The organism is Methylocapsa sp. S129 (assembly GCF_009765995.1).
GTDB lineage: Bacteria > Pseudomonadota > Alphaproteobacteria > Rhizobiales > Beijerinckiaceae > Roseiarcus.
Genome location: NZ_LMUI01000032.1, coordinates 1 through 57671 on the forward strand (window position 1 = coordinate 1; position 57671 = coordinate 57671).

Genomic DNA, 57671 nt, shown 5'->3' on the forward strand with positions numbered 1-57671 from the left:
ATCATTCTAAGTCCAACGGCCAACCCGCCGAAGACTCTCAGATCATCCCCTCACGCGAAAGGTGGGATCAAAACATCGCTTACGCTATTCCGGGGGTCCGCGCCTGCCGATTTGCGAAAGTCGCGAGCTGAATCTCTTCGCCTAGATGTCTTCGCTAGCCTTTCCACCAAGAGCGCTGGTGGCGCGGGCGGCGCTCTCGAGCAAAGCCTTGACCAGATCGCTCGCAGGCTCGATCTGCATTGTCGCCCGCGTTCCTGCAAGGCTCAACGTAAAGCGAACCTGTCCGTGCCAATCGAAGACCGGCGCCGCTATTGAGACATAGGCGCTGACATCCGCACGCACGATGGCGCTATAGCCTTTTCGCTTGAGCTCGCGCCGGGCCTCTTCCCGAAATCGTTCTGCATTCGGCTTGCCGCCAAATACGGCTTCCCACTCTCGATTAATCAAGTCGATGGTTGCGCCGGGTGGCAGGTAGGCTGTGTAGATCTTGCCGGCCGCCGAGCTCAGCATAGGGATTAGGCCGGTGCGGAATTCGAAGGCGCCGCGCTGCTCGCCGTCCTGCTTGAACACGCTGACAGGCCCGTCATCTGTCCAGGTGGTGACCGCCGCGCTGCGCTTCGTAGCGTCGCGCAGCGTCGTCACCTCGCGTCTGACGATCTCGAATCCGTCGATTTGCTGGATCGCGCTCATGCCCAGCCCGAGCGCGGCCGGCCCCAATCTGTAGCATCCCGGCCTTTCATCCGCCGCGGCGAGCCCCGTTCGAACCAGACTGACCAGATAGTTGTTGACCGCGCTCGTCGTCAGTCCGGCAAGAGGCGCAATGTCCTTGAGCGCCATCGCCTGGGGACTCGTCTGCAACGCGGTCAACACGCGAAACGCGATCTCGATCGACTGAATGCCCCGGCGCTGCTTTCTCTCATCCATGCCTTCAACCCGTTCCCTTCCATCCCCGCCCACCGATTCGCGACAGCCCATCTTGACTCGCGCCAACTTCCGGCCCAATATTCAACAATGCAATATATATTCAACTATATTGAATCTCGCAAGCGAATAAGTAGGCAGGGAGGTCGCCGTGTCGATCAACCGAATACAAAGCGTCTACACGGTCGTGCGCGACATGGATCGCTTGCAGGCGTTCTACGAAACGGCGCTCGGACTGCCGCTCGCGTTTCGCGACCGCGATGCGTGGCTCCAATTCAAGATCGGCCAAACCGCTTTCGCGTTGAGCTCGCTGGTAGAAGGCGCGGTGGGCGCGCGCGGCGGCGTGGTCGTGTTTGAGACCGCGGAGCCGACGTCGCTGGCGGAGCGAATCGTCCAGCTCGGCGGCAGGCGCCTCGGCGATCGCGACATGGGTGCGCACGGCAGGGTGATGACCTTCGCCGATCCCGAGGACAATCGGTTCCAGCTTTACGCGCGCGCCGACGCGGCGACAGCGCAGAGATAACAGAAACGCCATCGGAAAGGGCTCGACATGAAATTCGGCGTCTTTGATCAGAACGACCGCTCCGGCCTGCCGCTGGCCGATCAATATGAGAACAGGCTTCAGCTTGCCGAGCTCTATGATCGATCGGGATTCCACTGCTTTCATATGAGCGAGCATCACGCGACCTCGCTCAGCATGACGCCATCCCCCAGCGTCTGGATGGCGGCTCTCAGCCAGCGCACCAAGCACTTGCGGCTATGCCCGCTGGTTTACCTACTGCCGATGTATCATCCAGCGCGTCTGGTCGAAGAAATCTGCCTTCTCGACCACCTCAGCCATGGTCGCTTCGAGTTCGGGATCGGTCGGGGCGCCTCGCCGCATGAACTGGACGCGCTCGGCATCGACTCGACGAAGGCCGCCAAAATGTACAGCGAAGCGTTTGACATCATGCAACGCTGCTTCCTGCAGGACGAGGTGACTTCGACCGGCGAATTCTGGCAGTTAAAAGACTATGCCGTCGAGATGAAGCCGCTCCAGCGCCCGTTTCCGCCCATGTGGTACGCGGTTGGATCGCCCGACTCGACCGTTTGGCCGGCGCGCAACGGCGTGAACGTGGTTTGCGGCGGCGCCGTGCCGCGGGTGCGCGCCATCGCCGATCGCTATCGCGAAGAGAGGGTAAAAGCCGGATTGCGCGGCGAGATCGAACCCAACATCGGCGTCAATCGGTACGTGATCGTGGGAGCGACCGATCAGGAGGCGCTCGAACTTGGCCGAACGGCCTGGCCGACGTTCTATGAGAACTTTATCAAGCTCTGGCGCAAGCACGGGACAGAGCCGGTCAATGCGAAGCTGCCGCCGTCGTTCGACAAGCTCGTAGAGTCGGGCCATGCGATCGTGGGGGCGGTGCGGACTGTCGTCCAGCAACTCGACGAGCAGATCTCCGCGGGCGGGCTGAACTACCTAATCGGAAGCTTCATGTTCGGCAGCATGCCGCATGCCGAGGTGGTCGCCTCAGTGCAGCGATTTGCCGAGGACGTCATGCCGGCCCTGCAACCCCGAGAGTTGGCGTTCGCCTGAACCCAACGCATGCGGTCATCAGGAGCGACAGATGCGCGACGCGGATGCATTCGATGCCCGGGAACTTCGGCGGGTCCTGGGGACGTTCGTCACTGGCGTGACGGTCGTCACCACGATTGATGACGAGGGGCGGTACCACGGTCTCACTGCGAATTCCTTCAGCTCCGTGTCGCTCGACCCGCCGCTGGTGCTCTGGAGCCAAGCCATGAAGGCGCCGAGCCACGCGACCTTTTCGAAAGCGCATCGATTCGCCATCAACATTCTGGCCGAAGACCAGATCTCGCTCTCCAACCGCTTCGCAAAATCGTCGCCGGACAAGTTCGCCGGCCTCGATGTGGATGTCGGTCTAGGGGGAGTGCCGCTGCTGCGCGACTGCAGCGCTTGGCTCGAATGTTCGGTCGTATCCAGGATGCCTGGCGGCGATCATACGATTTACGTCGGCGAGGTGGCGTCGATAAGCCGGACCGAGCGGAAGCCGCTCGTGTTCGGCAACGGAAAATATCTGCTGGCGGATCCCCATGATCTCGGCGAGGAGAAGGCCGGCGGCGGCCATTCTCAGCTTCGCGCCACACGACTTGGCGCGCGCGCCATCGAGCGCCTGGCGCGGCGATTCGATGAAACCATGGCGCTCGCGGTGTGGGGCAATCACGGGCCGACAATCACAATGTGGGAGCCAGCGTCGGTCTCCGTCAGCGACCATCTTCCCGTCGGTTTGATTCTGCCCGTGACCTCGACCGCGACAGGCCTCGCTTTCGCGGCCCATCTCCCGGCCGCGACCGTCAGACAGATCGCATGGCCGGATGCCGATCTCTCGTCCGACGCCATCTTCGGTTGGGAGCAGAGCCTTTCCGACATTCGCCGACGCGGGCTTGCTCGGCAGGGATTCGAGACGTTTTATGGCAGCGAAATCCTGATCAATGCGCTCAGCGCGCCGGTGCTCGATACGAACGGCCATGCCGTCCTTGCGCTCACAGCCGTCGGGGAGGCCAGCCGGTTTCGCGCCGATTTCGACAGTCCGCTCGCTCAAGCCTTGAAGGAAACCGCGGAAGGCTTGTCCCATCGGCTCGGCTATGCAGCCCTCGAATCCTATGGCCGAGCCAGATCATTCGCCGTCGCGGGGGCCCGATAGATGGCCGATCTGTCGCGCGAGGACATCGACCTGCTGTCGCGGGAGCTTCCCAGGCTCTCCGCCATCAATGTCTCCTCGCCGCTCTATGCCGGCGGCGAGGGGCGGGTCGCGTATCGAGCGGCGGGCGGCAACGAGCGCCCGGCCCTCTTGCTGCTGCACGGGCTTGGGTCGAGTTCGGCCGGCTATCGCGCGCAACTCGCCGGGCTCTCGCGGGAGTTTCATGTCATCGCATGGAACGCGCCGGGCTTTGAGGGCAGCACGCCGATCTCGATCACCGAGCCGCGCATGGATGATTATGCGGATGTCGCCACCGCGTTCCTGCAGGCTCTCGGGATCGAGCAGCTTGCCGCGCTGGTCGGGAGTTCATGGGGCAGCGTCATCGCGACGGTCTTCGCCGCGCGCCAACCGGCGATGGTGAGAGAACTGGTCCTGTCGGCTCCGAACGTGGCCCGGGGTCATGTCACCGGGGAGATGCGTGACGCGGAGATGAGCGCCTGGCTCGCCACGGCCGACATCAGCTTGCCGGTGGCGCGCAGTGCAATCGCGGACCGCCTGCTGACTCCCCGGACGTCGCCTCTGGTGAGGCGGCATGTCGAGAGGCTGCGGGACGCCATGACAACACAGGGGTGGCGGCAGGCAATCCAGTCGCTCTTCACGGTGTCCACTCCAGCAATCCTCAGAGAGGTAATCTGTCCGATTGAATTGCTTGCGGGCGATTGCGATCAGGTTGCGCCTCGCCAGGATCATGCATTGCCTCTGGCCGCTGCTGCTCCGTCGGCAAACCTTCACGTGTTTGAAGGTTGCGGTCACATGCTGAAGCTTGAGGCCCCCACCCGGTTCAACGCGATTGTACGCGCAACGGCGTCCCGAACGCCCCGCCGACAATCAACGGCGTGAAAGGCAGCGAAGCACACACCAATCAAAAAATTCGACCAGGGGGAGAACGCAATGGATGTCCAGCCGGATCAGGATCGGCCCAGCTTCACACATTGGTGGATGGTCGGGATCCTGTGTCTCGTGAATGCCGTCGCCTTCATCGACCGGGCGGCGCTGCCATTGCTTGTGCAGCCGATCAAGCACGATCTCAATATCTCGGACACGATGATGAGCTTCTTGATCGGGGCGGCGTTCATCCTGACCTACGCGCTCGGAGGAGCAATCGTCGGCGCCTTCGCCGATCGCTTTGCCCGCAGACCCATCCTTTCACTCGGCATTGCGGCTTGGGGATTGTCGACGATCTTCTGTGGCTGGGCTGCGAGTTATGTGGCGTTGTTCGTCGGCCGCTGCGGCGTCGGATCAGGCGAAGCGACATGCGGCCCGACGAGCATGTCGCTGATAAAGGATGCTTTCCATGCGCGTTATCGCGGCAGGGCCGTCGCAATCTGGTCCATGGGCGCGAGCATCGGTGGGGGCATTGCGTTGCTTGCCGGTGGAGCGATTCTCCACTTTGTCGGCGAGACCGGCAGTTATCTCCTGCCCGTTGTCCAGGTCACCGTCCGATCCTGGCAGCTTGTCTTGATTGCGTGCGGCGCAATCGCTCTCCCGGTCGCGGTGCTCGTCTTCACCTTTCCCGAGCCTGGCCGGCGATCGCGTGGAAGCGAACCGCATGTCGCGCTGAAGGACGCGCTGGCCACCGTGGCTGGTCGCTGGACGGTCTTTGCGCCTCTATTCCTGGCGAATGCGGCAACCATCATGCTTTCGGTTGGATACTCGTCCTGGCTGCCGGCATTTCTCGGACGGACATGGGGCATTCCGGCTGGTCAGATCGGTCTGACCTACGGCCTCATCGTGCTCGTCTTCAGCACCTCAAGTCAGTTCATTGCCGGGTTCCTCGTCGATATCACATACAGGCGCTTTGGCTTGCCGGCGGTCCCCGCCCTAGGGGCCATCATATGCGCGGTGATATTCTTGCCGTCGGTGGCGATTCCGATGAGTTCGTCCATTCTCGCCGCCTGGGCGCTGCTTGCCGTCTTCAACTTGCTCGCGGCAAGCCTGTTCACGATCGGCACGTCGACCATCGTCCATCTGTCCCCGGGGTCGGCCATCGGCAAGATCACATCGGTGCATTTCGCCTGGGTGGGCATTACGGGCTCGGCGATTGCGCCGACGCTTGTCGCCGTGCTCGCAGAGGCCGTCTTAGGAGGCGGCGCGGACGCCCTCGGACGGTCCCTCGCCATCGTCGGCGGCGTGCTGGCGACGGTCGGCGGGCTGAGTTTGCTCACGGTGTTCTGGCAGTTGCGTCCAAGCGCGTCCGCAGCAATCGCAGCGCAGAGCATCTTGCGATCATAGAGGGCGGCTTCCTGGAGCTCGGTCCGACGCCTAACATCTATTTCCGAGAGACCTTGCCCCAATAGCGTTTATCAGGGCGATGTCATCAACGTTCTCCATCCGCGAAACCCTTCCATCCCACGTCGACTTCAATGCCAGTGGTGGGCGCAAGTTCTTTACCGCCGATGGTACGTGATAGGCGAGCCAGTTTTCGACTGCATGTCAATGATGGTTTGGGAGGCGATGCCTCCTACCGTGCTACTCCGCCGCTTCGCTGAATTGGGCGTTGTGCAACCGCCGGTACAGGCCGTCCTGCGCAAGCAGTTCCGCGTGAGCACCCTGTTCGGCGATGCCGTTACGGTCGACGACGATGATCCGGTCGGCGTTGCGGATGGTGGCGAGGCGATGCGCGATCACGAGCGTGGTGCGGCCCTCGGACAGATCCGCCAGAGAGCGCTGGATGGCGCGCTCCGTTTCGGTGTCGAGCGCCGAGGTGGCCTCGTCGAGAATGAGGATCGGCCATCCCGACATCAAGCTCCAATGTAGCCGGGTAACGGATGCCATTCAGGCCGCCGCCAGGGGGCAAGGGGGCGTATTGGGCTGGCGTGGATTAACCGGTGGCTTAGAGGAAAGTGGGGAATTGGTCCGGGCTGGGGATCAGGCTATGCTGAGGGCGAACTGGCCGAAAGCGAAAGCGTCGCTAACGCCGCCGCGCCCCGCGGACATATCCGGCTCGCCGCGCCGATGTCCTTCGGCGTCCTCCAAGTGGCGCCAGTCCTGCCGGCGTTCCTTGACCGCTACCCTGAAGTCTCGATCGATCCGCACTTGAGCGACGCCCATGTCGATTTGATCGGCGAAGGCTATGACGCCGCGATCCATATTGCAGCATTGCCGGACTCCTCGCTCGTGGCTCGCACTCTCGTAGCGATGCCGCGTTACCTGGTGGCGTCTCCTGATTACCTCGCAAAATTCGGCCGGCCCGATCACCCTTTACGTCTGACCGAGCACCGTTGCATCTGTTACGTGTCTACCGTCGGCGACACTTGGCGCTTCAGTCGCGAACAGGGCGACACGGCCATTGTGCGGCCAACCGGACCGCTGAGGGTAAATAATGGGGACGCGGTGATGCCGCTTCTGTTGGGCGGCAGCGGTCTCGGGATCTTGCCGGACTTCATCATGCGAGGGGCTCTGAACGATGGCCGGCTGGAAGTGGTTCTGCCCGATTGGAAGGTCAGCGGCGGCGCGGTGCATTGGGTGACGCCGCCTGGCGGGCGGCGGCCGAAGCGCGTCGAGGTTCTGGGGGACTTCCTTGCCGAGAAGCTGTCGGCCAGGCGATCGAAACGATTAGATCGGAGCCGCCGCTGAACACTGGGCTCCGGTCGCCGACGTGGACGCTAGAATTCAAAGAGGACGTGTTTCTATCCAGTCCACCATCAGCCGCCGCTCGCTGAACAGCCAGCGCCCCGCCCGCTTGGTGAAGGTGTCGAGATAGCGAATCGACGCGACCATAAGACTGCGCCGCCCATCTTGGACCTGGACATGGTGGGCCAAGCAGTAGCTTTCGCCCGTTGCGGCGGCGCCATTCAGGACAACAGTGCTTTGACCATTGAAGTGGGTCGTCGCCTCATACTGCCGGAGGTTCTCAAAAACAGGCTTCAAATCCGCGCGGCGCGTAATCGTCTGGCTCGGAGTCGAGGCCTTGGCGTCCATAAACACCAGAAAGCGCGTATCCTCCGTGAACAGGGCCATCTGCCCCTCGCAATCACGCCGATCCGCGCAATGGGCGTAAGCATCGACAAGTTCGCGTATCGCCAGACGGTCGGCGGCTTCCTCAAGCGTCATTTCGGCTGCTCCCATTGTCCCACTCTTAATCTCATTCAGACTGCCGTGCGGGCGTTCGATTTGGCGGACCTACCAGCGCGGATCGCTGCGCTTCCAACGGAAGCGATCTCGATCGGCGCCGGTGTAGTCAGGGTCCGAATAGATCTACATCCGTTGGATCAGCCTCTCGTCGTTGAAGTCGAAGACGCTGCAGAAACGTCCGCCGGGGGGTTCTCCGCCGTTCCAAGATCGACGGGCGCCATCATCGCCGGATGTCGTTCCTTCAACAACCACGCGTGAGCCGCACGCGAGGTGCTTTAGCCGGTCACGATGGCCAACGCCAAACCTTGGAAAGTAAAACTCGAAGTCTGGGGCGAAGAGCTCGTCCGGAATTCTGCCAGAATCTAGTTCGAGAAGTAGATCTTTGCAGAATCATAGCCGGCGACGGGGTTTGCAGGATGTCCCGGGCGCCGTCACGTTGTCGAGCGACAAGCGCGAGAAGCCGGGGTTCCGTTAATTTCAGGCGGTCGCGACGGCCTCGCGCTATAGACCGCAACCGTCACTTGGCTCCGCGTTCGTCCGCGTATCGGCTCAGAAATTCGTAGAACCTGTTGTCGTCGGCTCGCGCTATGTTGACGCGGATGTAGGCCGGCCCTGCCCTCTTCTCGACGTTGAAGACACTTCCGGGAGCAATGAAGATGCCCTCTCGGCCGGCGTCCTTCGCTAACTGGATGTCGTCGATGCCCATAGGTAGCATCATGTAGACGTAGTAGCCGCCCGAGGGCTCCGCGAACGGTTTGAAGCCACGTCTGTCGAGATTGGCGACCACCTTGTCGGTCGCGGTGCGAATTCGGTTCCCGAGTCGCTTCAAATGTCTGAGATAATGCCCATCGTTGATGAGATTGAAGACGAGTTGCTCAACATGTCCGGAGCTATTCACCGTGGTCAGCATCTTGAGTTCCGCCAGCGACGCCACGATGTCCGGGCGCGCCGCGATGAAGCCGCATCGCAAGCTGGCGGACAGGGTTTTCGAAAACGTCCCGATCGAAATGAGATTGTTGAGCTGATCTAGCGAGGTCATTCGGAAGGAGCCGACCGTCGGAAGATCGACGAAGGGGTCATCTTCGACGATTAAGAGACCGTGACGGACGGCGATCGACAGAACCGCATGGGCGGTGGGTAGGCTGATCGAACCGCCGGTTGGGTTATGCGCTAGCGACTGCGTGAAAAAGAGCTTCGCCTGTCCGTCGGCTGCCTTCAAGGCCAAGTCGTCGGGATCTGGACCGGTCGCCAAACGCTTTACGCCCACAATCCGCGCCTGCGTGAGTTTGAGCTTCGCGAACAGCGGGTAGTAGCCGGGGTCATCGACAAGCACAGTGTCGCCGGGCGCGACAAAGCGGCGGACGATCAGATCCAAGGCGTGATTGGCGCCGAAGGTAAGCAATATCTGATCTGGCGTTGCCCGAATTTCCCGCTCGGCAAAGCGATGGGCAAGCCGCTCTCTCAGTCCCTGAAAGCCCATCGCGGAACCGTATCCGCTGTCGTCTCCCTGCCGGTAGCGTCCATAGGCCCCCAAGTGACGGCGCACCTCGGACTCTTCCATCCAGGACGCCGGCGGGCGCCCGTCCCCAACGCGGATCGAGAAGCTTTCCTCAAGTTGCGCGGTGAGAAGCGAGGCTATGTCGACAGCCTCGGCGACATGTTTCGGCGTCGCCCCGGCCGGCTGCGCTGTTCGCCTCAACACCTGGAATCCCGAACCCTGTCGCGCGACCACCTGCCCTGTCGCGACAAGTCGATCGTATGCATCGATCACGGTGTTTTTGGAGACCCCGAACTGAACGGCGGCTCGCCGAATCGACGGCAACTTCGAGCCGGGCTTCAGAGCCCCAGACGCAATCGTCGCCTCGAGTTTTTCGACGACCACCCCGCTTTTAGACGGCGAAGCCGGCAAGTCGTCCCGACGTCTCGCCATGCGTACCTCCAACGACGCGGGTACAGAAATATACTGTTTGGTGAAACTGTGCCTTGCTTGATGGTAACAGTTAAATCAATCCTGAGGCAACAACGACATCGAAGTCGCAACGCTCGGGAGACACGCTTGGTGGGCGCGAAGGCAGTTGAGGGAGAGGGCGCTGCTCTAAACTCCCGCATCGAAAAATTCCGAGACATGTCGCCGAGCGAACGCCTGCAAAAGGTGGCGACGCTCACTGGCATCTCCAAAACTGACACCCGGGCGCTTGGACACCCGGGCGCGCTTCCTTCGACCGTCGCCGATGGAATGATCGAGAACGTCATTGGCACGTTCGAACTCCCGCTGGGCGTCGCGACGAATTTCACCATCAACGGGAGCGACTACCTCATCCCGATGGCGGTCGAAGAGCCTTCCGTCGTCGCGGCGGCGTCCTATATGGCCAGAATCGCACGCGGTTGCGGTGGGTTTGTCACATCAAGCACCGCGCCGATCATGCGCGCGCAAATCCAGATTCTAGGTCTGAAGGATCCCTACGGCGCCCGAGCGCGGCTGCTTTCGGCCCGTGAGGAGATCGTCACGGCCGCGAACGCGAAGGATCACGTCCTCGTCCGGCTTGGCGGCGGGTGTCGCGATATCGAAATTCATGTCTTCGAGGACACGCTCGTTGGGCCGATGGTTGTCCTCCACTTGCTCGTCGACGTTCGCGACGCGATGGGCGCCAACACCGTCAATACGATGGCCGAGACCGTCGCTCCCATTGTCGAGCGCGTTAGCGGGGGCGTCGTGCGGCTCCGTATTCTTTCGAACCTCGCGGACCTGCGGATAGCGCGGGCTCGGGTTTCACTCACGCCCGCGTCTCTCGCAACATCTGAATATTCTGGCGCGCGCATGGCGGAGGGAATTGTCGAAGCCTGCGCGCTGGCGATCGTCGATCCCTATCGCGCGGCGACCCACAACAAGGGGATCATGAATGGCATCGACCCGGTCGTCGTCGCCACGGGCAACGATTGGCGCGCGATCGAGGCTGGCGCACATGCCTACGCCGCCAGAAGCGGTCGCTACACCTCGCTCAGCCGCTGGGAAATCGATTCTTCAGGCTCGTTGGTCGGCACCATTGAAATGCCGATGGCTTTGGGCCTCGTCGGCGGCGCCACCAAGACCCACCCGGCGGCGCAGGCCGCGCTGAAAGTGCTAGGGGTCAAGAGCGCGCAGGAACTCGCGGAAGTCGCTGTCGCCGTCGGATTGGCGCAGAACATGGCGGCGTTGCGCGCTCTGGCGACAGAGGGAATCCAGCGCGGCCACATGGCGTTGCATGCACGCAATATCGCCATCGTTGCTGGGGCCGTCGGCAGCGAGATCGATGTGGTGGCTGCTGAACTTGCCAATGCTCACGATGTGCGGACCGACCGCGCCAAAGAGATCATCAAACGTCTCAAGGCTGAAAAAGCGTGAACGATGAGCAAACCAAGAACGAGGCCGGAGGCAGGGGTGCTTCCAAACGTCGTTCAGAAGATATCGGTCGATATCGACCCATGGGAGAGCGTTCAGTGAAAGTGAAAATCGCCTGCGCCTTCGTCGCCAGCCTGCTGATGTTGAGCGCCGCTTTGGCCGACGACAAGATCGTCAAGATTGGCAGTCTGAGCGACCAAACGAGCCTCAATGCCGATGCTGGAGGCCCTGGCTCATTGCTCGCCGCGCAAATGGCTGTCGAGGATAGCGGACTCACAAAACAGGGTTGGAGCATCGACGTCACATCAGGCGACCATCAGAACAAGCCTGACGTCGGGGTCGGCATCGCCCGCAAATGGTTCGACATAGACAAAGTGGACGCGATTGTCGACGGGCAGCATTCCGGCGTCGCCCTTGCGGTCGCTGTGGTCGCAAAGGAAAAGAATGGCATTTTCCTCAATTCCGGCGCTGCAACCTCGGACCTCACCGGCAAGGCATGCACCCCCAACACGGTGCACTGGACCTACGACACCTACGCGCTCGCCAACAGCACGGGCAAGGCATTGGTCAAGGCCGGCGGAGACACTTGGTTCTTTCTAACCGCCGACTACGCCTTCGGCCACGCACTACAGCGCGACACGACCGCTGTCATCGAAGCGAACGGTGGCAAAGTCATCGATAGCGTCAACGCGCCGGTCAATACACCAGATTTCTCGTCCTTCCTATTGAAGGCGCAATCATCCAAGGCCAAGATCGTCGGCCTGGCCAACGCCGGCGGCGACACATCGAATTCGATCAAGCAGGCGCATGAGTTCGGCATTGTCGCAGGCGGCCAGAAGCTTGCGGCGCTGTTGCTGTTCATTACCGACGTCAACGCGCTGGGACTCGACGTTGCGCAGGGATTGGAGTTCTCCGAGACCTTCTACTGGGACATGAACGACGGCACGCGTGCGTTCTCGAAGCGGTTTTCGGAGCGCATGAAAAATCACGCGATGCCGACCATGGTGCAGGCAGGCGTCTACGCGTCGGTCATCCACTATCTGAAGGCGCTGGATGCGCTGGGAGGCAATCCGCACGACGGAGCCAAAGTGGTCGCCAAGATGAAGGAAATGCCGACTGACGATCCGTTGTTCGGAAAGGGCATGATTCGCACCGATGGGCGCGCGATCCATCCGGTGTTCTTGTTCGAGGTGAAGACGCCGGCCGAATCGAAATATCCGTGGGACTATTACAAGCTTGTCGCGACGATCCCCGCCGAGGAAGCGTTCCGCCCCCTGGCGCAAAGCGAATGCCCGCTCGTCAAGAAATAAGCGCTGAAACATCAAAGGCCGTGTCTAGCAAGAACAACAGTACGCCGACACGCAATTCGCGACCGAATCACGACGATTCGACCGCTCATTGCGAACGCGACTTTTGTGTTTGGCAAAGACAAAGGAAGGAAACAATGCGCCAGTTGTCACGCTTCGCAGCACACGTTGACCTCGGCAAGGAGATTTCGAGCGACCTTCGGTCGGAAAGAGCCGACCGATGAGCGAAGCGCGAACGACGCCGGAAGCGAAGTCGTCTCAGAAACTCATCCAGAAGATATTCAGAAGTCAGGAGGGCATCGTCTTCGCGCTGGCCGTTGCAGCTTTCCTCGTGTTCGCACTCCTGCTGCCTGCGTTTGCGAGTCCTGGCAATCTCCTTGCCCTTGTTCGAAGCGTCTCGATTCTCGGGATCCTGGCGCTCGGTATGGCGCTTGTGGTCATCGCGCGCGGAATCGACGTTTCAATGATCGCCACGATGGTCGTGTCGGTGTCGTGGGCTTTCGTTCTCGCGAGATCCGGCTATTCCTTCGGCATCGCCCTGCTCATCGGCGTGAGCTTCGCATTGGTCGTCGGCGCTGCGATCGGAGCGCTGATCGCCTTCGGCGACGTGCCACCCATTTTCGCGACCCTTGCGGCGGGATCGGTCATCTACGGATTGGGTCGGACGTTCTTCTTCAAACTGGAAATGCAGAACGTTCCCCCCGGCAACGACTGGTTCTTGTTCATTGGGCAAGGACGGATTCTGGGAGTGCCCATAACGATCGTCGCGTTCGGCGTTCTTTGCCTGCTGCTGCATTTCATCCTGAGTTCGACACGCTTCGGATGGCTCACCTACGCCATGGGCAACAATCCGGCGGCGGCAAGGATAACCGGCGCCCCCTTTCGCCCAATAGTCATCGCGCAATACGTCGCCAGCAGCTTCATCGCCTATGTCGCCGGGCTCATTCTCGCGTCGTCGGCCTCGGCCATCAACGCGCGCCTTTTCAACTCAACGATGATTTACGACATCCTGCTCGTCGTTGTGCTTGGCGGCATAGGCCTGAACGGCGGCCACGGCAGCGTCCGCAACGTCGTCCTCGGCACCGTCTTCGTCGGCATCCTTCTCAACGGGATGACGATCATGAACATCGACTACACCATCCAGAATCTCGTCAAGGGCGTCGTTCTTCTTCTCGCCATCGTCGTCGATTCCCTGGTCAACCCGAGGGACGAGCAAACTTCTCAACAGGGCGATCTCTGATTGGGGAACGGATCCCATATCCGCATTCAAAGTAGACCAGCAACCAAAACCGGGAGGAAACCATGCGAATGTTCACGAAAATAAAAATCGCGATTGCAGCCTGCGTGGCGTTGATCGGTATCGGAGCGGCGCAAGCGCAGGACAAAGGTCTCGAAAATCCGCGCAGCACAGCATTTCACAAGACGCTCGCCGGCAAGAAGGTTGTGTTCGTGCCGTTGTCCATGGGCTTCGACCTGACCGAGGGCTGGGCCGCTCAGATGCGCAAACAGGCCGCGCGCCTAAACTACTCCTTCGAGATCCGCGATCCTGCCTGGAGCACCGATGCCGGCACCCGCGCCCTTTCGTCGCTGATCACAGAGAAACCCGACCTCATCGTCCTGCACAATCCGGACATCCAGTCCTACGCCCGCCTTATCAACCAGGCGCAGGCCGCCGGCATCAAGATCGTGCAGATCAACCTCGAATCCAACTCCACCAGCGATTCCTACGTCGGCGCGGATTGGACAGAAATCGGAGAGCAGGCCGCGAACGCCATCGTGAAAAAGTGCGGCGCCGGCAATGGCGTGTCGAGAAAAATTGCGATCGATACGGGCGTCCCGACGGCCGCTTCCGACGTGTTCCAGCTCGACGGCATTTACAAGGTCCTGAAACAGCACCCGGAAATCCAGGTCGTTTCGCAACAAGCCACCGAATACAACGCCGAGAAGGCGCGTTCGATCATGGATACGGTTTTGCAGCAGAACCCCGATCTTTGCGGCGCCATAGGCATCTGGGATAACCAGGACACGGGCACCGCCTCGGCGATCAAGCAGGCCGGCAAGAGCGATCAAGTCTACCTGGTGACCAGCGGCGGCGGCAATCGCGTCGGCTGTGAGAACGTCGAGAAGGGATTGTTCAATCTCTACATCAGCTACAACGTCCCGTTGCAGGGCGATATCCTGAACGCTGAAATCGCGCGCCTTCTGATGTCAGACAGCCCCGCTGGCAAGGTGAAGACGCTCTACTTCAACCCGCTGACGCAGATCACGAAGGAAAACGTCAACCCGCGCAATTGCTGGACGCTCGACGACCTCAAGTAAGAAGCGGTCCGAGACTGATGGCCATCAGCGAGACTTTCGTCCGTATTCGATATCGATGGTTTTCCGATCGACTGGTTGGAGAAATCCTTTCCAAGAGCTGGATCGACAACGCCATACCGACAATCGCGCTGGTGGCCACCCTTGGCGTCATGATCGCGATCATTCCCGACTATCTATCCGTCGGGAATTTGACCGATCTCTCTCGGCAAGTCGCCGAGTTCGGCCTTATCGCCATGGCGCTTACGATCGTCATCCTATCCGGGGGGATCGATCTTTCCGTCGGTTCGATGTTCGCGCTCTGTGTGCTCGCGGCGCTTGTGTCGATGAATGTCTTGGGGCTGCCCCTGTTGGCAGCCTTGACGGCCACTTTGGCGACCGGGCTGCTTTGCGGACTGCTCAATGGCGTTCTTGTCGGTTACCTCAGGTTAAGGGCGTTCATCACGACGCTCGTCACGCTCGTCATTTACCGAGCCCTTTACGACATCGTCTTTCCCCGACTGGCCAGCGCGATCGTCGGAAGCACCCCGGATTCCCCTACCTGGGATTTCATTGGATATGGCGTCGTCTACGGCGTGCCGGTCTCCTTCCTGATCTTCTTGGCGGTAGCGATTGTGCTGCACATTGTGCTGTCCCGCTTGCGTCCAGGCTGGCGCCTGCGAGCCGTCGGCGGCGCTCGACGTTCGGCTTACAACGCCGGCATCAACGTGAAGCTGACGGTTTGCCTCGCCTACGTCTCCTCCGGGATTCTCACGGCGATCGCCGCCTTCCTGTTCTCCGCTCGCCTTGGAAGCACGGGGGCGGACACCGGGATTGGGCTGGAAATCTCGGTTCTCACCGCAGTTGTCCTGGGCGGTGTATCACTCGGCGGCGGCCGAGGATCCGTCGGCAACGCGGTCATCGGCTCGATCCTGGTCCTGATCCTCACCAACAGTCTGATCCGGCTCGCCATGCCAGGATCGGTGAGCCAATTGCTGCTTGGCTGCGTACTCATCCTCGCCGTCCTTTTCGACGCCAAATGGGTCAAGAACCGCGCGAAGATCCTCAGCCGGGTCTATATGTCGCCAACTTATCTCAAGCTGCCCGACAGAAGCCAAGGCGCGCGGGAGGATTACTTTGCCCTCAACAACCGGCTCGGCGGCGTCGATCTGATCGGCTTGGGCGAAGTCGAGGGGCCGGAAGACGTCATCCTCGATCAGAATGACCACCTCTATACCGGGACGCGGCTCGGCACGATCGTCCGGTTCTTTGCCCCCGATTATAAGCATAGCGAAGTGTTCGCGCGGATCGGCGGACATCCTCTTGGCCTCGCGTTCGATCAAGCCGGCGATCTCATCGCCTGCGTCGGCGGCATGGGCGTCTACAAAGTATCGCCCGAGGGCGCTGTGAGCAAAGTCACCGACGAAACGAACCGAAGCCTTTTCTCGGTCATCGATGACTCCCGCCTTCGTCTTCCTGACGATCTCGATATCGCCCCGGACGGGCGCATCTTCTTCAGCGAAGCGACCATCCGCTACGAAATGTCGGAATGGGCGGTCGATGCGCTGGAAGGACGCGGCAACGGCCGGCTCATCTGCTACGATCCTCGCACCAAAACAACGCGCACGATCCTGCGTGGACTGATATTCCCCAATGGCGTCACGATCTGCCGCGACGGCCAGTCGCTCCTGTTCGCGGAGACCTGGGCGTGCCGGATCAACCGCTATTGGTTTGACGGGCCGCGCAAGGGACAGCGCGAGATTTTCATCGACAACCTCCCTGGCTATCCCGACAACATCAACCGCGGCTCCGGCGGAACCTACTGGATCGCCCTGCTGGGTATGCGGACCAAGACGTTCGATCTGGCGATGCGCAAGCCGGGCTTTCGACGACGGGTCGCGCGACGCGTTGCTGCGGACGAATGGTTGTTTCCCAACATCAATCGCGGTTGCGTCGTGCACGCGTCGGCCAGCGGCGAGATTCTCGACGTGCTCTGGGATGAAACCGGCGAGAACCATCCGTCGATCACTTCGACTTGCGAACATAAGGGGCAATTGTTCCTGGGCGGCGTTTCGAACAATCGCATTGGGCGCGTTAAACTGCCCGACGGCGACCCGAGGTGGACGACCCGGCAGGATTATTGGGGAGCCCCCCAATGAGCCTGTCCAGTCTCTTCAAGCGCCTGCTGCCGTCGACGGACTCGGGAACCAGCGTCCCGCCCATGGACGGCGTCTTCAAGCCGAACAACCGGCTCGAAGAAGCAGAGAGCGTCGTCGCGCTGCCTGGCGTCGACGGTCTCGCGGTTGCGCCCTCCGGCCTTGTCTGTAGCGCCGGCTCCTCGCTGTTCCTGATCGCAACGGGCGCGACACCCCTCGCTCCGCGCCAGATCGCCGCGTTTGCGGGGCCAATCTCCTTCGTCGCCGCAAATGCCGCGGGCCAACTCGCTGTCGGCGTCGAAGGCGGGGGGATTCATCTCGGCGACACGGGTGGTGGTTTCAACCGCTTGGACTTGAACGATCCCATGCCGAACTGCACAACAGCGGCCACCTTCGGCGCCGAAGGAACGCTCTTCGTCTGCATCGGATCGAGCGAGCTTCCAGCGTCCGAATGGAAACGCGATCTGATGACGCATGGCCAATCCGGCGCGGTGGTCGCGGTCAATGTTCGCGAACGATCGACGCGCACGGTCGCCGGCGGCCTCGCCTTTCCCTATGGCGTGGCCATCGGCGACGACGGCCGCCTCGTTGTCAGCGAGAGCTGGCGGCATCGCATTGTCGGGATTGATCCGCGCCGCGCCGCTCGCCCCGATGTGCTTCTCGACGACCTGCCCGCCTATCCCGCGCGGCTGGCCCGCGCCTCCGACGGAGGCTATTGGCTCGCTTTTTTTGCACCCAGGCGACAATTGACCGAGATGGTGCTTCGTGAAGACGATTACCGCAAGGAAATGATCGCGACGATCGAACCTCTCGACTGGATTGGCCCGGAGCTGAGCGTCGGAGGCGGCGCCGATCAACCCTTACAGATGGGATCGGTGCGACAGATGGGCGTTTTGAAGCCGTGGGCGCCTTCGCGTTCCTACGGCCTGATTGCGAAATGCGACGCCAAGATGAAGCCGACGGCGACCTTGCATAGCCGGGCTGACGGCATGCGCCATGGGACGACATCGGTCGTAGAACAAGGGGCAAATCTATTCGTGACCTCGCGCGGAGTGGGCGCATTGCTGCGCGCGGACGCCAAAGGGTTTGCAAATAGCGGAGCCGGCAGTGTCTGACCTCGTCGAGTTCCGCAAGGCGACCAAGGCGTTTCGCGGCAATCCCGCGTTCCGGGACGTGGATTTCACTTTGCGCGCGGGCGAAATCCACGCGCTGCTTGGCGAGAATGGCGCAGGGAAGTCGACCCTCACGAAAGTGCTGGCCGGCCTCTATCCCTTGACCTCCGGGCAGATGCTGATCGATGGCAAAGTCTGCGCGCTGGCTTCTCCGGCCGATGCGCTGAAGCACGGCGTCGCGATGGTGTTCCAGGAGACGAACCTCGTGCCGTCGATGAGCGTCGCGCAGAACATCTTCCTCGGCGACGAGCGCTTCTTCAATCGGCTCCGCGGCGTCAACATCATGGCGCAACAGCATTTGCAAGGGCTGAACTTCCATATCGACCCGACCGCAAAGGTCTCCTCGCTCGGCGCGGCCAAGAAGCAGATGGTCGAAATCGCGCGCGCCGTGCACCACAAGGCGCGCATTTTCATTTTCGACGAACCGACAGCGACCCTGACGCCCGAGGAAAAGCAGCACTTCTTTATCCTGCTCGACCGCCTCAAGTCCGAAGGCGCATCCATCATCTTCATCTCGCACGCTCTGGAAGAGGCGCTCGCGGTCGCGGACCGCATCAGCGTGCTGCGCGACGGGCAATTGATCGTGACGGACGCGGCGTCGGTCTTCACGCGCCAGAGCATCATCCAGGCGATGGTCGGTCGTCAGCTCACCGGCGAACTCTACGGCCGCGTTGGGGGCCGGAGACGCGTTCGTCCGCCTGGAGAGCGCGTGCTCTCGATCGAAAACCTTTCAATGGGGAAGACAGTGCGCAGCGCGTCGCTATCGATCTTCGCGGGACAGGTGACCGGGATGTTCGGCCTTGTGGGCGCCGGGCGCACTGAGATCATGAAGATCGCGGCGGGCATCTTGAAGCGCAACCTCCTCCACGGCGGCCGCATCCGTCTTCGCGGCGAGCCCGTGCGTTTTCGCGTGCCGCGCCAGGCCGTCAATGCTGGGATTGCCTATATCACCGAGGATCGAAAGCTCGATGGCTTGTTCGACACCATGGGCGTCGCGCAAAATATATTTCTGGGTAAGCTCGCCAAGAGAGCCAATCCGATCGAACTCGTCAGTATGCGGGACGCCATCAAGCAGTCGGCTGAATGGATGACCGCCCTGAAGGTCAAGTCGATTGGTCACAATGTGCGCGTTGTCGAGCTTTCCGGCGGCAATCAACAGAAGGTGGTCATCGGCAAGTCGCTGATACAGAGTCCTTCCATCGTCATTTTCGACGAACCCACCCGCGGCGTCGACGTGGGCGCCATCGCGGAAATCCATCAGATCATCGAGAAACTCGCTGACGCCGGCGCGGCGGTCGTCGTCATTTCCTCCTATCTCCCGGAAATTCTCAATCTGTCAGACCGCATCCTCGTCGCGCGGCAGGGCCGCATCGTCGAGGAAATGACGATCGACGAGGCCACTGAAGAGAAGATCATGTATGCCGCCGTGCACTGAGACCCCCGCAGGACAGGATAGCGTCACGATTTTGGAGGTTGGTCCGCGCGACGGGCTGCAAAACGAAAAGCGCATCGTCTCGACCGAGGACAAGCTGAAACTGATCGCCCTGCTCGCCGAATGCGGATTCACCCGCATCGAGGCGACGGCGTTCGTCTCGCCCAAATGGGTCCCCCAGATGGCGGACCACGCCGAGGTCATGCGACGGGCGTCGCGCGGTCGCGGCGTGCGCCTCTCCGCTCTAGTTCCGAACGAACAGGGAGCTATCGCCGCCATCGCCGCTGGCGCCGATGAAATCGCCGTCTTCACCAGCGCGTCCGAGACGTTTTCGCAACGCAACACGAATTGCAGCATCGACGAGAGCATCGGCCGATTTGTTCCGGTTCTGCGGCGCGCGAGCCAGGCCAGGATCCCGGTTCGCGGCTACGTCTCGTGCGCTGTCGATTGCCCCTATGAGGGGCCGATCGCGCCGTCGCAAGTCGCGAAAGTCGTCGCGCGTTTGCGCGACCTCGGCTGCGCGGAGATCGCCTTGTCCGACACCATCGGCAGAGCGACGCCGGAGCGCGTCTCGGAAATGGTCAAAGCCGCGCTGAATGAAGCTCCTGCGACCCTGTTCGCCGGGCATTTCCATGACACTGGCGGCCTGGCGTTGGCGAATGTCGACGCCGCCTGGGCGCTAGGGCTCCGTATATTCGACAGCGCGGTCGGCGGTCTCGGCGGCTGCCCCTATGCTCCGGGCGCGGCCGGAAATCTCGAGACCGCGGCGTTGGTGGGGCATTTCGCAGGCCGGAATATCGAAACCGGCATTGACTTGGGCCGTCTGCGATCGGCGGAGGAATGGGTCGCTCAACTCGTGAGAGAAAGTTGAGGAGTGCTCGACGATCAGTGCGGTCAGACATGGTTGGAGTGTCTCGGCCGCAGCCTGACGCAGGAGCCGTCGTTGAACCGCAAACGTGAAGCAACCGCCTCTTTTCTTGGGAAGGATGCTTTCGCAAGAAGATTATTCGAAGCCTAGATAGGAAGCCTTGACTTTCGGATCCGACAGTAATGCCGAAGCTGCGCCGGAATGAACAATACGGCCCGTTTCAATAACATATCCGCGGTCCGCTATCTCGAGAGCCGCCGCGGCATTCTGTTCAACGAGCAGGACCGTGACGCCCGCCGCGCGCAATGAAACGATCGCTGCAAGTATCTGATCGATCAGCACAGGGGATAGTCCGAGCGACGGCTCGTCGAGCAGTAGCAGCTTCGGCTTGCCCATCAATGCGCGGCCGATCGCAAGCATCTGCTGTTGACCTCCGGATAGTCCTCCCGCCAACTGGCTTCTCTTCTCCTTCAACATAGGAAACATGCCGAAAATCTTTTCACGATCCTCATCAATATCGTTGTCGCGACGCAGATACGCCCCAAGCCGCAAATTATCTTCGACGCTGAGAGGTCCGAATATCTGCCGCCCCTCCGGTGATTGGAGAATGCCACGCGCAACCCGCCGATGTGACGGCAGCCGCTCAATGCGCTCGCCGAGAAAAGAGATCTCGCCGCCTGTGATTGGCTGCACGCCCGACAGCGCGCGCAGCAGCGTTGTCTTTCCCGCACCGTTTGATCCGATCAGCGCCACCACCTCGCCGACTCGCACTTCCAGGCTGATTCCCTTGAGAACCTCGATCCGGCCATAGGCGCTGCGAAGGTTGCCGATCTCAAGCACGCGCAGGCTGCCGCGCACCGTGTTTGCCGAGATAGGCTTCGAGCACGGCCGGATTGTCGCGCACCTCGCGCGGGCTACCTTCGATCAACAATCGACCCCGCTCCAGCACCAGAATGCGATGCGAAATTTTCATCACCAGCTTCATGTCGTGCTCGACGAGCACCACCGCGATGCCTTTTTCCGCAACGCGCCAGATTAAACGGTCGATCTCCTCGGTCTCTACCGAATTACACCCGGCCGCTGGCTCATCGAGCAGAAGCACGTTGGGTTCGGCCGCCAGCGCGCGCGCGATCTCAAGCCGCTTGCAGGCGCCATAAGAAAGCGAACCAGCAAGCATATCAGCACTCCCGCGGAGGCCAACCTCGCCTAAAAAGTTAAGAGCGGCATCCCGCGTGTTTCGATTTTGCCGAATCACGGACGGCAACCGGAAAAGGTCAGCGAACAGATTGCACCTCTCTCGCAGGTGCCTCCCCACCATGACGTTCTCGACGGCCGTCATGCGCTGAAATATCTGCAAGTTCTGAAATGTTCTGGATAATCCGCGGGTGGCTAGCGCATCTGGTGTAAAGCTTGTGACATTTTCGCCGGACAATTCGACGCGTCCCCGATTGGCCTCGTAGATGCCGGATATCACATTGAATAGCGTAGTCTTGCCGGCCCCGTTGGGGCCGATGATGGAAAATATTTGGCCGGCATCGACGGAGAAACTGACCCCGTCGATCGCCTTCACGCCGCCGAATGCAATTCCGATATCATCGACCTTGAGGATCGTCATGCCCGCCCTCTTGATATCAGTCTCCTAGCCGTTGGCACGATGCCTTCGCGCATGAAAATCATCGACACGATGATGATAAAGCCGAGCAACAGATTTTCATATTCCTGAAACACGGTTAGAAACTGCGGCAGCATGATCAGCACTGCCGCCCCAACGATGCTCCCCACCACAGACCCCAGTCCGCCTAGCACGACCATGGTCACGAGCTCGATGGAATGGAGGAATCCGGCTTGATCTGGATTAACGAAGCCGTTCATCATCGCAAGTGCAGAGCCGGCGAGCGATGCGTAGACCGCAGCGATCACGAACGCCTGCAGCTTGAAGCGATTGACGTCGATGCCCGTCACCCTGGCTGCGATCTCGCTGTCGTGCAGCGCGCGAAAGGCGCGGCCCGTAGGCGTCTCGTCGAGATTGAAGGCAATCCACGCGCCGCCGAGCAGCAAACCGCCTGCAATCCAGTACCACGTGCCCGATCCGCCGGCGCGCCAACCAAACAGTGATAACTTGGCGACAGGCATGCCATCCGGTCCACCAGTCCAGTGACTTTCGGTGGTGATCACCAGTGCGACTAGCGCGCCAAAGCCGAGCGTCGCAATGGCCAGATAATGTCCCCTCAGGCGCAGGATTGGCCGTCCGACGAGATAGGCCAGCAAGGCTGAAAAGCCGGCGCCAACCACAAGCGCCGCCAGCGACGGCAGTCCCAGATGTGCGGGTCCGATCGCGGCGGCATAAGCGCCGATTCCAAAAAAGCCAGCGTGGCCAAGGCTGACCTGCCCGGCCTTGCCCATCAAGATGTTCAATCCGATGGCCGCAAAGGCAGAGACCCAGACCAGCGATGCGACGCGATAATAATAGGTCGACGGGAACACCAAAGGCAGCAAAGCGATGATCGCCGCCAGCGCAATCAATACTCCGTATCGCTGGCTCAAACGGGCAAGCATCGCTTAAACCCTTTCCACAGCGCGTCGGCCAAAGAGTCCTTGCGGCGCGGTAAAAAGCACAACCAGGATCACGATAAAGGCAAACGCGTCCTTGTACGTCGAACTGATGTATCCGGCGCCGAAAGCCTCAAGCGATCCAAGCAGCAGACCGCCGACGACGGCGCCGAGCGGGTTGCCCATTCCGCCCAGCATAGCCGCGGCAAACCCTTTCAACGCCAGCTGCGTTCCGACGTCGTAGCTCGTCAACGTAATCGGCGTAATGAGAATGCCGGCGATGCCGCCGATAGCAGCAGAGCCACCGAAGGCCAGCGCCATGATGGTCGCCGTATTGATCCCGACTAGGCGCGCGGCGAGTCGATTTGCGGCTGTTGCGAGAACGGCCTTGCCGAGCAGCGTGCGTTCGAGAAAAACGTAGAGCAGCAATACGATGACCGCAGCGCCGCCGAGCACCCAAAAACTCTGCGGCTGCACCGCTGCGCCGAATAGATTGACCGGCGTATCGCCAGAAAACGACGGCAGCTTATGGAATTGCTTGTCGAACACGATTTGCGCTGCGCCGCGCAAAAAGATCGACGCGCCAATCGTAATGATGATCAGCGATATCGCAGACGCACCGCGTGCAGGCGCAATGGCGAGCCAGTACAGCAATAGTCCGATTACGATCGAGACGCCAACCGCGATCAAGGCTGCGAGCGGAAGCGGCACACCGGCGGTGGACACGAACACTGTCACCATTCCGCCAAGCATAACAAATTCGCCCTGCGCAAAATTCACGACGTCGGAAGCGCTGTAGACTAGCGTAAAGCCAAGCGCGACCAATGCATAGACTGCGCCAACCGTCAGACCTGACACGAGAAACTGGAAGAACTCGGGCATGTCCGCCAGTGCCCTTTCACTGCCGATGAAGCGACGTCGAACAATTTTGTTGGGCAAGCCGCATCCCTGCGAAGGCCCACGACATTAGCAGAGGCGTCAGACAGCCGCTAACCGCCGGGCCGAACCAGCGTCCAGTCGCCATCCTTGATCTCGAGCATCTTGAATGCCGTGAGATCAAGACCCAAATGATCGGTTGGAGACATCGTCACTATGCCACCGGTGCCAACGAAACCTTTTGTCTTCTCGATTTCGTCCCGCACTTTTTTTGCGTCGGTCGAGTCAGCACGCTTCATCGCATCGACGAGGATGAACAGACCATCATAGGCGTGGCCGCCGAATGTCGAGACCGGCTGTTTGGTCGTGGCCTCATAGGCCTGCTTGTAATCGACCACAACTTTCTTTTGAGGATCGCTATCCGGCAGCTTGTCGCCAACCAGCAGCGCAGCAGCCGGTAGGCGAACCCCTTCAGCCGCGGCGCCCGCAAGTTCAATGAAGCTCTTTGATGCGACGCCGTGGCTTTGATAGAGTGGCGTCGCCGACATTCCGAGCTGTGCAAAATTGCGCGTGACGATTGCCGGTCCTTGCCCAAAGCCTGGATTAACGACAGCCTGAATGCCGGCCACACCTTTGATCTTTGTGAGCTGCACGGTCATATCGCTATCGCGCGGCCCATAGGTTTCCTCAGTGAGGATCTCTACGTCATAAGTCGGCGCGACCTTGACGCACTGCGCCCGCATCGACGCGCCGAAGCCGTCAGTGCCGGAGATCATTGCGATCTTGGTGAGATTACGCTGCTTTAAATTCTCGAAGATTTTCTCGCACGCCATTTTGTCGGTATGCGGGGTCTTGAACACATATTTGCGGACGGGATCGATGACATCGATTGCTCCGGCAAGCGAGATGAAGGGCACCTGCGCGTCCTCGAACACCGGAATCATCGCCATTGTCGTGCCGGTCGTTGAGCCGCCAACCATCGCGACCACCTTGTCATCCTCGATCAGACGCGTCGCAAAAGTCCGGGCCTTGTTCGCGTCGCCGCCGTCATCATAGATCACCAGCTCAATCTTCTTGCCGGCCACGCCGCCGGCCGCATTGATCTTCTCGACGTACATGCGCAGCGTCTTGTCTTCTGGCTCCCCGAGGAAAGACGCCGGTCCTGTGACCGACAGGACCGATCCGATCTTGACCGTCTGCTGCGCGAAAGCCGGACTGCAAATCGAAAGTCCGGAAACCGACAGCGCAAAGGCTCCAGCGGCAATAATGTGTCTGATGGGTGATCGGTACGGCATCATTTTTCCTCCCTGTGAGCTACTCGTTTCGAGCGCGCTCGCCGCATTCCGGTCATCTTTGCTGCCTTGCGACCACCGATGACGCATTGTGCTTTCTATCATCATTATAATTGACCGTACGGTTGGTCAATAGTAACCTCCGTTTCAGAGGGGCATACGTCAAAAAAAGCCGAAGCGGGAGGAAACGATGGAAATGGGCCTCATTATGATCGATATCCGCGACGGGTATCGCGTACTGACACTGAATAGACCCGACCGGCTCAATTCATTCAGCGCGGTCATGCACAACGCTCTGATGGCCGCCTTGATCGATGCGGAGGCCGACAGGACTTGCCGCGCACTGATTCTTACCGGCGCCGGCCGCGGGTTCTGCGCCGGCCAGGATCTTTCCGACAGAGTCTTCACACCGGGCGAAACAGCTAACCTCTCCGTCACGATTGAACAGTTTTACAATCCGCTGGCGCGCAAACTACGCGCCTTACCCATGCCGGTAATCTGCGCTGTTAACGGTGTCGCGGCGGGCGCTGGTGCGAATATCGCCTTTGCCTGTGACATCGTGATCGCCGCACGCTCAGCCAAATTCATTCAAGCATTCGCAAAGCTAGGCCTCGTTCCCGATACCGGCGGCACATGGATTCTACCGAGACTGGTCGGCGCCGCGCGAGCGCGGGCGCTCGCTCTGCTGGCAGAACCTGTTTCTGCTGAACAAGCCGAAGCCTGGGGCATGGTCTGGAAGACCATAGACGATGCCGGTTTGATGTCCGAGGCGCATCGCCTCGCGGCGCATTTTGCAACCCAGCCCACCGCGGGTCTGGCGCTGATCAAACACGCGCTCGACGCGTCCGAAACCAATAGCCTCGATCAGCAGCTCGACCTCGAACGCGATCTTCAGGGCCGCGCCGGCCGCACACCGGACTATCGGGAAGGCGTCGCCGCATTCTTCGAAAAACGCGCGCCGCGCTTCCTCGGGAGACAATGATGGAAGCGCCCGACCCAACGGCTGAAACCAGTGCTCAGTCGCTGGCACAGGCCTGTGCGGACACGATGTGGCGCGACGACCAGGCGAGCAAGACGCTGGGCATGACTATCCAAAGGGTCGCGCCCGGCGAGGCCATGCTCCTGATGACAGTGAGGCAAGACATGACGAACAGTCACGGTATTTGTCATGGCGGTTTCATCTTCACGCTGGCGGACTCGGCCTTCGCCTTCGCCTGCAACACCTACGGCCAGCGCACGGTGGCGCAGCAATGCGCAGTGACGTTCATCCGGCCTGGTCGTGCGGGAGAGACGCTCACGGCCCATGCCGTCGAACGCTCCAAAACGGACCGCAGCGGAATCTATGACGTCACAGTCCGAGACGGCCAAGGCAAAACCGTCGCAGAATTCCGCGGGCATTCCCGCACGATTTCCGGCGCAATACTCGCGCCGAGTTCAAACACTAGTTCATAGGCAAAAAGCTGCACCGGGAGGCTCCATGCTTCAGATTCCACTGCGCAAGCTTGATCGGCTCAAGCCTCTGCCCTCCGAACTCGACCGCTACGAGTTGGCGACGATCGAGGAACTCTGCGCCTGGCAGCGCCAGCAACTGGTATGGTCGCTGCGTCACGCGTACGACAATGTGCCGCATTATCGTGCAAAGTTTGACGCGGTCGGCGTTCATCCGAACGATCTCAAGAGCCTCGACGATCTCGCAAAATTCCCCTTCACCGTCAAAGCTGACCTCCGCGACAATTACCCGTTTGGAATGTTTGCCGTGCCCGAGCGGCAGATCACGCGCATTCACGCCTCGTCCGGCACCACCGGCAAGCCGACCGTTGTCGGCTACACCAAGCGCGATATCGAGATCTGGAGCGACGTGGTCGCGCGATCGATCCGAGCCGCGGGCGGACGCGCCGGAATGAAGTTGCACAATGCGTACGGCTACGGACTTTTTACCGGAGGTCTTGGGGCGCACTACGGTGCGGAGCGTCTGGGTTGCACCGTGATTCCGGTCTCCGGCGGTATGACGGAACGTCAGGTCCAGCTCATCACCGACTTCAAGCCCGATATCATCATGGTCACGCCGTCCTACATGCTGGCCATCCTTGACGAGTTCAGGAAACAGGGCCTGGATCCCCGAAAATCCTCGCTGCGGATTGGAATCTTCGGCGCAGAGCCGTGGACCAACGCGGTGCGCGAAGAGATTGAAGAGGCGTTCGATCTTCACGCGGTCGATATCTACGGCCTGTCCGAGGTCATCGGCCCGGGCGTTGCAAGCGAATGCGTGGAGACCAAGGACGGCCTGCACATCTGGGAAGACCATTTCTATCCCGAAATTATCGATCCCCATACAGGACGGGTTGTGCCGGACGGCCAAGAGGGCGAGCTGGTGTTCACCTCGCTAACAAAAGAGGCGATGCCCATTATTCGCTACCGGACCCGCGATCTAACCAGGCTGCTTCCAGGCACAGCTCGGGCGATGCGACGCATGGAGAAGGTCACCGGACGAACCGACGACATGATCATCCTGCGCGGCGTCAATGTGTTTCCGACCCAGATCGAGGAAAAATTGCTGACCATCCCTGCACTGTCGATGCATTACCAACTGGTGCTCACGCGAAGCGGCCGGATGGACGAGATGGAGGTGCACGTGGAGGCTCGCCCTGGGTCCACCGCACTCGAGATTCGCAAGGCGGCAGCCAATCGGCTCGAGCAGGCGATCAAAGACACCATCGGCATCTCGTCGAAGGTGATCATCCGCGATCCCGACAGCATCGAGCGCTCGGCTGGAAAGGCCCGGCGCATCGTCGACCGTCGGCCGCAGAACTAGAAAAGGAATTCTATTCAAGATGGCCCGTGCCCGCGCCAACAATTACGACCACAAACGCCGAGCGATTCTCGATCGTTCAGCCGAGTTGTTTTCCGAACACGGCTACGACCGCGCATCGATGAACAAGATTGCGATTGCATGCGGCGTATCCAAGGCCAATCTCTATCATTATTACACGGATAAGGACGAACTGCTGTTCGACGTCATCCGCTTCCACCTTGAAGAGCTGTTGCAGGTTGTCGAGGCTGCGGATCAGCCCGGCCTCGCACCTAAGGAGCGATTGCGTCAGCTAGTAGCTGCTCTACTTGAGGCCTATCGCGATGCGGACGCCCAACATAGCGTCCAGATCAGCAGCATGCGCTTTCTGTCAGACGAGCGTCAGACGGAGCTCAAGAACATGGAGCGCAACTTGGTCGGCACATTCTCTGACGCCGTATCGGCGGTCGCGCCACAAATCAACGGATCCACACTGCTGAAGCCGGTGACGATGTCATTGTTTGGCATGATCAACTGGCATTACCTCTGGTTCAAGAGCCCCGGCCCCGTGACGCGCGCCGACTATGCCGAGCTCGTGACGCAATTGATCGTTGATGGCACGCGCGATCTCATACTGCAGCCGGCGCCGGCGCGAGCCGTTGCGCGCCGAAGATGACCATTGGCCAAAACTTTCAACAACCACGCGAGAGATATCTCATGAAACTCGAAAGCTTTGTTCGCGGACAATGGGCGGCCCCCGGCCGCGAGGTCGTCGATATCCGCAGCGCCGTTACTGGCGAGGTGGTGGCGCAAGCGTCCGGTGGCGGCCTTGATATGCGCGAGCTTCTCGCTTTTGCCCGCACGACCGGCGGCAAGAACTTGCGACCCCTGACCTTCCATCAGCGCGCCGACATGCTGAAGAAGCTCGGGCAGTACCTGACCGAACGCAAGGATCAACTCTACAAATTATCATTCCAGACTGGCGCCACCCGCATTGACAATATGATCGACGTCGATGGGGGCATCAGCACTTTGTTCGCATATGCGAGCAAGGGGCGGCGGGAATTGCCAAATGCAAAATTCCTGTTCGACGGCGCGGTCGAATCGCTATCCAAGGGCGGAAATTTCATCGGACGACACATTCTAGCGCCAATGCATGGCGTCGCCGTACATATCAACGCATTCAACTTTCCCTGCTGGGGCATGCTGGAAAAATTAGCGCCGGCCCTGCTCGCCGGTGTACCGGTAGTCACGAAGCCCGCTACGGTGACATCATATGTCGCCCATGCGCTGGCGCGAATGATCGCCGTATCGGGCATTCTCCCTGAAGGCGCTTTTCAATTCATCATAGGCTCGACGGGTGATCTGTTCGATCATCTCACCTGCCAGGACGTCGTCTCATTTACAGGGTCCGCCGAAACTTCGCAGAAATTGCAACGGCATCCTGTGATCGCTCGAGAAGCCGTGCGTTTCATCGCCGAGCGGGATTCGCTCAATGCCGCGATCCTGGCGCCTGACGCAGTACCCGGCACGCCTGAATTCGACCTCTTCATCAAGGAAGTAGCGAAGGAAATGACGGTGAAGGCCGGACAGAAATGCACCGCGATCCGCCGAGCATTCGCGCCGTCTGTCCATACGGACGCCGTCATTTCTGCGGTGCGCGAGCGGCTCGCCAAGATCACGATCGGCAATCCCGAGCTGGAGACTGTCAGGATGGGACCGCTCGTCGGTCTCGATCAGCGGCGCGACCTACTGGCCCACGTGACGACGCTCCGCGCAGAGGCGGAGCTTGTCGCTGGCGACCCTAACAATTTCGCGGTCGAAGGGGCCGACGCTGACCGCGGTGCGTTTGTTCCGCCAATGCTGCTGCATTGTGCGGACCCCGCCCGTGCTACTAGCGTCCATGAGATTGAAGCATTTGGCCCGGTCTGCACCGTAATGGGCTACAGAGACCTGGAACAAGCGATCACACTCACTAATCGTGGCGGCGGCAGCCTCGTGGCATCCGTCTACACTCACGCCATCGGCATTGCCGCCGATCTTGTCTTCGGCATTAGCTGTTTCCACGGCCGCCTTGTCATCATCGACCGCGATTGCGCCAGGGAGCAAACCGGCCACGGCTCTCCTATGCCGCAGATGGTGCATGGCGGCCCTGGCCGCGCCGGCGGCGGCGAAGAGCTGGGCGGCATCCGCAGTCTGCATCATTACATGCAGCGAACCGCGTTACAGGGATCGCCAAGGATGCTCACCAGCGTTACTGGCGGTTGGTCGAAGGGCGCTCCGATAATCGAAAAGGATCGCCATCCATTCCGCTATCATTTTGAAGACCTCGATATCGGTCAAACGTTCTTGTCCAAAGAACGCACAATCACGCTCGACGACATCGAACACTTCGCCCACTTCACTGGCGATACCTTCTATGCCCATATGGATGAAGAGGCGACCAAAAACCATCCGTTCTTTCCAGGCCGCGTCGCCCACGGCTATCTGCTGCTATCATTCGCGGCGGGGCTGTTCGTGGATCCGGATCCCGGTCCGGTTCTGGCGAATTACGGCCTAGACTCATTGCGTTTCGTGAAGCCTGTGCAGCCCGGCGAGGCGATCAAGGTTCGACTGACCGCCAAAGAAAAATCGCCCCGCAACAAACAGTATGGCGAAGTGCGTTGGGATGTCGAGATCACAACCGCAACCGACGAAACCGCGGCGACCTATGAATTGCTGACCATGAATGCCGTACGGCCTTGATCCATTTTCACCTAATCGGCGCAAATGTGTTCCGGATGGCATCCTCACATTCAAAGGAGATGACGATGATTTTAATCACGGTGATGTACCCTGCCGGCGCGGAAACCAAGTTCGATATCGACTATTATCTAAGCAAACATATTCCACTCCTGAAAGATCGCTGGACTTCATACGGCCTGAGCAATGTCCAGGTTGTACGCGGAGCCGGAAAGCCAGACGGTAGCGCTCCTGACTATCAGATGATGGCGCTGCTGACATTCGGCTCAATCGAGCATTTCAAGGCCGCCGGAAAGGCCCACGGCCGTGATATCTTTGCCGACATTGCAAACTTCACGAACGCGCAAGCAACCGTCCAGATCAACGAGATCCTGGAATAGGACTTGTTCAGCGTCGTTTATTCGGGTCAGAACGCAACACCATAACAAGTCGTCTCACATCTGATCGAAGTCCACGACGACGCGCGCGCTTGTCGGATGGGCCTGACAGGTGAGCACAAAACCCGCCTCCAGCTCCCAGGGCTCGAGGGAATAGTTCACATTCATCTCTGTCGCGCCTTCGGTAACCTTGGCTCGGCACGTGCAACACATTCCGCCCCTGCAGGCGAATGGCAGATCCATCCCCGCCCGCAGCGCAGCATCGAGAATGGCTTCGCCCTTCGCGACCGGAATGTCACGACGCTTTCCATCTACGATCAACGAGGCCGTATGCGCGGGTGCGATCTCCTGAACGATCTGCGGTTTGTCTCTCGGACGCCCCTCGAAGGCGGAGACAAAACGCTCCACATGCACCTTTTCCCGCGCCAACCCGATGGCGCTCAGCGCAGTCTGCAGATCGTCGATCATGCCAGACGGACCACAGATGAAAACATGGTCCACCGCCGCGATCGGGACCAGCGCGCGCAGGAGAAGGCGGGCCTTCTCGCCGTCCAGTCGTCCGTTGAGAACGGCCAGATCCTGCTCTTCCTGGCTCAGCACGTAGAAGAGGGAGAGGCGGTTCAGAAAGCGGTCCTTGAGATCCTCGAGCGCCTCATGAAACAGCATATCGGCTGTGGAGCGATTGCCATAGAAAAGGAAGAATCGGCTGTCCGGCTCGCGCGTCAGCACGCCGCACAGGATGGAGAGCACGGGCGTGATGCCCGAGCCCGCGGCGAACGCCACGTGAATGCGGCCATCGCCAGGGCAATTGGACAGACCGAAACGTCCGGTCGGGGTCATTACGTCGAGCTCGTCGCCGACCCTCAGACCGGCGTTGATCCACGAGGAAAACAGGCCGCTCTCCACGCGCTTCACGGCGACGCGCAATTCGCCGTCGTCGGGCCCGCAGCAGATGGAATAGGAGCGGCGCACCTCTTCGCCTTCCAAAGTGGCGCGAATTGTCAAATATTGACCTGCGGAGAAACGGTAGTCGGCGGCAAGATGCGGAGGCGCGATAAAGGCGATCGAGACGGCATCCCTGGTTTCTCGCCTCACGTCGGAAACTGTCAGACGATGAAAGCGCGGCGACATGCCGACGCTCGAGGGTTCAAGCAGAATTGGAGCAGCGGGAACGGAAGAAGCCGCGATTGTCCTTGCGCCGGGCATCATGTCACCTGCTCGTCAATGACATTTGAAGTAGTCGAAGGGCTCGCGGCAACTATTGCAGCGCCATAGCGCCTTGCATGAGGTCGATCCGAATTCGGCAATCTGGGCCGTATCGGCAGAGTCGCATCGCGGGCAGTTAATCTGTTCGATGCCGAACAGAGCGCGACGACCGCCGCCGTTTTGCGGCGGGGCGACGCCGTATTCCTTAAGCTTGCGCCGGCCTTCTTGGCTCATCCAATCGGTCGTCCAGGCGGGCGACAGCACCGTCGTCACCCGCGCAGGTCCGAGGCCCGATTTGGCGAGCGCGAGCGTGATCTCAACCGCGATCACATTCATCGCCGGACAGCCGGAATAAGTCGGCGTGATGAATATCTCGATCGCACCGCGGTCGACGCGGATGTCGCGCAGCACGCCAAGGTCGGCGATCGAGAGCGCCGGGATCTCCGGATCGACGACCGCTCCGGCAATGCGCCATACCTCGGCGCGCAAATCTTCGGGACGGCGCTCGCTTGCCGGCGCGGCTGGAACGCGAGGCGCGTCGATGCGATGTTCGGCGATTGAAATCACCAGATCGCTCCCGGAATGGCGCGCTGCACATATTGCAGCTCGGCGAGCAGATGTCCGAGATGCTCGCTGTGACGGCCATTGCGGCCGCCTTTCTGCATCCAGCCGTCTGCAGGCATTTTCAAGGCCGCCTTCTCCAATATTTCCGCGACCGAAGAGCGCCACGCGCCACGCAGCGTCTCAAGGTCAACGCCAATCCCCTCAGCGATCGCCGCGCGTTCGACCCCGTCGACCTCGAACAATTCTCCGGTAAACGGCCAGAGCTCCTCGATGGCGGCCGTCGCGCGCGCATGGCTCGTCGTTGTGCCGTCGCCAAGACGCACGATCCATTCGGCGCAATAGCGCAGATGATACGCCATCTCCTTCTCGGACTTGGCGGCTATCGCCGAAAGCATCGCGTCCGCGGAGCCCATCATGGCGCGCCAGTAGGGGTAAGCGAAGGCGGCATAGAGGAATTGGCGCGCCATGGTTTTGGCGAAATCGCCATTGGGCTGTTCAACCAGCAACAGATTGCGGTACGCGCGCTCATCGCGGCAATACGCGAAGGCGTCCTCGTCGTGGCCCACGGCTTCTGCCTCGCCCGCGTAAGCGTAGAGCGAGCGGGCCTGGCCGATGAGATCGAGGCCCATATTGGCAAGCGCCATATCCTCCTCCATCGCCGGAGCGACGCCGCACCATTCGGACAGGCGATGACCCAGAATGAGCGCATCGTCAGCCCGACGCAGCACAAAGAGGACGAGTGGCGTCTCCGTCACCTGGATGGATCCTGATTCCATGACGGTTCCTCTCTCCGCAAGCAACGCGACGCGAGTCTTTCGTTCCACTCTTTTCCGCCTCTGGCGCTCCGAAGCGGCCTGTGCGTTTGAACGCGTCACATATGCCCGACTTCCTCGGGCACTTCGTAGAACGTCGGGTGACGGTAAATCTTGGAGGCCGCCGGCTCGAACATCATGCCCTTGTCAGCGGGATCGGACGCCGTGATGGCGTTTGACGGCACGACCCAGATCGACAGGCCTTCGCCGCGGCGGGTGTAAAGATCGCGCGCGGCGTGCAGCGCCAAAGTCGCGTCGGCGGCGTGCAGCGAGCCCACATGCTTATGGCTCAACCCGTTTCGCGACCGGATGAACACTTCCCAAAGGGGGGTTGCGGAACCAGCCATGGATTTTCCTCCCGATCAGGCGGCAGCCCGAATGCGCCTCTTCTCGGCATAAGCGAGGGCGGCCTCGCGCACCCAGGCTCCATCTTCGTGAGCCTTCCGACGCGTGGCGAGGCGATCGCGATTGCAGGGGCCGTTGCCGGCGATCACCTGCCGGAACTCCTCCCAGTCGATCGCGCCGAATTCCCAATGGCCGGTCTCGTCATTGAACCTGAGATTCGGGTCCGGAATAGCCAAGCCCAGATATTGCGCCTGCGGCACGGCCGCGTCGACGAACTTCTGTCTCAGCTCGTCATTGGAGAAGCGCTTGATCTTCCAGCGGACGGATTGATCGCCGTGCTGGCTGGCCGCATCCGGCGGCCCGAACATCATCAGACACGGCCACCACCAGCGGTTCAGCGCATCTTGCGCCATCGCCTTTTGCGCATCCTTGCCGCGCGCCAAAGTGAGCATAATCTCGTAGCCTTGGCGCTGATGAAAGCTTTCCTCCTTGCACACGCGGATCATGGCGCGGGCGTAGGGGCCATAGGAGCAGCGACAAAGGGGGATCTGGTTCATGATCGCTGCGCCGTCCACCAGCCAGCCGATGGCGCCGATGTCCGCCCATGTGAGGGTCGGGTAATTGAAAATCGACGAATATTTCGCCTTCCCGGAGAGGAGCTGGTCGACGAGCTCCTCGCGGGAGACGCCGAGCGTTTCGGCGGCGGCGTAGAGATAGAGACCGTGGCCGCATTCGTCCTGCACCTTGGCGAGCAGGGCGGCTTTACGGCGCAACGAGGGGGCGCGGGTAATCCAATTGCCCTCGGGGAGCATGCCGACGATCTCGGAATGCGCGTGCTGGGAAATCTGGCGCGTCAATGTCCGACGGTAGGCCGCCGGCATCCAGTCGTTGGGCTCGATCCGCTCTTCGGCGTCGACGCATTCCTGGAAACGGGCCAGAAGAACCGCGTCCTCCGCCTTGCGCGCCGGGCTGTCCGGCTCAGCATTGAGCGCCTGCGTGTACATGTGCCGCTCTCCTCCCCCGACCTTGACGAACATATATATTACAGAAATTATGATTGCAACATTTTTCTGTAACATATTGGCGCAGCGCCGCCGCTCGCCGAAGAAAATGGGTCGCCGACCGGTAACGCCGCGGTCTATTCGCTGAAGCGCCTGAACACCTCCGGCGCCTGGCGCAGCGGGCCGCCGGTTTCATCCACGGCGTGTGCGTCAAGCCAGCGTTCGGATGGAGCGGCGAGGTCCTTGTAGAGATTCGCGCATAGCGCTCGCGCGCGGCCGCCGGGCCAGTCTGCGGAAAGGACTTCCACCGGCAGAATGGGATCGCGCAGCGCGATGCGCCGATATTCATGAATGAGAAGGATGCGCGCCGCTAGCGCGTCGAGGTCGCTCAACAGCTCCCCGGCTCCAAGGGATGCGCGCATGGGCTCGAATGTCGCGATGAACTTGAGATATGCTTCGGCGGTCGCGGCCAAAGGCCAGCTACGGGCGGCGAGTTCTCGCAGGGTGGATACATCTCCGCTCGCCTCCAGTTTCAACGCCGCTTGCACCGAGGTTGGCAAGTCACGTCCGCCCGGCGCCACCCAGACGCCAGCGGTCGGACTGCCGAGCCCGGCAAGCTCGAGCGTGGAGCGAACGACGTCGCGCTCCGGTCCGTTGGGCAAAAGAACAAGGTCGAAATGGCCCGCCCAGTTCGAAGGGCGCGCGGCGTAGATGTGACGCGTCGCCTCGGCAAAAGTGGCGCGCCCCTTCTCCGCCAAACGATAGAAACTATTGCGCCCGACGCGACTGCGCTCCAGCCAGCCATCGGAGGCCAAGCGCGACATGGCCGTGCGAACGACGCCGTCCGAAATGTCCAAAGCCCGGAAAAAGGCCAGCAGCGTGCCAAGCCACACAGATCCGCCGCGCGGCACGATGGCGTCGCCGTAGACCGTGATGATGATGGACCAGGTGCGCGACGGCTCCCCGCGAAGCTGATCGAGTATCTGGGCGAGAGCGGCGCGCGACCCTCGCCGATCGCTAGCCCGCTCGGCTTTCGAAATGGCCTTATCGCTCATGCTCTGCGGCGCGCAGCTCGGACCGTCGCAACCTGCTCAGCGCTTCGTGTTGCGGCTTTGGCGTGCGGGGGCGCTGAGGCCAGTGCGCCGGCCGCGCTCGCGGCGCCGGCCGTAACAAGTCGCGTGACGAGGTGGGCATAATCGTCGCGGGTCAATCCCTTGCCCTCACGGAACCAGAGATAGTGCCAGTTCAACATCCCAAAGATTGACATTGCGAGCGGCTTCAAAAGCGGCCCGCGTCCGATGGCCGGCGCCGCCTCCGCAAGCGCGTTCGAAAGAGCTGTCACAAGCACCCGCTCCATATCGCGAAGCTGCTCCTGCTTGCCCTCAGGCAATAGCTTGAGATTGGCGATCTGCACCTGATGTTCGGCATCCGCGTCGCGATAGGATTCGAGCAACGCCGCCGCAATGGCGTATAAACGCTGCTCTGGATCGGTCGCGGACTGCGCCGCCTTCTCCACCGCCACGATCAGATCCTCCAGATGGAAGAAAAGGATGTCGAAGAGGACCGCCTCCTTATCCGAATAATAGTGATAGAGAAGGGCCTTGGAGACGCCGCAGGCGCTTGCGACCATCGTGATCGACGTGCCCGAATACCCAAACTGTGCAAACAGCTCGGCCGAACGGCGCAAGATCGAGAGGCGCTTGGCGTCATAATCATGGGCGCGGGTTCTAGCCATCGGATCCTATCCGCTCGCGGTCCATGGGAGCCGACGCGGCTGGAGCGAAGCCCGGCGTCGCGATCACTGGCCCCCAGCGTAGGAGCCCTCGTGATCATCAGATAGCAAAGATTGTCCGGTTGGTCGATCGGTCCAAACCCGCCCCACAAACGACGGCCTCGCGGTCGGAAACGATCCTGCGACCGAGGCGAGGCGGATCAACGCGGTGTTGCGAGCGACATCGCCGGCGAAGCCGAGGCCGCGAGCGTCGAACATTGCGGGGACTTTCGTTGGCGCTAGGCGGCGCACCGATCGTTCGGTTGTTCCCGACGTCGCAGCAACATCGCGACCTCTTCTTTTACCCTCTTGGCAGCGCCCTCTTTCACCGGTCCGAAACCGCGGATTTCCATTGGCGCCGTGGCGAGAACGAGCAGCGCTTGCGGCCGCTCCGAGCCAAGTCGAAGAATCATCGCATCGATAAGCGACTCATACCATCCGATCAATTCGCGCTCCATGCGTCGTTCGGCCGTGTAGCCGAAGACGTCGAGAAACGTGCCGCGCAGACCTTTCATCCGCGCCAGCAGTCGGAACGGCGTCCGGATCCACGAACCAAACTGCCGCTTGCGGGGCCGCCCGCGCGCATCCTTGCCCAAGGGCAGGAGCGGCGGAGCCAGGTGATAATTGACCTTGAAATCGCCTTCGAAATTCTGCCGGAGTTCGTCGAGAAAGCCGGTTTCCATATGGAGGCGCGCCACCTCGTATTCGTCCTTATAAGACATCAGCTTGAACAGTGCGCGCGCGACCGCTTCGGCGAGGACGTCGGAGCCATGAGCGTTTTCCGCTGCGCGCACGCGCTCGACCGTTGCGCGATAGCGCTTCGCCCAGGCGTCATCCTGGTAGGCCGCCAGGAAAGCGGCGCGGCGAGCGATGACCTCATCCAATGTTTCGGGAGGCGGTTCTCGCCGGTTTGCGCTAGCGAAGTCCGGCTTCGCCGCGGCCAGCCGTCCGGCAGCGAAGGCTTCGATATTCCTTTGAGTCTCGACGCCGTTCAACGCGATGGCGTGCGTCAAGGCGTCGAGTGAGACCGGCACGAGACCATTCTGCCATGAGAGACCCAGCAGAATCATGTTGGCGAACACCGTATCGCCGAAGAGCTCTTCTGCGAACGCGTTGGCGTTGAACGTCGAGAGATTGCTCTCTCCGACGACGCGCGCTATGGCGGCGAGCCGCGCGCGCGCCGAAAGATCGGCGTCGCGGAAGCGCACCACGTCGCCCGTTGGCATCTCGGCGGAATTGACCACCGCTCTTGTCCCGAACCGATAGGTCCCCGAAGCCTTCGGCGACGACGATACGACCAGATCACAGCCGATCAGCGCATCCGCCGATCCCTGATCGATTCGCGCCTGGTTTATGGCGACCGGATGCGAGCCAATCCTGACATAGCTCAACACAGCTCCGAACTTCTGGGCGAACCCTGTGAAGTCGAGCACTGACGCGCTCTTGCCCTCAAGATGCGCCGCCATAACGATGACGGCGCCGATCGTGATCACGCCCGTGCCGCCGACGCCGGTGACGAGCAGATCATAAGGTTGTTCGAGCGAAGGCAAGACTGGGAGTGGCAGACGACGGGCGTCTTCGGCCAAGCCGCTTGCGTGTGATTTCTTCCGGCGGGTCGCGCCCTCGACAGTGACGAAGCTCGGACAGAAGCCGTTCAGGCAGGAGAAATCCTTGTTGCAACTCGAGAGATTGATCTTTCGCTTGCGGCCAAACGGCGTTTCCATGGGCTCGACGCTCAGGCAATTCGATTCTACCGAACAATCGCCGCAACCCTCGCAGACAAGATCGTTGATGAAAGCAAAGCGTTTGGGGTCGTCCATCGCGCCGCGTTTGCGTCGCCGGCGCTTTTCGGTGGCGCAGGCCTGTTCGTAGATCAGCACGGAAACGCCGGGAACCTCGCGAATCTCGCGCTGCACGCGATCGAGAGCGCGTCGGTCGTCGATGGTCACGCCTGCGGGAAAATCGGCGGGATGGAATTTCTTCGGATCGTCCGAGACCAGCGCGATGCGCGCCACGCCTTCGGCGCGCACGGTATGGGCGATCGCCTTCACGCTGATCGGTCCGTCGACAGGCTGGCCGCCGGTCATCGCGACAGCGTCGTTGTAGAGTATCTTGTAGGTAATATTGGCCTTCGCGGCGATCGCCTGGCGGATCGCCATCGAGCCGGAATGATAGTAGGTGCCTTCGCCGAGATTTTGAAAAATGTGCCCGGCGCCGGTGAATTTGGACGAGGCGGCCCAATTGACCCCCTCCCCGCCCATCTGGATCAGCGACGTCGTCTCCCGGTCCATCCAGGTCGCCATGACATGGCAGCCGATCCCGGCGAGCGCCTTCGATCCTTCCGGCACCTTGGTGGAGGAGTTGTGCGGACAGCCCGAGCAGAAATAGGGCGTGCGGGTCGCGCCGGAAATCTGGATGATCCGTCCAGCATCAGGCGACAGCGTCGCCGCCCGTTCGATGAGGCCAAGATCTGGAAACACCGCATCGAGGCGCTTTGCGACGATCGGCGCCAGCAGTCTCGGCGATAACTCGCCGATCCAGGGGATCAATCGCTCACCCTGCTCGTCGCGCTTGCCGACCATGCAATGAGGCTTGTCTCCAGGGTAGTCGTAAAAATATTCCTTGAACTGGCTTTCGATAATTCCGCGTTTTTCCTCAATGATGAGGATTTCGCGCTTGCCGCGCACGAAATCGAGCGCATCGCGCCTGGCGAGCGGCCACACCATGCCGACCTTGTAAATGTCGATGCCATTCTCGCGGCATTCCGCCTCGCCGAGCCCGAGCAGCCGCAGCGCCTCCATCAGGTCCAGGTGCGCCTTGCCCGTAGTGACGATGCCGTAGCTTGCGTGCGAAACGGCGTAAATGTGCCGGTCGATCGGATTGGCCTCCGCAAAAGCGAACACTGCATTCTTCTTCGCCTCCATGCGTTCCTCAATTTGCGGGCCGGGCAGATCGGGCCAGCGGTAGTGCAGACCGCCCTCCGGGCCGACAAAATCCGGTTCGCGAAAGACGCGGGCGGGATGAAGTTCGACGGAAGCAGCCGACTCGACCGTTTCGGAGATCGCTTTGAAGCCGACCCACATGCCAGAGAAGCGGGACAGCGCGTAGCCATATTCGCCGAAGGAGAGATATTCGGCGATCGACGCCGGGTTCAGCGTTGGCATAAACCAAGCCATGAAGGCGACGTCCGATTGATGCGGCATCGACGAGGATACGCATCCGTGGTCGTCCCCGGCGACGACCAGCACGCCGCCGTGCGGAGAGGAACCATAGGCGTTACCGTGTTTCAAAGCATCCCCTGCCCGGTCGACGCCGGGCCCCTTCCCGTACCAGAGGCCGAATACGCCCTCCACCCTGCGATCGGGATTGGATTCGACTTGCTGTGAGCCCAGTACCGCGGTCGCCGCAAGGTCCTCGTTGACCGCTGGCAGGAATTCGATACCGTTCTCGGCGATCAGCCGCTTGGCGCGCCATATTTCCAGGTCGACGCCGCCGAGCGGCGATCCGCGGTACCCGGAAATAAAACCGGCGGTATTCAGCCCTGCCGCGCGATCGCGGCTGGCTTGGTCGAGCGCAATGCGGACAAGCGCCTGCGTGCCGGTCAGGAATACCCGGCCGCTCTGCTTGAGGTTTCGGTCTTCGAGACGATATGGCGCGAGCCTAGTTTCGTCAGTCTGATCCATGATTCAGTTCTCGCGCCTCAAATAACCCCTGCACTCTAACCGAGATCATTGGATAAACTCTTCATATTTCCCCAATGTGGCTGCAATTTATGGTATGAATTGCCAGAAAATATCAATTTATCGGGAAACTATACCAACAGGGAAACCGTATGGAATTGACGGAATCGGACCGAAAGCTTTTGCGCACCCTCCAGGCGGATGGGCGAATCTCCAATCAGGAATTGGCCGACCGGGCCGGCATGTCGGCGTCCGCTTGCTGGCGGCGCGTCAAGCAATTCGAGGAGGCTGGGGTCATCAAGGCGCATCCAGCCATCATCAGCGCGGAAGCTGTCGGCCTGACCTTCAGCGCCGTCGTGCACGTGACGCTGACGCGGCATGAAGCCGCCCATGTGACGACGTTTATCGGCCGCGTCAGCGAGAGACCAGAAGTGCTCGAATGCTTCTCGACCACGGGAGAGGCTGACTACCATCTTCGCGTCGTTTGTCGCGACAAGGACGCCTACAATGCCTTCCTTGATGAGTTTCTCTTCCGTCTGCCGGGGCTCGCGCATGTTCGGACGAATTTGATCCTCAAGGAGATCAAAGCGACCAGCAGGCTCCCGCTTTAGGGGACATCGGCAGCCTTCAGCGCAGAACGCGGCATAGATCGGCCCTTACGAAAACGCTTCCTATTCGATGGGTGGCCGAAACCGGCGATGCGGTAGCAGCGACGAATGCCAATGTTGGTCAGCTCTTTCGTCCGGACTAACCCGCTTCGGCGACGCCTACGGGGGATCCAAAGATGATGGCTTTGAACAACTGCAATCCGCCCCAACGTCCAATCCTTCGGCCGGCGGTTCAGTCGCCGGCTTTACCTCCGCTGCTTACGACAAATCGTTGGCTTGCGCCGCGTGGCGCGTATCGAGGCGGACTCCGCCGTTGGGAGTTGTTCGACAAGACGCCGAGAATAGCAGCCCATTCGCGCGAAGGTGTGATCGAACTGATGCCGACCAGCGATGGGGCTAGCTACGGCTTCAAATACGTCAACGGGCACCCCAAGAATTCGCGGTCAGGGCTTCAGACCGTCACCGCGTTTGGCGTGCTCGCGGACGTCGCTACCGGCTATCCCGTACTGCTGTGCGAGATGACCATCCTGACCGCGCTGCGCACCGCGGCGACCTCTGCGCTGGCCGGAAAATACCTGGCGCCTCCCGGCGCGCGTACGATGGCGATCATCGGCAATGGCGCACAGTGCGAGTTTCAGGCGCTGGCGTTCAGGACGATCTGCGGCGTCGATAAGGTTCGCCTCTATGACATCGACCCCGCCGCGACCCAAAAGGCGACACGCAATCTCGTGCATGCTGGGCTCGACGTCGTCGCCTGCGAGCCGAGCGAGGAGGCGATCCTTGGCGCTGAGATCGTCACCACCTGCACCGCTGACAAGCAATGCGCCACCATCCTGACCGACAACATGATCGGCCTCGGCATGCACATCAACGCCATCGGCGGCGATTGTCCGGGCAAGACCGAGTTGCATCGCGATATTTTGCTGCGCTCGGATATCTTCGTTGAATATCCCCCGCAGACTCGGATCGAGGGCGAAATTCAACAATTGGAACCCGATCACCAAGTCACCGAACTTTGGCGCGTGATCGCCGGACAGATCCGCGGCCGGCGCGACGCGCGCCAGATCACGCTGTTCGACAGCGTCGGGTTCGCCATCGAGGATTTCTCGGCGCTGCGTTATGTGCGCGACCAGCTCGCAATTGGCAGTCCCTCGATCAACCTCGACTTATTGGCCGACCCCGACGATCCACGAGACCTCTATGGCATGTTGCGCCGCGCCGAAGAGAAGTCGGCGGTCTGGTAGCAATCGCCATTCTTGAAACGTGGAGTTTTACGATGTTCCTTACCAACCAAGACATGGTCGACCTCGTGGAGTGGCGGCGCAAGTTGCATCGCGCGCCCGAGCTATCCTGCGAGGAACGCGAGACCGCTCGTGAAGTGCAGACGTTTCTCGCCGATACCCGGCCGGACGAGTTGTTGGTCGAACTTGGCGGCCATGGCGTCGCGGCTGTATACGAGGGCCGCGAGCCCGGACCGACCGTCATGTTCCGCGCCGAACTCGACGGCCTGCCGATTCAGGAAATCTCCAACAACGCTCATTGCTCGCAAACGCCTGGGAGAGGCCACATGTGTGGCCATGACGGACATATGGCGACCCTGGCGGCGCTGGCGCGAGGTCTGGGGCGCAAGCGCCCGCGGCGCGGACGAGCCGTATTGTTGTTCCAACCTGCCGAGGAAAATGGTGTCGGAGCCGCGGCGGTGATCGATGATCCCAAGTTCCGGAGAATCGCGCCCGACATCGCCTTCGCCTATCACAACATGCCAGGCATTCCTTTGGGCCACGCCGCGCTGAAGATCGGCCCAGTCAATTGTGCGTCGCGGGGCATGCGCATCATTATTTCAGGCAAGACTGCGCACGCTTCGAGGCCGGAGTTCGGCGTTTCGCCGATGAGCGCGATTGTCAAACTGATGCCGGCGCTGACCGCGCTCGGCCGCGGCGGTCCGCTCGATGGCGATTTCGCTATGATCACCGTGACCCATGCTGAGATGGGCGAACGCGCATTCGGCATCGCGCCTGGACGGGCGGAAATATGGGCGACGCTACGCACTTTAACGGATGCCCAGATGGAAGGCCTGCAAGTCGAGGCCGAGCGCCTGACGTATGCGGTCGCGCGCGAGGCCAGCCTTGGCGTCGAGATTTCCTATCAAGATGTCTTCGCCCATTGCGAAAACGCTCCAGAAGCGGTCGCGCACCTCGCACGCGCGCTCAACGCCGAGGGCGTGCCCCATGACGAGAACCATCTGCCATCGCTCGGCTCTGAGGACTTTGGACGCTTCGGCAAAAGGACGCCGGCGGCGATGTTCCTGCTCGGCGCCGGCGAAAATCACCCCAGCGTGCATAACCCCGATTACGACTTTCCCGACGATCTGATTGGCGTTGGCGCGCGGGTTTTCATGCGAACGCTACGCGATCTGCTTGGCTGACGTTTTCCGAACGGCGCCGACCTCTATTGGGATAGCCGTGACGCGAGATTTTCGGAAATTGCTGGGCGCAAGACATTGATTTCGCGCTTCTCTCAACCACGGAAACTGTCTCGTCGGCGTCGTTCACCGCGCCGACGTGACCTAATCGCGAAGATCGACCCCATCGTATAATAGAACAGCAATGGTCATTAACCGCTAAATCCCAATAATTCGCGCCTGCCGTCATCCCAGCGAAGTTACCGGTCCCCTCTGGCCAGAAGGTCGCACCCATATTCGACGAGACAAAGACGAAAACGACGAGCCGTCGTCGGAATGCGCCTACGCCGGCGGAATCAGCGGCGCGTTCCTCGCAACATGCTGGCGACCGGCTTCTCCAGCGACCGCTCGCGGGTCTCCGTTGGTTGGTCGTGAGCAACCGGATGCGCGAGCGACCGCTCAGAAGACGTCGTCTCATCGAGTTCGCCGCCCGGATCTGGTGAGCCAGAGGCCTGCTTGATCAATATGGATTGGTTCGGCGCAGCGATTATAACCCCAAGTTCCTGGAACCGCCTCTTCATGCGTCGATTGAATTCCCGCTGCACGGCCCATCGACCCGAATCCGTGCATGTGATTTGGCCAACGATCGTCGCGCTCGCGCCGTCCAGCTTGTCCACGCCCCACAATTGCATATCGCCGAGCATCATCGCCTTGAACTGCGCCTCTTGCCGCATTGCCGCGGCAATCTCTTTCAGCGTCTCGCCGACCCGGTCCGTATCCTCTTCATAGGCGACGCTGACGCTGATTGCTGCATTGCCGACGCCGCGATTCGAATTCGTCACGCTGGTGACCGAGCTGAACGGAACGATGTGAACAGAGCCGTCGCCGGCCCGCAGCCGGATGGTGCGAATCGATAGATTCTCGACCGAACCCGAGAGGCCCGAGACGGTCACCCAATCCCCCACCTGCATGGCGTTTTCCAGCAACAGGAAAAGGCCGGTGATCAGGTCCTGAACGAGTTTCTGCGAACCAAAGCCAATCGCGATGCCGATGATGCCAGCGCCGGCCAGCAAAGGCGCGATATTCACGCCGATTTCGCTGAGAACGGTAAGGCCGACAACGGCGATAATAACGATCAGGAGCGACGAGCGAAGCATGGGCAGCAGCGTTCGCAGCCGGGCCGATCGCGCATAACGCGCCTCGCGCGCCAGCCGCGCAAGATGGGCCTCCGCGGCAGCGTTCGCGCCCTCCCAGACCGCCACCGCCGCCGCCGCCGCGATCGCGATCGTGACAAGCGCGGAAACCAGACGCCCCCCGATCGCGTCGCCCTGGAACCATACCAGCGCATCGAACCCCCAGGTTTCAAAAAGCGCGACCAAAGTCACCCAGCCAATCAGAATGGAGACGGCCCCTCGCAACAACGGATAATAGCGATTGGCGCGCTCCTCCAGTCCGGGAAAGCGTTTGGCCATATCGAGATTGACATGAAACATCCGGTCGAGCAGGCCCAAAACCAGGATAGCGCCGAGACGCGCCACAACGATCACGGCAATGGTCATCAGAATGAGTTGCAGGGAGCGAGAAAGGCCATCCTGGAGTCTTGCCGCCCAGACAAACCACAGCGTCACGATCACAAAGATCGCGATAAAATGCCATGTGCCCGCCAGCCGATTGCGCAGCATCGCGAGGCTCCCATGCGCGCCCTCCGCCGCGCGAATCTGCTTGGCGATCGGCGCACGACACTGAAGGACAATCGTCAGCAAGAACAAGTTGACGACGAGTGCGACCAGTTTGACCATCGCGTGGTGAATGTGCGCATTCCATTCGAGCAGTTGCGCCGCTTCGACGAAAGTCGCGCCGAAGACGGCTACGACGGCAATGCGGCGCACCCAGATCTCGATATAGGCGGCCGTCTGATCGCCCATATGCAAGAGACGCAATCGCCGGTTGGAGGGGGAGACCAGCATCCGGGCGACGCACACGATGGCGCGGCACAGGATGTAGGCCTTCAGCGCTTCGAATATGATGAGCCTCGTGGATGCCGACGCGCCGACTTCCGTCGCGGCAAGCAGCGCGCCCGCCGCGGCGAAAGCGCCGACCGGAAGCAGCGAGAGCGCCAGCCGGAGCAAAGCCAGGGGCAGACGGCGCAGCAATCTCAGGGAGTTTGCGCCTCCGGACGGCGCCTGCCCGGGCGGCGTCGGCGAGGAAGAAATGTCTTCGACGAGCGTCAGCGTTCGTGGAATTGGGGTTTCGTCATGAGGTCTTTGCGCGACGTCGCTGGAACTCTGGGGTTCGACTTCCAGCGCCGCGCGCGGTCGGCGGAGCACAAAGCCAACGAGCGCCTCGATCGCGAGCGCGCAGCCGAGCACAAGGGCGAGCCGCCAGCCCGCATTCAACGCCGCGGCTTGCATGTCGGTGTCCGAGGACAAGCTGACCATTCCGCGCCAGAGCAGCGGCAAGTCGGTCGTAGCGCGGGCGGTCGCGACGATTTCGTCTGAAAAGTCTTCAGCCCAACCGGTTGCTTGCACGACAAGCTGCGCGCCCAAACTGTCGGGTTTGAGCGACAGCGGCGCGGCGGGCGCATGCTGGACCGGCTTTGCGGGCGCAATGGGCGATGAAGCCTTCGCGACGGTCTGCAAGGTTTCGATCAATTGAGCGCGCTTGTCCGCGTCCCCCAGGACATTCAGCGCCCTTTCGGCCTCAGCGGGAGTCAACGATGAGGAGCCTGCCGGCGTGTCGGCGGGATTGGGATTCGGCGCGACTGTCTGGGCATGCGCCGTCACAATCGCGAATAGCGTCACAATAAGAACGCAAAGGGTCGTCTTCGTCATCGAATGGGCGCCGGCTGGAGCAGTGGAATCTAGGCGAGGTTGCCAAGCCGATTGGGCGACAACATGGCGAGATGGCGAGATCGCGCGACATGATGAGTCTCGGCGGTCTGCGTCTCTCGACTGCGTGTGAACGCGTCCTGCGCCGGAAGATTGCCGCGAGTTACGAAGTTCTCTGCGGCGCCGTCACAAAGGGCCGACAACTCAGATCCAGCAGACCGCCGCCGACGCGCCAGCTTGTGCTGGGGCTACGAGTTCGGCGGATCGGCGACGGCGTTCGACATCGAAAGCCTGAGATCAGGCGGCTTCGTCAAGCGCGACAATGATGTCAGTATACACGCGCTCATGCGGCGCGAGACTCGTTTTGCTTGCATCGGTCCAAGTGGCGAGCTTCACGACCCGCCCGGTGGGAGCGCCATTCGGATACGGCTCTCCCGGCTCGACGATGTTAAGTCCGTTTCCGTCGAGGAAGAATGTATGATCGCCAAAATTGCTTCGAAGCTGCTTGGCGACCGGATGTTCGTTGGGAACGGCTTCAGCGGTGAATTGAATTAGGGTCCGATCGATGCTTCCAGAAGATAGCTTCATCACGTGCTCCTTTTGTCTTTCGTCGGGTTGCGCTGGGTTGCGCTATTTCATCGCAAAAATCCGCGTGCCGCCCACGGGGCGAAGCATGCGGCCACACGGTGATTCTCTCGCGTTCACAAACACGCTTTCCGTCTGGACTCCGACGGTGTCGCCACGGCGATGAATCGACAAGCGACGTCCATCGAAAGGTCAACCGCGCGACGCAGCCATCTCAGCGCGCCTCCCATGCAGGACGTTCCCCGAAGGCTCAGGCAACCGTCGCGACAACGTCGCTCAGCCTTCGTCCGATCATACCTCTTCGTGCGTAATCAACGTCAGCCCGCCGTCGTCGTCGACGAGAGCAGCGACGACTTCCGCCGAGTTCAACCCTCTCGCCCTCAGCGCGGCCGACGCTTCCGGCATGGCATCGATCGACCTTCGAAGAACTTGCATGTCCTCCTTACTAGACTGCGCGACCGTGGCGCCGACCTGCAGTTGGATTTCAAGCGGCAACGTCTCTAAGGCGACAATCGTGACGCTCGGAACGGCGCGCCCAAGTTGGGGAGCGGAGTCCTGCAGTTCGTTTGAGGGTGGATACCCCTTCTCGACTTGTGCGTAGGCGGGAACCCCTACGATCACGGCGACGCAAATGGCAACCATCGTCAATCTTCGCATGATCGTTCCTTTCCGTAGCTATGGCGGAGGAGGATCACCTTCCTGACGAAGCATTGATACAGGATGAATTTGGTCGTTCGCCGTCGTGGATGAGGTCTTTCGGTGAAACAAATGCGACGAAAATATGCGGCGGCGCGGAGACTGGGCTCAAGACCTCCATTGAAGGAGGCTTCGATGGGTTATTTGTTTCTGCTGAGTAAGCGGCAGATGGGGCGCTGACCTCCGACGCAGCCAGCATCCTGAATCACAACAAAGCCCGCCCGGGAATCCCCATTCGATTCAATCTATTCAATCTAGATGATTCAGACTCTAGAGGATTGGCGTCGCATCCACACCCGACACGACCATTGCGCCCACGCCGACTTGTCGGTATCGGCATCGCCGCAGCCATCCTTTTCCGACTGTAATCAACGAGTCCTGAACCTCGGTCGGAAGACAGCCAGCGATCGCTCTTTCCACCACGTATCGATGCCGCGGCTTTTCGCATCATGGACTTCCTCGCCCGCGTTGATAAAATCAGATACGCGTGGGGACCGCCGCCTGCGCGGCGATGGAAGAGGCATCCCCTCATGTCCTTCTTGAAAAGAGCGTCCGTCACGGCTTTGATCCTCGCATTCCCTCTCGAAGGTTGCGGGGGTGTTCTCGACCCGCAAGGGCCCGTTGGCGTCTCCGAGCGGCTCATTCTTTTCGATTCGCTGGCGATCATGTTGACAATCGTCATCCCGGTGATCGTCGCCACAATAGGGTTCGCCTGGTGGTTCCGAGCCTCGAACGCCCGTGCATTTTACTGGCCCGACTGGGCCTTCTCAGGCACTTTGGAGCTTATCGTCTGGGCAATCCCAGCGCTCGTCATCACCTTTCTTGGCGGCATCGCCTGGTTCGGCTCGCACGCGCTCGACCCCTATAGAGCCCTCGACTCGAAAGTGAAGCCGCTCGAAATCGAGGTCGTGTCGCTCGATTGGAAATGGTTGTTCATTTATCCCAACGAAGGCGTGGCGAGCCTCAACCAGCTCGTTCTGCCTGTCGGCGCGCCGGCGCACTTCAAGCTGACGTCCAACGGGGTCATGAACAGCTTCTTTGTGCCGCAGCTTGGTAGTCAGATCTACACGATGGCCGGCATGACATCTCAATTGACGCTCCAAGCCGATCAGCCCGGAACTTATCAGGGCCTTTCCGCGCAGTTTAGCGGCGACGGCTTCTCCGACATGCATTTCGATGTGCGCGCGCTGCCGACCGACGCGTACGCGAAATGGATTGCCGACGCCAAAACCAGCGGGTCGACCCTCAACGCTGAAGGTTATGGGCGCCTCGCAAAGCAAAGTGAGAGGGACAAGCCGGTGACCTATGGCTCGATCGATCCGAAGCTTTTCGATGCGATCGTCAATGAAACCGCACCGCCCGCTCAAGGACCCACTGAAGGGTCGGCCGGTCAGGATGCGCCGCGGGCGCCGCGTGGAGGAAGCTGATGCTTGGCAAGCTGACGTGGTCGGCGATTCCATCCGATCAGCCGATCCCACTAGCGGCGTCTGTTTTGATGATTCTCGCCATCCTCAGCGTGCTGGCCTGGGTCGCGGTCAAAGGCTACGCACCCTATCTCTGGCGCGAGTGGGTCACTTCGGTCGACCACAAGCGGATCGGAGTCATGTATTGCCTGCTGGCGGTGGTGATGCTGCTGCGCGGGTTCTCGGACGCGATCATGATGCGCTCGCAGCAGGCGCTAGCCTATGATGCGCCAGGCTATCTGCCGCCTGAGCACTATGACCAGATCTTTTCCGCCCACGGCACGATCATGATCTTTTTCGTGGCGATGCCGTTCATGATCGGCCTCATGAACTTTGTGGTCCCGTTGCAATTGGGCGTCCGCGATGTGGCATTCCCGACTTTCAATTCGGTGAGTTTCTGGCTGACGGCTTCGGGAGTGTTGCTGGTCAACATGTCACTCGTCGTCGGCGAGTTCGCCAAGACCGGCTGGCTCGCCTATCCGCCTCTGTCAGAATTGAAATTTTCGCCGGGCGTCGGCGTCGACTACTACCTCTGGGCGCTGCAGATATCAGGAATCGGCACACTGCTGACCGGCGTCAATTTCGTAACGACGATCCTCAAGATCCGTGCGCCGGGGATGACCTATACGCGCATGCCGATCTTCTGTTGGACGGCGCTTGCCGCGAATCTGCTGATTGTCGCCGCCTTCCCGATCCTCACCGCAACCTTCGCAATGCTGTTGCTCGACCGCTACCTCGGGTTCCATTTCTTCACGACGGACTTTGGCGGCAATGCGATGATGTATATCAACCTGATCTGGGCGTGGGGCCATCCCGAGGTCTACATCCTGATTCTGCCGGCGTTCGGAATCTTCTCGGAGGTGATCGCGACCTTCTCAGGTAAGCCCTTGTTTGGCTATCGCTCGATGATCATCGCCACCATGGCGATCTGCATTCTATCGTTTTTGGTCTGGCTGCATCATTTCTTCACGATGGGAGCGGGCGCGGACGTCAACGGATTCTTCGGGATCATGACGATGATCATCGCCGTGCCGACCGGCGTGAAAATATTCAACTGGCTATTTACCCTCTATGGAGGTCGCATACGTTTCGAGACGCCTCTCCTATGGGCGCTCGCCTTCATGGTTACGTTCGTGATCGGCGGCATGACAGGCGTACTGCTCGCGGTGCCGCCGGCCGATTTCGTGCTGCACAACTCGCTTTTCCTCGTTGCGCATTTCCATAATGTGGTGATCGGCGGCGTGCTGTTTGGCGCCTTCGCAGGCTATACTTACTGGTTTCCGAAAGCCTTCGGCTTCAGGCTCGACGATTGGTGGGGCAAGGCCGCTTTCTGGTTTTGGGTGGTCGGCTTCTACCTCGCATTCATGCCGCTCTATGTGCTCGGGCTGGAAGGGATGACGCGGCGTATGCAACATTACGACGTCGCGGAATGGCGCCCCTGGCTGATCGCCGCCGCGGGCGGCTCCGTCGTGATCATGATCGGCATTGGTTGTCAGATCGTCCAGCTCATCGTCAGTATCCGCCGCCGCGACCAGCTTCGCGACCTGACCGGCGATCCCTGGGACGGCAGGACGCTCGAATGGATCACGGCGTCGCCGCCGCCGGCGTTCAATTTCGCAGTGATGCCGAATGTGCTGGGCGAAGAGGCCTACTGGGGCGTCAAGCAATTGGCGATCGAACAACACCGGCTGACCGATCTGCCTGCCTACACGGCGATCGAACTGCCGCGCAACAGCCCGACCGGGTTCGTTGTCGCCTTTTTCGCCGTCGTCACCGGCTTCGCGATGATTTGGCACATCTGGTGGATCGCAGCGCTCGGCCTCGTCGGCGCCTTCGCGACCTTCGTCGCTTTTGCTTGGCGAGACCATTCGGAATTCGAATTGTCGGCCAAGCAATTGGCCGAGATCGACGCCAAGCGGCGCCAGGCGCGCATCCCCCTGGTCGAGGGCCGCCAACCAGGTATCACGCCCGTAAAATATTCAGGCGCCAGCGCGCATGACCCGCATAATCTCGGCGCGCGCGACGAGCCCGACGGCGGCTTCAAAGGGCCCGCCCCCAAACGAATCATCACCGGCTATGGCTTCTGGGTGTTTCTTCTCTCCGATTTCATCATGTTCTCAGGTTTCTACGCCGCCTATGCCGTTCTTTCGAACGCGACCGCCGCGGGGCCTACCGGCTTGCAGCTTTTTGATTTGCGCACCGTCGCAATCGAGACGGCCTGCCTGCTGCTTTCAAGCTTCGCCTGCGGCATGGCGACGATCGCCTTCAACGCGCGCAACCAGCTCTGGACGCAGGTTTTCTATTTCATCACCGGCCTCCTCGGTCTCGCGTTCCTCACGCTCGAGGTCAAGGAATTCGCGAAAATGCTGGGCGAGGGCGCCGGACCGGATCGCAGCGCCTTTCTTTCCGCCTTTTTCACGCTTGTCGGCTGCCACGGCCTACATGTGACGATTGGGCTGCTCTGGCTCGGGACGATGATGGCGCAGTTCTACACCAAGGGCTTCCGGCCGGACATCATGCGGCGCGGACTTTGTTTCGGCCTGTTCTGGCACGCCCTCGACATCATCTGGGTGGGCATATTCACCAACGTCTATCTCCTGGGGACCAGCGCATGAGCGAGCATGACGCCATAGAAACCCTCGCAGTCGACGCCGCGCCGGGCGACTTGGAGACCGGCGAACACAGCGTCGCCGCAAGTGTGCGAAATTATCTTATCGGGCTCGCGCTCGCGGCGGCCCTGACTGTCGGTTCGTTCTGGGTGGCGAGCGACAATGGGCTGATCTACTCGCCGGGCGTCCCTATGGCGTTGGCGGCGCTAGCCGTCGCGCAAATGGGTGTGCATCTCGCTTTCTTCCTTCACATAACAACAGGATCCGACAACACCAACAACGCGCTCGCGCTCGCCTTCGGCGCGCTGATCGTCGGTATCGTCATCGCCGGCTCGTTGTGGATCATGTACCACCTCAACACGAATATGATGGTTCCGAGCGACATGATGGACATGCGGATGCAGCGGTGAGGATGCTTCAAGTTATACGCCTCACTGGCGCAGCGGCGACAGCAGATATTCGAGAATCCGCTACGAACCCGTCTTGATCTCCCCGATGACCGCCACGCTGGTCCGCTCCAGCGCGACGCACACGACACAGGACGGCGAGTTGTTCGCCTTTTGATCGTCCTTCGCGTTTTCGCAAAACGGTTGTGGCGCAAACGTCAGAGGTCGTGCTAATTAAAGGCTTGGGAGTCGCCCCCGATTAAGCGCTTCAAGGCGACTCTTCCCCCCGCGCAAAGTCGATATAGATATCGCGAAGTTGGCGCGTCAGGGGGCCTGGCTGTCCGTTGCCGATGGGATCGCCGTCGACGGATATAACGGGGACGACGAAGTTTGACGCGCTGGTGTAGAAAACCTCCGCGGCCGCCTTCGCCTCGACCACACTGAACGGACGCTCGTCGATTGTCAGATTTTCACGCGCCGCCAGCCGCATCACGGCGAGCCGCGTAATTCCCGGCAGGATGGCCGTGCTGAGCGGGCGGGTGATGATGCGCATGTCTTGGGTGATGATGAAAGCCGTCGACGAACCGCCTTCGGTGACGAAGCCATCCTCGACCATCCACGCCTCCGCCGCGCCCGCCTCCGCCGCCGTTTGTTTGGCGAGGACCTGGGCGAGCAGCGCGACCGATTTGATGTCGCGACGCGCCCAGCGAAGGTCCGGCAAGGTGATCAGTTTCGCGCCTCGATTGCTCAAGGGACTGGCGACGATCGCCTTGACCTGAGTGAAGGCGACCACGGTCGGTCGCAAGTCCGGGGGATAGACGAAGTCGCGCTCGGCGACGCCCCGTGTGACCTCGATATAGATGACGCCCTCGGTCAGGCTGTTGCGGCGGATCAGTTCCTCTTCGATGCCGATCCAGTCGGCGCTCGAATAGGGTTCGGCGATCCGCAATTCGGCCAACGAGCGTTTCAACCGGGCAAGATGCGCATCGTTGTCGACGAGCTTGCCGTCGAGCACGGCGCTGACCTCATAGATCCCGTCAGCGAAGAGAAAACCGCGATCCATGATCGAGATGTTCGCGTCAGCCAGCGGCACATAGGCGCCATTGAGAAATACGATGCGATCGGCGGCGTCAGGCATTTCAGTTTCCCTTTGGGATGGGTTCGAGAATTCAGGGACAAGGAGTGAAGCGCCTCGCATCCGTCTGCGATGGCGCGACATACGCATTCGGCCGGACGCCAGCGTCAGTTGTTGAAGGCGGCCTGCGCCTCCGGCAAGGCCCATATCTTCCCTATGGCGGCGGCCCCTGCAGCAGTGATCGCCTCTTCATCGCCGCCGGCGTAGCGGCCGGCCTCGATCAGTACTTTGCCGTCGACCACCACCATGTCGACGTTGGCGCGGTTGGCGAGCCAGATCAAGGCGCGCCGCGGATCAAACAAAGGCTGGAGGTGCGGATGCGACAGGTCGACCACGGTCAGGTCGGCGGTCGCGCCGGGCCGGATCTCGCCAAGGTCCGGGCGCTTGATCGCCGCGGCGGCCTGCGTTGTGACAGCATCGATGAGCTCCGGCGCGCTCGCCGCGTCCGCCCGTCCCGATGCGACCTTTGAAATCATCGCGGCGGCGTTCAACTCGCCAAGAAGGTCCATATTATAGCCGTCGGTGCCCACCAGCGTGCGAACGCCATGGCCGGCGAAGCGACTGAAGGCGGCCGTGGTTCCGGCGCGCGCAAACACGCGGGGGCAATTGAGAACCGCAGCGCCGCGCGCGCCCATTAAGGCAAGGTCGTCATCCGTGCAGTCGATGCAATGCGCGGCGAGCAGGTCGGGCTCCAGCACGCCGAGCCAGTCCAGATATTCGGCCGGCGTCCGATCGCCGTATCGGCTGCGAATGGTCGCCACTTCGGACTTGCTCTGCGCCAGGTGGATCGTTATCGGCGCATCCAACTCCCGCGCGCGCGCGGCGGCGGCGCGCAACAGGTCCGGACCGCAAGTATCGGTCGCATGAGGGCTCATCGCGAGACGGATGCGCCCTTCGCCCCGTCCCTCCCAGCTTGCGTAAAGGCGGTCCCAGGTCTGGAGATCGACCGAACCGTCCTCCCCGCCAGCCGCATTGGAGGCGTATCGCACGACGCCGCCGCCATCAGCCTGAGCGTTGGCGGTCGAGAAGAGGTAAGGCGCGCCATAGAAGCGTATTCCCATCTCCAACGCCGCATCGAACATTTCGGGAATGCCGTTTCGGAAAGGCTCCATCACCGTCGCGGCGCCGCCTTTCAGAAGTTGCAAGATTCCCAGGCGCGCGACGTCCATCCGCTCGGCCGGCGTGAGGATTTCGATTCCAAGCTTCGTCAGCGGCAGCAGCACGGTATAGACAATGCTCTGATTGTTCTTTCGTCCGGCGCCGTCCTCGGTATGCGTTCGCGCCACCGCCTCGCTGAAGCAATGGTTGTGAAGGTTCAAAAGCCCTGGCAGGATGAAGCGGCCCGGACGGTCGAACACGCGATCCGCGCCCGCTGGCCGCGACGGCGTGATGGCTGCGATCCGGTCGCCCTCCAGCAGCACCCAATGGTCGCGAAGCACCTCCTGCGCGCCGTTGCGCCGAGCGAGCACGTAGCTGCCGAAAATCAGAGTTGTCGCGCTGCCGCCCATCGAATTCATCCCAACGTTCATATCGGTCTTATCGCCCCAACCACCGTTGACTCTATGGGGCCGCGATGCGGAACGAGATTTTTGGTCCTTCACTCGCAGCGGGTCCGCTAGGCTTGGAAACGCGCGAGGCGGCCGATCGGAGCCCCAAGGACTTCGTCATCGCGCATGACCGTCATGCCTCGAATGATCGTCGCGACGGGCCAGCCTTGGACCGACATGCCGGCAAAAGGCGTCCACCCGCAAGGGGATGCGATCCAGCTTTCCTCGATCGTGCGCCGGCGTTTCATGTCAACGATGGTGAAATCGGCGTCGTAGCCCGCCGCGAGCCGCCCTTTGCCGATAAGACCATAAACCCGGGCAGGCCCCGCGGCCATCAGGTCGACCAAACGCGAGAGCGACAGTCTGCCGGCGTTTACGTGATCGAGCATGACGGGGACGACGGTTTGCACCCCTGTCAGTCCGGCGGGACAGTCCGGCCACGGCAATCGCTTGGCCGCCCTGGAATGGGGCGCGTGATCGGAGCCGATCGTATCGACCGTCCCGTCGCGCAGCGCCGCCCAGCTCGCCGCGCGATGGCGTTCGCCGCGGATCGGAGGGTTCATCACGCCCATCCCGCCAAGATTATCGTAGCAATCGGGCGCGACCTGGGTGAGGTGATTGACCAGCACTTCGACGCTGGCGACGTCACGGAAATCTCGCAAATATTCCAGTTCCTCCGCCGTCGACACATGCAGAATATGCGCGGGCCGGCCGGTCTTGCGCGCCAGCGCCATCAGCCGTCTCGTGCCGAGGAATGCGCATTCCTCGTCGCGCCATTCCATATGGCTGCGGTAAGGCATGCCCGAATGGAACAGGGGCTTGCGCGCGCGCAGCCGATATTCGTCTTCGCTGTGAAAGGCGATGCGGCGGCGGCCCGCCCGCATCAATCGCTCCAGATGCTCGTCATCTTCGACCAGCAAGGCGGCGGTGGAGCTGCCGGCAAAGACCTTGATCGCGCAAACGCCCGGCTGCCGTTCAAGCGCGGCCAGTGCATCGATGTTTGTCTTGGCGCCGGCGACATAGAGACCGATGTCGCACCAGCTTTGCTGCTCCGCATAGCTTCGCTTCCAGTCGAGACGGTCCTGATCGACGATCGCTGGATTGGTGTTCGGCATGTCGAACACGGTGGCGACGCCGCCCAGCACGGCGGCGCGAGTGCCCGTGGCCAGGGTTTCCACTGTCGCATCGCCGGGATCGCGAAGGTGGACATGGCTGTCGATGAGGCCCGGCAGCACATGCAGCCCGCTCGCGTCGAAGACCTCCGCGGCCGTGTGTGTGTGCAGGGCGCCGATGGCGGCGATGCGGCCGTGCAGGATGCCGACATCCGCCTGCTCTTCGCCCCAGGGGAGCATGCAGGCGCCGGCGCGTATCAGCAGATCAAAGTGCATCGCATCTCGCTCCATCCCAAAGGTTCGTTGCGCGGCAGTCGCCCAATACGCGGCGCGCGCCTACGGAAAGCGCCGACCTGCGAACCTCTCATGACTCTGCCAGAAGTAGCGCCGCCAACGCCGCCGCCACAGCCTGCTGCGTTGGCTCGACGACAGGCAGACCTATCAAATCCTGAAGGGCGCGGCGATGGCTCGCCATTCCCGCGCAACCAAGCACCAGCACGTCCGCTCCAAGGCGTGTCGCCAGACTGCGCCCGGCTTCCGCCAATCGCTCCCGGATGGCCTCGCCGGCCGTATCTTCGGCGCTGGCGTTCACGGGCCAACTCCCGGCATAGCGATCGAAAAGCCCCATTTGTCTGACATAGCGCTGCTGTCGCTGGACTGAGGCGGGTGAGAGCGCAATAATTCCGAAGCGTTCTCCCAGCGTCAGCGCGCGAAGCAGGCCCCATTCCGCGATTCCCATCACCGGACGACCGCCCGCCGCCTCGCGCACGGTGTGCAGGCCGGGGTCGCTGAAGCAGGCGAGGACGAACGCGTCGGCGCTCTCCGCGCGCACCCAGTCCGCCAACGGCATAACGACACTGTCCGCATCCTGTTGCGTCGCAATGCCCCGCGGTCCTGTCCGCAGACTCTCCACCACGATCTCCGGCCCTCCCGATACGCGAAGGGGCTGCAGGCCGCCGTCGATCGCGGCCGTGACGGCGAGCGATGAATTGGGGTTGATCACCAGGATGCGGTCCGGAGACCGGCTTGTCCGCGTGCTGGGGCGTCGCACTATGGCGCCCCGTTGATCGTGGCGCGCGGCGTCGCGCTGCTGGCGGGCAGGTTCCACTTCTTCAGCAGCGCCGCGTAACTGCCGTCGTCGATTGCTTCCTGCAACGCTTTGGCCAGAGCGGTTTGCAATGCGGCCTCCGATTTGGCGACGCCGATGCCCATCACGGTGATGTCGAAAGGCTCGCCCACAGTGGTGTAGACGCCCTGTTCCTGCGCCTGGATGAAGGGGATGGTGAGGCTGTCCTGCGCCATCGCGTCGGAGCGGCCTTGTTTGAGTTGGGAGCGCGCGTCGATGTTGTTGTCGGCGCCGAGAAAGATGACAGCCGCCCTGCCCTGGCTCTCGCAATGCGCCTGGCTCCACTCCGCGATCTGGCCAGGCAGATTGGTGCCCCGGCTGCCCGCGACTTTCTTGCCGCACAAGGCGGTTTCGTCGGCATAGGCGCTGGCGTCCGCGGCGCGCACCATGAATTGCGTGCCGGACCGCAGATAGTCCACGAAGCTGACTAGCTCGCGCCGCGGCGCGGTGTCGTTCATACCGTTGAAGAACAGTTTGATCCGCCCGGTCTGGACCGACGCCACCAATTGAGCGAACGCCGTCTCCTGCAGGTCGAATGTCACGCCGAGCCGCTCGGCCAAGCGTTGACCTAGTTCGATGTCGAAGCCCTTCAATTCGCCACTCACGGGGTCGCGCATATCGAGTGGGGGGTAGCTGGGATAGATGCCGATCGGGACGTGCGTCGGCTCGGCGGCCGCTGCCGTCAGGGTCAGCAGCAGGATCGGCGCGGCAAGACATTTGAACATGGAAGACAATCTCGTGGAATGGGGTGGGAGAGAAAGCGCGGCGGTCAGGCCGCCGCGGCTTCGTGTTTGGCGAAGTG

General features: G+C 61.2%; 52 protein-coding genes and 2 pseudogenes (1 of these 54 running past the window's edge). 28 read left to right on the forward strand and 26 right to left on the reverse strand.

Going from position 1 to position 57671, the window contains the following annotated elements; genetic code table 11:
* Positions 1-141 precede the first annotated feature (141 nt).
* Positions 142-924, reverse strand: a complete 783-nt coding sequence (locus tag GSQ90_RS19775; RefSeq protein WP_158816627.1) for an IclR family transcriptional regulator — start codon at positions 922-924, stop codon at positions 142-144.
* 148 nt (positions 925-1072) lie between these two features.
* On the opposite strand from GSQ90_RS19775, the gene GSQ90_RS19780 reads away from it, so the two are divergent.
* From GSQ90_RS19780 to GSQ90_RS19800, 5 genes are read left to right on the forward strand one after another with little or no spacing between them, the layout of a single operon-like run.
* Entirely contained in the window at positions 1073-1444 is a 372-nt protein-coding gene (locus GSQ90_RS19780; protein WP_158816628.1) for a VOC family protein, read from the forward strand.
* 27 nt (positions 1445-1471) lie between these two features.
* Positions 1472-2500 carry an LLM class flavin-dependent oxidoreductase gene (locus GSQ90_RS19785; RefSeq protein WP_158816629.1) on the forward strand — a complete coding sequence of 343 codons (1029 nt, stop codon included), beginning with the start codon at positions 1472-1474 and terminating at the stop codon, positions 2498-2500.
* A 31-nt stretch (positions 2501-2531) separates the two neighbouring features.
* The gene (locus tag GSQ90_RS19790) at positions 2532-3629 is read left to right on the forward strand and encodes a flavin reductase (RefSeq protein WP_158816630.1); all 1098 of its coding nucleotides are present in this window, start codon (positions 2532-2534) and stop codon (positions 3627-3629) included.
* Entirely contained in the window at positions 3630-4526 is an 897-nt protein-coding gene (locus GSQ90_RS19795; RefSeq protein WP_158816631.1) for an alpha/beta fold hydrolase, read from the forward strand.
* A 51-nt stretch (positions 4527-4577) separates the two neighbouring features.
* Positions 4578-5918 carry an MFS transporter gene (locus GSQ90_RS19800; RefSeq protein WP_158816632.1) on the forward strand — a complete coding sequence of 447 codons (1341 nt, stop codon included), beginning with the start codon at positions 4578-4580 and terminating at the stop codon, positions 5916-5918.
* Between the two features lie 237 nt (positions 5919-6155).
* On the opposite strand, the pseudogene GSQ90_RS19805 reads toward GSQ90_RS19800, so the two are convergent.
* A pseudogene (locus GSQ90_RS19805) lies at positions 6156-6416 on the reverse strand (multidrug ABC transporter ATP-binding protein); the annotation flags it as partial.
* A 159-nt stretch (positions 6417-6575) separates the two neighbouring features.
* Here GSQ90_RS19805 and GSQ90_RS19810 point away from each other — a divergent pair.
* Positions 6576-7262, forward strand: a complete 687-nt coding sequence (locus GSQ90_RS19810; protein ID WP_256366621.1) for a substrate binding domain-containing protein — start codon at positions 6576-6578, stop codon at positions 7260-7262.
* A 36-nt stretch (positions 7263-7298) separates the two neighbouring features.
* Here GSQ90_RS19810 and GSQ90_RS19815 read toward each other — a convergent pair whose 3' ends face one another.
* The gene (locus GSQ90_RS19815; RefSeq protein WP_158816634.1) at positions 7299-7754 is read right to left on the reverse strand and encodes a nuclear transport factor 2 family protein; all 456 of its coding nucleotides are present in this window, start codon (positions 7752-7754) and stop codon (positions 7299-7301) included.
* On the opposite strand from GSQ90_RS19815, the gene GSQ90_RS32020 reads away from it, so the two are divergent.
* Positions 7677-8018: a hypothetical protein gene (locus GSQ90_RS32020; protein WP_174247508.1), complete on the forward strand. Its 342-nt coding sequence runs from the start codon at positions 7677-7679 to the stop codon at positions 8016-8018. The two genes, GSQ90_RS19815 and GSQ90_RS32020, sit on opposite strands and share 78 nt — an antisense overlap.
* Positions 8019-8277: 259 nt before the next feature.
* Here GSQ90_RS32020 and GSQ90_RS19820 read toward each other — a convergent pair whose 3' ends face one another.
* On the reverse strand, positions 8278-9690 hold the full coding sequence (locus GSQ90_RS19820; RefSeq protein ID WP_158816635.1) for a PLP-dependent aminotransferase family protein: 1413 nt from the start codon (positions 9688-9690) through the stop codon (positions 8278-8280).
* A 129-nt stretch (positions 9691-9819) separates the two neighbouring features.
* Between GSQ90_RS19820 and GSQ90_RS19825 the strand changes: the two genes are divergently transcribed.
* From GSQ90_RS19825 to GSQ90_RS19860, 8 genes are all read left to right on the forward strand, one after another.
* A complete protein-coding gene (locus GSQ90_RS19825; protein ID WP_256366620.1) occupies positions 9820-11142 on the forward strand; it encodes a hydroxymethylglutaryl-CoA reductase, degradative in 1323 nt (440 codons plus the stop codon).
* Between the two features lie 137 nt (positions 11143-11279).
* A complete protein-coding gene (locus GSQ90_RS19830; RefSeq protein WP_246731685.1) occupies positions 11280-12449 on the forward strand; it encodes an ABC transporter substrate-binding protein in 1170 nt (389 codons plus the stop codon).
* A gap of 217 nt (positions 12450-12666) precedes the next feature.
* Positions 12667-13686, forward strand: a complete 1020-nt coding sequence (locus tag GSQ90_RS19835; protein ID WP_158816638.1) for an ABC transporter permease — start codon at positions 12667-12669, stop codon at positions 13684-13686.
* Positions 13687-13754: 68 nt separating this feature from the next.
* The gene (locus tag GSQ90_RS19840) at positions 13755-14765 is read left to right on the forward strand and encodes a sugar ABC transporter substrate-binding protein (RefSeq protein WP_158816639.1); all 1011 of its coding nucleotides are present in this window, start codon (positions 13755-13757) and stop codon (positions 14763-14765) included.
* Between the two features lie 17 nt (positions 14766-14782).
* Entirely contained in the window at positions 14783-16900 is a 2118-nt protein-coding gene (locus GSQ90_RS19845) for an SMP-30/gluconolactonase/LRE family protein (RefSeq protein WP_158816640.1), read from the forward strand.
* Positions 16897-18012 (forward strand): strictosidine synthase, encoded by a 1116-nt coding sequence (locus GSQ90_RS19850; protein ID WP_158816641.1) that lies wholly within the window; start codon positions 16897-16899, stop codon positions 18010-18012. The genes GSQ90_RS19845 and GSQ90_RS19850 overlap by 4 nt, the downstream gene beginning before the upstream one ends.
* The gene (locus GSQ90_RS19855; protein WP_158816642.1) at positions 18005-19504 is read left to right on the forward strand and encodes a sugar ABC transporter ATP-binding protein; all 1500 of its coding nucleotides are present in this window, start codon (positions 18005-18007) and stop codon (positions 19502-19504) included. The genes GSQ90_RS19850 and GSQ90_RS19855 overlap by 8 nt, the downstream gene beginning before the upstream one ends.
* Complete coding sequence (locus GSQ90_RS19860) at positions 19488-20372, forward strand: hydroxymethylglutaryl-CoA lyase (RefSeq protein ID WP_158816643.1); 885 nt, start codon at positions 19488-19490, stop codon at positions 20370-20372. The genes GSQ90_RS19855 and GSQ90_RS19860 overlap by 17 nt, the downstream gene beginning before the upstream one ends.
* A 132-nt stretch (positions 20373-20504) precedes the next feature.
* On the opposite strand, the gene GSQ90_RS19865 is transcribed toward GSQ90_RS19860, so the two are convergent.
* The 5 genes from GSQ90_RS19865 to GSQ90_RS19885 all read right to left on the reverse strand — a co-directional run bounded on the left by GSQ90_RS19865 (position 20505) and on the right by GSQ90_RS19885 (position 25090).
* The gene (locus GSQ90_RS19865) at positions 20505-21209 is read right to left on the reverse strand and encodes an ABC transporter ATP-binding protein (RefSeq protein WP_158816700.1); all 705 of its coding nucleotides are present in this window, start codon (positions 21207-21209) and stop codon (positions 20505-20507) included.
* Complete coding sequence (locus GSQ90_RS19870; protein ID WP_158816644.1) at positions 21202-21984, reverse strand: ABC transporter ATP-binding protein; 783 nt, start codon at positions 21982-21984, stop codon at positions 21202-21204. The genes GSQ90_RS19865 and GSQ90_RS19870 overlap by 8 nt, the downstream gene beginning before the upstream one ends.
* Complete coding sequence (locus GSQ90_RS19875; RefSeq protein WP_158816645.1) at positions 21981-22925, reverse strand: branched-chain amino acid ABC transporter permease; 945 nt, start codon at positions 22923-22925, stop codon at positions 21981-21983. Before GSQ90_RS19875 ends, GSQ90_RS19870 begins: the two co-directional genes overlap by 4 nt.
* Before the next feature lie 3 nt (positions 22926-22928).
* Positions 22929-23801 (reverse strand): branched-chain amino acid ABC transporter permease, encoded by an 873-nt coding sequence (locus GSQ90_RS19880; RefSeq protein ID WP_158816701.1) that lies wholly within the window; start codon positions 23799-23801, stop codon positions 22929-22931.
* A gap of 107 nt (positions 23802-23908) precedes the next feature.
* Entirely contained in the window at positions 23909-25090 is a 1182-nt protein-coding gene (locus GSQ90_RS19885) for an ABC transporter substrate-binding protein (protein ID WP_158816702.1), read from the reverse strand.
* A 193-nt stretch (positions 25091-25283) separates the two neighbouring features.
* On the opposite strand from GSQ90_RS19885, the gene paaG reads away from it, so the two are divergent.
* The 6 genes from paaG (at position 25284) to GSQ90_RS19915 (ending at position 30997) form a co-directional block, all read left to right on the forward strand.
* Entirely contained in the window at positions 25284-26069 is a 786-nt protein-coding gene (gene paaG / locus GSQ90_RS19890) for a 2-(1,2-epoxy-1,2-dihydrophenyl)acetyl-CoA isomerase PaaG (RefSeq protein WP_371418412.1), read from the forward strand.
* On the forward strand, positions 26069-26539 hold the full coding sequence (gene paaI / locus GSQ90_RS19895) for a hydroxyphenylacetyl-CoA thioesterase PaaI (protein WP_158816647.1): 471 nt from the start codon (positions 26069-26071) through the stop codon (positions 26537-26539). The genes paaG and paaI overlap by 1 nt, the downstream gene beginning before the upstream one ends.
* 25 nt (positions 26540-26564) lie before the next feature.
* Entirely contained in the window at positions 26565-27899 is a 1335-nt protein-coding gene (paaK, locus tag GSQ90_RS19900) for a phenylacetate--CoA ligase PaaK (RefSeq protein ID WP_158816648.1), read from the forward strand.
* A 19-nt stretch (positions 27900-27918) separates the two neighbouring features.
* The gene (locus GSQ90_RS19905; protein ID WP_158816649.1) at positions 27919-28551 is read left to right on the forward strand and encodes a TetR/AcrR family transcriptional regulator; all 633 of its coding nucleotides are present in this window, start codon (positions 27919-27921) and stop codon (positions 28549-28551) included.
* A gap of 41 nt (positions 28552-28592) precedes the next feature.
* Complete coding sequence (paaZ, locus tag GSQ90_RS19910; RefSeq protein WP_158816650.1) at positions 28593-30620, forward strand: phenylacetic acid degradation bifunctional protein PaaZ; 2028 nt, start codon at positions 28593-28595, stop codon at positions 30618-30620.
* Positions 30621-30685: 65 nt separating this feature from the next.
* Entirely contained in the window at positions 30686-30997 is a 312-nt protein-coding gene (locus tag GSQ90_RS19915) for an EthD family reductase (RefSeq protein ID WP_158816651.1), read from the forward strand.
* Between the two features lie 54 nt (positions 30998-31051).
* On the opposite strand, the gene paaE is transcribed toward GSQ90_RS19915, so the two are convergent.
* The 8 genes from paaE to GSQ90_RS19955 all read right to left on the reverse strand — a co-directional run bounded on the left by paaE (position 31052) and on the right by GSQ90_RS19955 (position 40376).
* Entirely contained in the window at positions 31052-32125 is a 1074-nt protein-coding gene (gene paaE, locus GSQ90_RS19920) for a 1,2-phenylacetyl-CoA epoxidase subunit PaaE (protein ID WP_158816652.1), read from the reverse strand.
* A 90-nt stretch (positions 32126-32215) separates the two neighbouring features.
* A complete protein-coding gene (paaD, locus tag GSQ90_RS19925; protein ID WP_371418413.1) occupies positions 32216-32743 on the reverse strand; it encodes a 1,2-phenylacetyl-CoA epoxidase subunit PaaD in 528 nt (175 codons plus the stop codon).
* A 20-nt stretch (positions 32744-32763) separates the two neighbouring features.
* A complete protein-coding gene (paaC, locus tag GSQ90_RS19930; RefSeq protein WP_158816653.1) occupies positions 32764-33540 on the reverse strand; it encodes a 1,2-phenylacetyl-CoA epoxidase subunit PaaC in 777 nt (258 codons plus the stop codon).
* A 95-nt stretch (positions 33541-33635) separates the two neighbouring features.
* Positions 33636-33923 (reverse strand): 1,2-phenylacetyl-CoA epoxidase subunit PaaB, encoded by a 288-nt coding sequence (gene paaB / locus GSQ90_RS19935; protein WP_158816654.1) that lies wholly within the window; start codon positions 33921-33923, stop codon positions 33636-33638.
* Positions 33924-33938: 15 nt separating this feature from the next.
* The gene (gene paaA / locus GSQ90_RS19940) at positions 33939-34925 is read right to left on the reverse strand and encodes a 1,2-phenylacetyl-CoA epoxidase subunit PaaA (protein ID WP_158816655.1); all 987 of its coding nucleotides are present in this window, start codon (positions 34923-34925) and stop codon (positions 33939-33941) included.
* A 134-nt stretch (positions 34926-35059) separates the two neighbouring features.
* Positions 35060-35977, reverse strand: a complete 918-nt coding sequence (paaX, locus tag GSQ90_RS19945; protein ID WP_158816656.1) for a phenylacetic acid degradation operon negative regulatory protein PaaX — start codon at positions 35975-35977, stop codon at positions 35060-35062.
* A complete protein-coding gene (locus GSQ90_RS19950; RefSeq protein ID WP_158816657.1) occupies positions 35974-36657 on the reverse strand; it encodes a TetR/AcrR family transcriptional regulator in 684 nt (227 codons plus the stop codon). Before GSQ90_RS19950 ends, paaX begins: the two co-directional genes overlap by 4 nt.
* A gap of 275 nt (positions 36658-36932) precedes the next feature.
* Entirely contained in the window at positions 36933-40376 is a 3444-nt protein-coding gene (locus GSQ90_RS19955) for an indolepyruvate ferredoxin oxidoreductase family protein (RefSeq protein WP_158816658.1), read from the reverse strand.
* A gap of 149 nt (positions 40377-40525) precedes the next feature.
* On the opposite strand from GSQ90_RS19955, the gene GSQ90_RS19960 reads away from it, so the two are divergent.
* The 3 genes from GSQ90_RS19960 (at position 40526) to GSQ90_RS19970 (ending at position 43406) form a co-directional block, all read left to right on the forward strand.
* Positions 40526-40984 carry an Lrp/AsnC family transcriptional regulator gene (locus tag GSQ90_RS19960; RefSeq protein WP_158816659.1) on the forward strand — a complete coding sequence of 153 codons (459 nt, stop codon included), beginning with the start codon at positions 40526-40528 and terminating at the stop codon, positions 40982-40984.
* A 176-nt stretch (positions 40985-41160) separates the two neighbouring features.
* Positions 41161-42225 (forward strand): ornithine cyclodeaminase, encoded by a 1065-nt coding sequence (locus GSQ90_RS19965; RefSeq protein WP_174247510.1) that lies wholly within the window; start codon positions 41161-41163, stop codon positions 42223-42225.
* 32 nt (positions 42226-42257) lie between these two features.
* On the forward strand, positions 42258-43406 hold the full coding sequence (locus GSQ90_RS19970; RefSeq protein WP_158816661.1) for an amidohydrolase: 1149 nt from the start codon (positions 42258-42260) through the stop codon (positions 43404-43406).
* Positions 43407-43738: 332 nt separating this feature from the next.
* Here GSQ90_RS19970 and GSQ90_RS19975 read toward each other — a convergent pair whose 3' ends face one another.
* The 3 genes from GSQ90_RS19975 to GSQ90_RS19985 all read right to left on the reverse strand — a co-directional run bounded on the left by GSQ90_RS19975 (position 43739) and on the right by GSQ90_RS19985 (position 47452).
* Complete coding sequence (locus tag GSQ90_RS19975) at positions 43739-46213, reverse strand: mechanosensitive ion channel domain-containing protein (protein WP_158816662.1); 2475 nt, start codon at positions 46211-46213, stop codon at positions 43739-43741.
* Between the two features lie 294 nt (positions 46214-46507).
* Complete coding sequence (locus tag GSQ90_RS19980) at positions 46508-46798, reverse strand: hypothetical protein (protein ID WP_158816663.1); 291 nt, start codon at positions 46796-46798, stop codon at positions 46508-46510.
* 288 nt (positions 46799-47086) lie between these two features.
* Positions 47087-47452, reverse strand: coding sequence for a hypothetical protein (locus GSQ90_RS19985; RefSeq protein ID WP_158816664.1), 366 nt, complete (start codon positions 47450-47452; stop codon positions 47087-47089).
* Positions 47453-48021: 569 nt separating this feature from the next.
* On the opposite strand from GSQ90_RS19985, the gene cyoA reads away from it, so the two are divergent.
* From cyoA to cyoD, 4 genes and pseudogenes are all read left to right on the forward strand, one after another.
* The gene (gene cyoA / locus GSQ90_RS19990; protein WP_158816665.1) at positions 48022-48918 is read left to right on the forward strand and encodes a ubiquinol oxidase subunit II; all 897 of its coding nucleotides are present in this window, start codon (positions 48022-48024) and stop codon (positions 48916-48918) included.
* Positions 48918-50897, forward strand: a pseudogene (gene cyoB, locus GSQ90_RS19995) (cytochrome o ubiquinol oxidase subunit I); the annotation flags it as partial. The gene cyoA and the pseudogene cyoB, both read left to right, overlap by 1 nt.
* Positions 50898-51041: 144 nt before the next feature.
* Entirely contained in the window at positions 51042-51569 is a 528-nt protein-coding gene (locus GSQ90_RS32485; RefSeq protein ID WP_256366622.1) for a cytochrome c oxidase subunit 3, read from the forward strand.
* Positions 51566-51973 (forward strand): cytochrome o ubiquinol oxidase subunit IV, encoded by a 408-nt coding sequence (gene cyoD / locus GSQ90_RS20000; RefSeq protein ID WP_158816667.1) that lies wholly within the window; start codon positions 51566-51568, stop codon positions 51971-51973. Before GSQ90_RS32485 ends, cyoD begins: the two co-directional genes overlap by 4 nt.
* Before the next feature lie 244 nt (positions 51974-52217).
* On the opposite strand, the gene GSQ90_RS20005 is transcribed toward cyoD, so the two are convergent.
* The 6 genes from GSQ90_RS20005 to GSQ90_RS20030 form a co-directional block, all read right to left on the reverse strand.
* A complete protein-coding gene (locus tag GSQ90_RS20005) occupies positions 52218-53087 on the reverse strand; it encodes a D-amino-acid transaminase (protein WP_158816668.1) in 870 nt (289 codons plus the stop codon).
* Between the two features lie 104 nt (positions 53088-53191).
* The gene (locus GSQ90_RS20010) at positions 53192-54613 is read right to left on the reverse strand and encodes an amidohydrolase family protein (RefSeq protein WP_246731679.1); all 1422 of its coding nucleotides are present in this window, start codon (positions 54611-54613) and stop codon (positions 53192-53194) included.
* 86 nt (positions 54614-54699) lie between these two features.
* On the reverse strand, positions 54700-56019 hold the full coding sequence (locus GSQ90_RS20015; RefSeq protein ID WP_158816669.1) for a dihydroorotase: 1320 nt from the start codon (positions 56017-56019) through the stop codon (positions 54700-54702).
* A gap of 88 nt (positions 56020-56107) precedes the next feature.
* Positions 56108-56746: an aspartate/glutamate racemase family protein gene (locus tag GSQ90_RS20020; protein WP_246731680.1), complete on the reverse strand. Its 639-nt coding sequence runs from the start codon at positions 56744-56746 to the stop codon at positions 56108-56110.
* Positions 56747-56793: 47 nt separating this feature from the next.
* The gene (locus tag GSQ90_RS20025; protein WP_158816671.1) at positions 56794-57594 is read right to left on the reverse strand and encodes an ABC transporter substrate-binding protein; all 801 of its coding nucleotides are present in this window, start codon (positions 57592-57594) and stop codon (positions 56794-56796) included.
* Positions 57595-57638: 44 nt separating this feature from the next.
* Positions 57639-57671, reverse strand: the 3' portion of a protein-coding gene (locus GSQ90_RS20030) for a polysaccharide deacetylase (protein WP_158816672.1). Its footprint extends 852 nt past the window's final position; only the last 33 of its 885 coding nucleotides appear in the window; its start codon lies beyond the right edge, outside the window; the stop codon is at positions 57639-57641.

Excerpts from the sequence above, each read along its gene's own strand:
- GSQ90_RS19885 (WP_158816702.1), bottom strand. The coding sequence starts at position 25,090 with ATGCCGTACCGATCACCCATCAGACACATTATTGCCGCTGGAGCCTTT.
- GSQ90_RS19955 (WP_158816658.1), bottom strand. The coding sequence starts at position 40,376 with ATGGATCAGACTGACGAAACTAGGCTCGCGCCATATCGTCTCGAAGAC.
- GSQ90_RS19950 (WP_158816657.1), bottom strand. The coding sequence starts at position 36,657 with ATGGCTAGAACCCGCGCCCATGATTATGACGCCAAGCGCCTCTCGATC.
- GSQ90_RS20025 (WP_158816671.1), bottom strand. The coding sequence starts at position 57,594 with ATGTTCAAATGTCTTGCCGCGCCGATCCTGCTGCTGACCCTGACGGCA.
- GSQ90_RS19970 (WP_158816661.1), top strand. The coding sequence starts at position 42,258 with ATGTTCCTTACCAACCAAGACATGGTCGACCTCGTGGAGTGGCGGCGC.
- GSQ90_RS19980 (WP_158816663.1), bottom strand. The coding sequence starts at position 46,798 with ATGAAGCTATCTTCTGGAAGCATCGATCGGACCCTAATTCAATTCACC.
- GSQ90_RS32020 (WP_174247508.1), top strand. The coding sequence starts at position 7,677 with ATGGGCGTAAGCATCGACAAGTTCGCGTATCGCCAGACGGTCGGCGGC.
- GSQ90_RS19795 (WP_158816631.1), top strand. The coding sequence starts at position 3,630 with ATGGCCGATCTGTCGCGCGAGGACATCGACCTGCTGTCGCGGGAGCTT.
- GSQ90_RS19830 (WP_246731685.1), top strand. The coding sequence starts at position 11,280 with ATGTTGAGCGCCGCTTTGGCCGACGACAAGATCGTCAAGATTGGCAGT.
- GSQ90_RS19840 (WP_158816639.1), top strand. The coding sequence starts at position 13,755 with ATGTTCACGAAAATAAAAATCGCGATTGCAGCCTGCGTGGCGTTGATC.
- paaA (WP_158816655.1), bottom strand. The coding sequence starts at position 34,925 with ATGTACACGCAGGCGCTCAATGCTGAGCCGGACAGCCCGGCGCGCAAG.
- GSQ90_RS19875 (WP_158816645.1), bottom strand. The coding sequence starts at position 22,925 with ATGCTTGCCCGTTTGAGCCAGCGATACGGAGTATTGATTGCGCTGGCG.
- GSQ90_RS19815 (WP_158816634.1), bottom strand. The coding sequence starts at position 7,754 with ATGGGAGCAGCCGAAATGACGCTTGAGGAAGCCGCCGACCGTCTGGCG.
- GSQ90_RS19915 (WP_158816651.1), top strand. The coding sequence starts at position 30,686 with ATGATTTTAATCACGGTGATGTACCCTGCCGGCGCGGAAACCAAGTTC.
- GSQ90_RS19820 (WP_158816635.1), bottom strand. The coding sequence starts at position 9,690 with ATGGCGAGACGTCGGGACGACTTGCCGGCTTCGCCGTCTAAAAGCGGG.
- paaG (WP_371418412.1), top strand. The coding sequence starts at position 25,284 with ATGGGCCTCATTATGATCGATATCCGCGACGGGTATCGCGTACTGACA.
- GSQ90_RS19965 (WP_174247510.1), top strand. The coding sequence starts at position 41,161 with ATGGCTTTGAACAACTGCAATCCGCCCCAACGTCCAATCCTTCGGCCG.
- GSQ90_RS19800 (WP_158816632.1), top strand. The coding sequence starts at position 4,578 with ATGGATGTCCAGCCGGATCAGGATCGGCCCAGCTTCACACATTGGTGG.
- paaK (WP_158816648.1), top strand. The coding sequence starts at position 26,565 with ATGCTTCAGATTCCACTGCGCAAGCTTGATCGGCTCAAGCCTCTGCCC.
- GSQ90_RS19870 (WP_158816644.1), bottom strand. The coding sequence starts at position 21,984 with ATGACGATCCTCAAGGTCGATGATATCGGAATTGCATTCGGCGGCGTG.
- paaC (WP_158816653.1), bottom strand. The coding sequence starts at position 33,540 with ATGGAATCAGGATCCATCCAGGTGACGGAGACGCCACTCGTCCTCTTT.
- GSQ90_RS19775 (WP_158816627.1), bottom strand. The coding sequence starts at position 924 with ATGGATGAGAGAAAGCAGCGCCGGGGCATTCAGTCGATCGAGATCGCG.
- paaZ (WP_158816650.1), top strand. The coding sequence starts at position 28,593 with ATGAAACTCGAAAGCTTTGTTCGCGGACAATGGGCGGCCCCCGGCCGC.
- GSQ90_RS19790 (WP_158816630.1), top strand. The coding sequence starts at position 2,532 with ATGCGCGACGCGGATGCATTCGATGCCCGGGAACTTCGGCGGGTCCTG.
- GSQ90_RS19960 (WP_158816659.1), top strand. The coding sequence starts at position 40,526 with ATGGAATTGACGGAATCGGACCGAAAGCTTTTGCGCACCCTCCAGGCG.
- GSQ90_RS19835 (WP_158816638.1), top strand. The coding sequence starts at position 12,667 with ATGAGCGAAGCGCGAACGACGCCGGAAGCGAAGTCGTCTCAGAAACTC.
- GSQ90_RS19860 (WP_158816643.1), top strand. The coding sequence starts at position 19,488 with ATGCCGCCGTGCACTGAGACCCCCGCAGGACAGGATAGCGTCACGATT.
- GSQ90_RS19845 (WP_158816640.1), top strand. The coding sequence starts at position 14,783 with ATGGCCATCAGCGAGACTTTCGTCCGTATTCGATATCGATGGTTTTCC.
- GSQ90_RS20010 (WP_246731679.1), bottom strand. The coding sequence starts at position 54,613 with ATGAACGTTGGGATGAATTCGATGGGCGGCAGCGCGACAACTCTGATT.
- paaI (WP_158816647.1), top strand. The coding sequence starts at position 26,069 with ATGGAAGCGCCCGACCCAACGGCTGAAACCAGTGCTCAGTCGCTGGCA.
- paaB (WP_158816654.1), bottom strand. The coding sequence starts at position 33,923 with ATGGCTGGTTCCGCAACCCCCCTTTGGGAAGTGTTCATCCGGTCGCGA.
- GSQ90_RS20015 (WP_158816669.1), bottom strand. The coding sequence starts at position 56,019 with ATGCACTTTGATCTGCTGATACGCGCCGGCGCCTGCATGCTCCCCTGG.
- GSQ90_RS20005 (WP_158816668.1), bottom strand. The coding sequence starts at position 53,087 with ATGCCTGACGCCGCCGATCGCATCGTATTTCTCAATGGCGCCTATGTG.
- cyoA (WP_158816665.1), top strand. The coding sequence starts at position 48,022 with ATGTCCTTCTTGAAAAGAGCGTCCGTCACGGCTTTGATCCTCGCATTC.
- GSQ90_RS19850 (WP_158816641.1), top strand. The coding sequence starts at position 16,897 with ATGAGCCTGTCCAGTCTCTTCAAGCGCCTGCTGCCGTCGACGGACTCG.
- GSQ90_RS19880 (WP_158816701.1), bottom strand. The coding sequence starts at position 23,801 with ATGCCCGAGTTCTTCCAGTTTCTCGTGTCAGGTCTGACGGTTGGCGCA.
- paaE (WP_158816652.1), bottom strand. The coding sequence starts at position 32,125 with ATGTCGCCGCGCTTTCATCGTCTGACAGTTTCCGACGTGAGGCGAGAA.
- paaX (WP_158816656.1), bottom strand. The coding sequence starts at position 35,977 with ATGAGCGATAAGGCCATTTCGAAAGCCGAGCGGGCTAGCGATCGGCGA.
- GSQ90_RS19985 (WP_158816664.1), bottom strand. The coding sequence starts at position 47,452 with ATGCGAAGATTGACGATGGTTGCCATTTGCGTCGCCGTGATCGTAGGG.
- cyoD (WP_158816667.1), top strand. The coding sequence starts at position 51,566 with ATGAGCGAGCATGACGCCATAGAAACCCTCGCAGTCGACGCCGCGCCG.
- GSQ90_RS19785 (WP_158816629.1), top strand. The coding sequence starts at position 1,472 with ATGAAATTCGGCGTCTTTGATCAGAACGACCGCTCCGGCCTGCCGCTG.
- GSQ90_RS19975 (WP_158816662.1), bottom strand. The coding sequence starts at position 46,213 with ATGACGAAGACGACCCTTTGCGTTCTTATTGTGACGCTATTCGCGATT.
- GSQ90_RS19905 (WP_158816649.1), top strand. The coding sequence starts at position 27,919 with ATGGCCCGTGCCCGCGCCAACAATTACGACCACAAACGCCGAGCGATT.